The organism is Nostoc sp., assembly GCF_036918015.1.
In the GTDB taxonomy this organism is placed as follows: domain Bacteria; phylum Cyanobacteriota; class Cyanobacteriia; order Cyanobacteriales; family Nostocaceae; genus Nostoc.
In genome coordinates, this window is the sequence record NZ_JBALEO010000009.1 from 173014 (window position 1) to 229232 (window position 56219).

Annotated in this window: 64 protein-coding genes (1 of these 64 running past the window's edge); 28 read left to right on the top strand and 36 right to left on the bottom strand. The window is 41.7% G+C overall.

The window, feature by feature from the left end:
- The first annotated feature begins 143 nt into the window (after positions 1-143).
- Positions 144-461, top strand: a complete 318-nt coding sequence (gene rpsJ / locus V7K61_RS02320) for a 30S ribosomal protein S10 (RefSeq protein ID WP_008232935.1) — start codon at positions 144-146, stop codon at positions 459-461.
- A 233-nt stretch (positions 462-694) separates the two neighbouring features.
- Positions 695-1342, top strand: coding sequence for an LON peptidase substrate-binding domain-containing protein (locus tag V7K61_RS02325; protein WP_094349488.1), 648 nt, complete (start codon positions 695-697; stop codon positions 1340-1342).
- Between the two features lie 144 nt (positions 1343-1486).
- Here the strand turns inward: V7K61_RS02325 and pheA are convergent, their stop codons facing one another.
- The gene (pheA, locus tag V7K61_RS02330) at positions 1487-2362 is read right to left on the bottom strand and encodes a prephenate dehydratase (RefSeq protein WP_335050572.1); all 876 of its coding nucleotides are present in this window, start codon (positions 2360-2362) and stop codon (positions 1487-1489) included.
- 462 nt (positions 2363-2824) lie between these two features.
- Between pheA and V7K61_RS02335 the strand changes: the two genes are divergently transcribed.
- On the top strand, positions 2825-3412 hold the full coding sequence (locus tag V7K61_RS02335) for a DUF1997 domain-containing protein (protein ID WP_335050575.1): 588 nt from the start codon (positions 2825-2827) through the stop codon (positions 3410-3412).
- Positions 3413-3579: 167 nt separating this feature from the next.
- On the opposite strand, the gene V7K61_RS02340 is transcribed toward V7K61_RS02335, so the two are convergent.
- The 4 genes from V7K61_RS02340 to V7K61_RS02355 form a co-directional block, all read right to left on the bottom strand.
- Positions 3580-4236, bottom strand: a complete 657-nt coding sequence (locus V7K61_RS02340) for a ribonuclease HII (protein WP_335050577.1) — start codon at positions 4234-4236, stop codon at positions 3580-3582.
- A gap of 8 nt (positions 4237-4244) precedes the next feature.
- Positions 4245-6386, bottom strand: a complete 2142-nt coding sequence (locus V7K61_RS02345) for an Rne/Rng family ribonuclease (RefSeq protein ID WP_335050579.1) — start codon at positions 6384-6386, stop codon at positions 4245-4247.
- Positions 6387-7326: 940 nt separating this feature from the next.
- A complete protein-coding gene (locus V7K61_RS02350; RefSeq protein WP_335050581.1) occupies positions 7327-10053 on the bottom strand; it encodes a TIGR03936 family radical SAM-associated protein in 2727 nt (908 codons plus the stop codon).
- 150 nt (positions 10054-10203) lie between these two features.
- Positions 10204-10533 carry an STAS domain-containing protein gene (locus V7K61_RS02355; protein WP_335050583.1) on the bottom strand — a complete coding sequence of 110 codons (330 nt, stop codon included), beginning with the start codon at positions 10531-10533 and terminating at the stop codon, positions 10204-10206.
- Positions 10534-11004: 471 nt separating this feature from the next.
- Between V7K61_RS02355 and V7K61_RS02360 the strand changes: the two genes are divergently transcribed.
- The gene (locus tag V7K61_RS02360) at positions 11005-11205 is read left to right on the top strand and encodes a hypothetical protein (protein ID WP_094349495.1); all 201 of its coding nucleotides are present in this window, start codon (positions 11005-11007) and stop codon (positions 11203-11205) included.
- A gap of 416 nt (positions 11206-11621) precedes the next feature.
- On the opposite strand, the gene V7K61_RS02365 is transcribed toward V7K61_RS02360, so the two are convergent.
- Positions 11622-11987 (bottom strand): hypothetical protein, encoded by a 366-nt coding sequence (locus V7K61_RS02365; RefSeq protein ID WP_334899358.1) that lies wholly within the window; start codon positions 11985-11987, stop codon positions 11622-11624.
- Positions 11988-12282: 295 nt separating this feature from the next.
- On the opposite strand from V7K61_RS02365, the gene clpS reads away from it, so the two are divergent.
- The 5 genes from clpS (at position 12283) to V7K61_RS02390 (ending at position 15062) form a co-directional block, all read left to right on the top strand.
- Positions 12283-12564: an ATP-dependent Clp protease adapter ClpS gene (gene clpS, locus V7K61_RS02370; RefSeq protein ID WP_292815791.1), complete on the top strand. Its 282-nt coding sequence runs from the start codon at positions 12283-12285 to the stop codon at positions 12562-12564.
- 155 nt (positions 12565-12719) lie between these two features.
- Complete coding sequence (locus V7K61_RS02375; RefSeq protein WP_335050586.1) at positions 12720-13553, top strand: CPBP family intramembrane glutamic endopeptidase; 834 nt, start codon at positions 12720-12722, stop codon at positions 13551-13553.
- Positions 13554-13587: 34 nt separating this feature from the next.
- Positions 13588-14187 (top strand): hypothetical protein, encoded by a 600-nt coding sequence (locus V7K61_RS02380; RefSeq protein ID WP_335050588.1) that lies wholly within the window; start codon positions 13588-13590, stop codon positions 14185-14187.
- Between the two features lie 186 nt (positions 14188-14373).
- On the top strand, positions 14374-14520 hold the full coding sequence (locus V7K61_RS02385) for a hypothetical protein (RefSeq protein WP_335050590.1): 147 nt from the start codon (positions 14374-14376) through the stop codon (positions 14518-14520).
- Positions 14517-15062 (top strand): hypothetical protein, encoded by a 546-nt coding sequence (locus V7K61_RS02390; protein ID WP_335050593.1) that lies wholly within the window; start codon positions 14517-14519, stop codon positions 15060-15062. Before V7K61_RS02385 ends, V7K61_RS02390 begins: the two co-directional genes overlap by 4 nt.
- A 34-nt stretch (positions 15063-15096) precedes the next feature.
- On the opposite strand, the gene V7K61_RS02395 is transcribed toward V7K61_RS02390, so the two are convergent.
- The 5 genes from V7K61_RS02395 to V7K61_RS02415 all read right to left on the bottom strand — a co-directional run bounded on the left by V7K61_RS02395 (position 15097) and on the right by V7K61_RS02415 (position 19505).
- Positions 15097-15498 (bottom strand): type II toxin-antitoxin system VapC family toxin, encoded by a 402-nt coding sequence (locus V7K61_RS02395; protein ID WP_335050594.1) that lies wholly within the window; start codon positions 15496-15498, stop codon positions 15097-15099.
- The gene (locus V7K61_RS02400) at positions 15498-15731 is read right to left on the bottom strand and encodes a hypothetical protein (protein WP_334779451.1); all 234 of its coding nucleotides are present in this window, start codon (positions 15729-15731) and stop codon (positions 15498-15500) included. Before V7K61_RS02400 ends, V7K61_RS02395 begins: the two co-directional genes overlap by 1 nt.
- 70 nt (positions 15732-15801) lie before the next feature.
- The gene (locus V7K61_RS02405; protein WP_335050597.1) at positions 15802-16440 is read right to left on the bottom strand and encodes a pentapeptide repeat-containing protein; all 639 of its coding nucleotides are present in this window, start codon (positions 16438-16440) and stop codon (positions 15802-15804) included.
- Positions 16437-17825, bottom strand: a complete 1389-nt coding sequence (locus V7K61_RS02410) for a DICT sensory domain-containing protein (protein WP_335050599.1) — start codon at positions 17823-17825, stop codon at positions 16437-16439. Before V7K61_RS02410 ends, V7K61_RS02405 begins: the two co-directional genes overlap by 4 nt.
- 87 nt (positions 17826-17912) lie before the next feature.
- On the bottom strand, positions 17913-19505 hold the full coding sequence (locus tag V7K61_RS02415) for a photosystem II high light acclimation radical SAM protein (protein WP_335050601.1): 1593 nt from the start codon (positions 19503-19505) through the stop codon (positions 17913-17915).
- Between the two features lie 588 nt (positions 19506-20093).
- On the opposite strand from V7K61_RS02415, the gene V7K61_RS02420 reads away from it, so the two are divergent.
- From V7K61_RS02420 to V7K61_RS02435, 4 genes are all read left to right on the top strand, one after another.
- The gene (locus tag V7K61_RS02420) at positions 20094-20489 is read left to right on the top strand and encodes a DUF1830 domain-containing protein (protein ID WP_194041932.1); all 396 of its coding nucleotides are present in this window, start codon (positions 20094-20096) and stop codon (positions 20487-20489) included.
- A 134-nt stretch (positions 20490-20623) separates the two neighbouring features.
- On the top strand, positions 20624-21085 hold the full coding sequence (locus tag V7K61_RS02425; protein WP_335050603.1) for a DUF4079 domain-containing protein: 462 nt from the start codon (positions 20624-20626) through the stop codon (positions 21083-21085).
- A 117-nt stretch (positions 21086-21202) separates the two neighbouring features.
- Positions 21203-21769, top strand: coding sequence for a hypothetical protein (locus tag V7K61_RS02430; RefSeq protein ID WP_335050606.1), 567 nt, complete (start codon positions 21203-21205; stop codon positions 21767-21769).
- Positions 21770-21796: 27 nt separating this feature from the next.
- On the top strand, positions 21797-22570 hold the full coding sequence (locus V7K61_RS02435; protein ID WP_335050608.1) for an ABC transporter ATP-binding protein: 774 nt from the start codon (positions 21797-21799) through the stop codon (positions 22568-22570).
- 61 nt (positions 22571-22631) lie between these two features.
- Here V7K61_RS02435 and V7K61_RS02440 read toward each other — a convergent pair whose 3' ends face one another.
- Positions 22632-23405, bottom strand: coding sequence for a response regulator transcription factor (locus V7K61_RS02440; RefSeq protein ID WP_094349507.1), 774 nt, complete (start codon positions 23403-23405; stop codon positions 22632-22634).
- Positions 23406-23993: 588 nt separating this feature from the next.
- Between V7K61_RS02440 and V7K61_RS02445 the strand changes: the two genes are divergently transcribed.
- A complete protein-coding gene (locus V7K61_RS02445; RefSeq protein WP_099102685.1) occupies positions 23994-24242 on the top strand; it encodes a DUF6761 family protein in 249 nt (82 codons plus the stop codon).
- Between the two features lie 346 nt (positions 24243-24588).
- Here the strand turns inward: V7K61_RS02445 and grxD are convergent, their stop codons facing one another.
- The 8 genes from grxD to V7K61_RS02485 all read right to left on the bottom strand — a co-directional run bounded on the left by grxD (position 24589) and on the right by V7K61_RS02485 (position 29321).
- Positions 24589-24912, bottom strand: a complete 324-nt coding sequence (grxD, locus tag V7K61_RS02450; protein WP_094349509.1) for a Grx4 family monothiol glutaredoxin — start codon at positions 24910-24912, stop codon at positions 24589-24591.
- A 105-nt stretch (positions 24913-25017) separates the two neighbouring features.
- A complete protein-coding gene (locus tag V7K61_RS02455) occupies positions 25018-25275 on the bottom strand; it encodes a BolA family protein (RefSeq protein WP_289795312.1) in 258 nt (85 codons plus the stop codon).
- 227 nt (positions 25276-25502) lie between these two features.
- The gene (locus V7K61_RS02460) at positions 25503-26111 is read right to left on the bottom strand and encodes a hypothetical protein (RefSeq protein ID WP_335050611.1); all 609 of its coding nucleotides are present in this window, start codon (positions 26109-26111) and stop codon (positions 25503-25505) included.
- 447 nt (positions 26112-26558) lie between these two features.
- Positions 26559-26744 carry a hypothetical protein gene (locus V7K61_RS02465; RefSeq protein WP_335050613.1) on the bottom strand — a complete coding sequence of 62 codons (186 nt, stop codon included), beginning with the start codon at positions 26742-26744 and terminating at the stop codon, positions 26559-26561.
- 136 nt (positions 26745-26880) lie between these two features.
- The gene (locus V7K61_RS02470) at positions 26881-27636 is read right to left on the bottom strand and encodes a lysophospholipid acyltransferase family protein (protein WP_335050615.1); all 756 of its coding nucleotides are present in this window, start codon (positions 27634-27636) and stop codon (positions 26881-26883) included.
- Positions 27637-27749: 113 nt separating this feature from the next.
- A complete protein-coding gene (gene tadA / locus V7K61_RS02475; protein WP_335050617.1) occupies positions 27750-28235 on the bottom strand; it encodes a tRNA adenosine(34) deaminase TadA in 486 nt (161 codons plus the stop codon).
- Positions 28236-28385: 150 nt separating this feature from the next.
- Positions 28386-28700, bottom strand: coding sequence for a glutaredoxin 3 (gene grxC, locus V7K61_RS02480; RefSeq protein ID WP_094349514.1), 315 nt, complete (start codon positions 28698-28700; stop codon positions 28386-28388).
- A gap of 48 nt (positions 28701-28748) precedes the next feature.
- Complete coding sequence (locus V7K61_RS02485) at positions 28749-29321, bottom strand: DUF981 family protein (RefSeq protein WP_335050619.1); 573 nt, start codon at positions 29319-29321, stop codon at positions 28749-28751.
- A 355-nt stretch (positions 29322-29676) separates the two neighbouring features.
- Here V7K61_RS02485 and glpX point away from each other — a divergent pair, with 355 nt between their 5' ends.
- The 4 genes from glpX (at position 29677) to V7K61_RS02505 (ending at position 33539) form a co-directional block, all read left to right on the top strand.
- A complete protein-coding gene (gene glpX, locus V7K61_RS02490; RefSeq protein WP_334766671.1) occupies positions 29677-30714 on the top strand; it encodes a class II fructose-bisphosphatase in 1038 nt (345 codons plus the stop codon).
- A gap of 232 nt (positions 30715-30946) precedes the next feature.
- Complete coding sequence (locus V7K61_RS02495; RefSeq protein ID WP_335050621.1) at positions 30947-32233, top strand: glutamyl-tRNA reductase; 1287 nt, start codon at positions 30947-30949, stop codon at positions 32231-32233.
- Positions 32234-32341: 108 nt separating this feature from the next.
- On the top strand, positions 32342-32902 hold the full coding sequence (locus V7K61_RS02500; RefSeq protein ID WP_335050623.1) for a DUF2087 domain-containing protein: 561 nt from the start codon (positions 32342-32344) through the stop codon (positions 32900-32902).
- Positions 32903-32948: 46 nt separating this feature from the next.
- The gene (locus V7K61_RS02505; RefSeq protein ID WP_335050626.1) at positions 32949-33539 is read left to right on the top strand and encodes a Uma2 family endonuclease; all 591 of its coding nucleotides are present in this window, start codon (positions 32949-32951) and stop codon (positions 33537-33539) included.
- Positions 33540-33627: 88 nt separating this feature from the next.
- Here the strand turns inward: V7K61_RS02505 and V7K61_RS02510 are convergent, their stop codons facing one another.
- Positions 33628-34203, bottom strand: coding sequence for a Uma2 family endonuclease (locus V7K61_RS02510; RefSeq protein WP_335050628.1), 576 nt, complete (start codon positions 34201-34203; stop codon positions 33628-33630).
- A 321-nt stretch (positions 34204-34524) separates the two neighbouring features.
- Here V7K61_RS02510 and V7K61_RS02515 point away from each other — a divergent pair, with 321 nt between their 5' ends.
- Positions 34525-34737 (top strand): hypothetical protein, encoded by a 213-nt coding sequence (locus tag V7K61_RS02515; protein WP_335050630.1) that lies wholly within the window; start codon positions 34525-34527, stop codon positions 34735-34737.
- 106 nt (positions 34738-34843) lie between these two features.
- Here the strand turns inward: V7K61_RS02515 and V7K61_RS02520 are convergent, their stop codons facing one another.
- Positions 34844-35176, bottom strand: a complete 333-nt coding sequence (locus V7K61_RS02520; protein WP_335050632.1) for a translation initiation factor — start codon at positions 35174-35176, stop codon at positions 34844-34846.
- Positions 35177-35271: 95 nt separating this feature from the next.
- The gene (locus V7K61_RS02525; RefSeq protein ID WP_335050634.1) at positions 35272-35760 is read right to left on the bottom strand and encodes a hypothetical protein; all 489 of its coding nucleotides are present in this window, start codon (positions 35758-35760) and stop codon (positions 35272-35274) included.
- Between the two features lie 338 nt (positions 35761-36098).
- On the opposite strand from V7K61_RS02525, the gene V7K61_RS02530 reads away from it, so the two are divergent.
- The 3 genes from V7K61_RS02530 (at position 36099) to V7K61_RS02540 (ending at position 40208) form a co-directional block, all read left to right on the top strand.
- Complete coding sequence (locus V7K61_RS02530) at positions 36099-36743, top strand: hypothetical protein (RefSeq protein ID WP_335050636.1); 645 nt, start codon at positions 36099-36101, stop codon at positions 36741-36743.
- 64 nt (positions 36744-36807) lie between these two features.
- Positions 36808-38679 carry a hypothetical protein gene (locus V7K61_RS02535; protein WP_099102923.1) on the top strand — a complete coding sequence of 624 codons (1872 nt, stop codon included), beginning with the start codon at positions 36808-36810 and terminating at the stop codon, positions 38677-38679.
- Between the two features lie 5 nt (positions 38680-38684).
- Entirely contained in the window at positions 38685-40208 is a 1524-nt protein-coding gene (locus V7K61_RS02540; RefSeq protein ID WP_335050639.1) for a DUF1802 family protein, read from the top strand.
- A 134-nt stretch (positions 40209-40342) separates the two neighbouring features.
- Here V7K61_RS02540 and V7K61_RS02545 read toward each other — a convergent pair whose 3' ends face one another.
- On the bottom strand, positions 40343-40663 hold the full coding sequence (locus V7K61_RS02545) for an aspartyl protease (RefSeq protein ID WP_335050641.1): 321 nt from the start codon (positions 40661-40663) through the stop codon (positions 40343-40345).
- Positions 40660-40977 (bottom strand): hypothetical protein, encoded by a 318-nt coding sequence (locus V7K61_RS02550; protein ID WP_335050643.1) that lies wholly within the window; start codon positions 40975-40977, stop codon positions 40660-40662. The genes V7K61_RS02545 and V7K61_RS02550 overlap by 4 nt, the downstream gene beginning before the upstream one ends.
- A gap of 477 nt (positions 40978-41454) precedes the next feature.
- On the opposite strand from V7K61_RS02550, the gene V7K61_RS02555 reads away from it, so the two are divergent.
- Positions 41455-42114 (top strand): Nif11-like leader peptide family natural product precursor, encoded by a 660-nt coding sequence (locus V7K61_RS02555; RefSeq protein ID WP_335050645.1) that lies wholly within the window; start codon positions 41455-41457, stop codon positions 42112-42114.
- Between the two features lie 222 nt (positions 42115-42336).
- On the opposite strand, the gene V7K61_RS02560 is transcribed toward V7K61_RS02555, so the two are convergent.
- From V7K61_RS02560 to V7K61_RS02570, 3 genes are all read right to left on the bottom strand, one after another.
- Positions 42337-43923, bottom strand: coding sequence for a glucose-6-phosphate isomerase (locus V7K61_RS02560; RefSeq protein ID WP_335050647.1), 1587 nt, complete (start codon positions 43921-43923; stop codon positions 42337-42339).
- A 296-nt stretch (positions 43924-44219) separates the two neighbouring features.
- Positions 44220-44477: a cytotoxic translational repressor of toxin-antitoxin stability system gene (locus V7K61_RS02565; protein WP_099102182.1), complete on the bottom strand. Its 258-nt coding sequence runs from the start codon at positions 44475-44477 to the stop codon at positions 44220-44222.
- A 281-nt stretch (positions 44478-44758) separates the two neighbouring features.
- Positions 44759-44956 (bottom strand): hypothetical protein, encoded by a 198-nt coding sequence (locus V7K61_RS02570; RefSeq protein WP_099102181.1) that lies wholly within the window; start codon positions 44954-44956, stop codon positions 44759-44761.
- A 251-nt stretch (positions 44957-45207) separates the two neighbouring features.
- On the opposite strand from V7K61_RS02570, the gene V7K61_RS02575 reads away from it, so the two are divergent.
- The 3 genes from V7K61_RS02575 to V7K61_RS02585 all read left to right on the top strand — a co-directional run bounded on the left by V7K61_RS02575 (position 45208) and on the right by V7K61_RS02585 (position 48646).
- Positions 45208-46341 carry a branched-chain amino acid ABC transporter permease gene (locus V7K61_RS02575; protein WP_099102180.1) on the top strand — a complete coding sequence of 378 codons (1134 nt, stop codon included), beginning with the start codon at positions 45208-45210 and terminating at the stop codon, positions 46339-46341.
- Complete coding sequence (locus V7K61_RS02580; RefSeq protein WP_335050650.1) at positions 46331-47113, top strand: ABC transporter ATP-binding protein; 783 nt, start codon at positions 46331-46333, stop codon at positions 47111-47113. The genes V7K61_RS02575 and V7K61_RS02580 overlap by 11 nt, the downstream gene beginning before the upstream one ends.
- 192 nt (positions 47114-47305) lie before the next feature.
- Positions 47306-48646, top strand: coding sequence for an IS4 family transposase (locus V7K61_RS02585; protein WP_335050652.1), 1341 nt, complete (start codon positions 47306-47308; stop codon positions 48644-48646).
- 62 nt (positions 48647-48708) lie between these two features.
- Here the strand turns inward: V7K61_RS02585 and V7K61_RS02590 are convergent, their stop codons facing one another.
- The 4 genes from V7K61_RS02590 to V7K61_RS02605 form a co-directional block, all read right to left on the bottom strand.
- Positions 48709-48924, bottom strand: coding sequence for an NAD(P)H-quinone oxidoreductase subunit O (locus tag V7K61_RS02590; RefSeq protein WP_292776191.1), 216 nt, complete (start codon positions 48922-48924; stop codon positions 48709-48711).
- An 86-nt stretch (positions 48925-49010) separates the two neighbouring features.
- The gene (locus V7K61_RS02595) at positions 49011-49871 is read right to left on the bottom strand and encodes a DNA-formamidopyrimidine glycosylase (protein ID WP_335050654.1); all 861 of its coding nucleotides are present in this window, start codon (positions 49869-49871) and stop codon (positions 49011-49013) included.
- Positions 49872-50122: 251 nt separating this feature from the next.
- Positions 50123-50338, bottom strand: a complete 216-nt coding sequence (locus V7K61_RS02600) for a photosystem I reaction center subunit IV (RefSeq protein WP_094349537.1) — start codon at positions 50336-50338, stop codon at positions 50123-50125.
- Positions 50339-50625: 287 nt separating this feature from the next.
- The gene (locus tag V7K61_RS02605; RefSeq protein ID WP_335050656.1) at positions 50626-51210 is read right to left on the bottom strand and encodes a PAP/fibrillin family protein; all 585 of its coding nucleotides are present in this window, start codon (positions 51208-51210) and stop codon (positions 50626-50628) included.
- A gap of 244 nt (positions 51211-51454) precedes the next feature.
- Between V7K61_RS02605 and V7K61_RS02610 the strand changes: the two genes are divergently transcribed.
- The gene (locus tag V7K61_RS02610; protein WP_335050658.1) at positions 51455-51697 is read left to right on the top strand and encodes a DUF3134 domain-containing protein; all 243 of its coding nucleotides are present in this window, start codon (positions 51455-51457) and stop codon (positions 51695-51697) included.
- A gap of 79 nt (positions 51698-51776) precedes the next feature.
- Entirely contained in the window at positions 51777-52868 is a 1092-nt protein-coding gene (gene mraY / locus V7K61_RS02615) for a phospho-N-acetylmuramoyl-pentapeptide-transferase (protein WP_335050660.1), read from the top strand.
- A 296-nt stretch (positions 52869-53164) separates the two neighbouring features.
- Here the strand turns inward: mraY and V7K61_RS02620 are convergent, their stop codons facing one another.
- The 4 genes from V7K61_RS02620 to dtd all read right to left on the bottom strand — a co-directional run.
- Positions 53165-54916: a sensor domain-containing diguanylate cyclase gene (locus V7K61_RS02620; protein WP_335050662.1), complete on the bottom strand. Its 1752-nt coding sequence runs from the start codon at positions 54914-54916 to the stop codon at positions 53165-53167.
- Positions 54917-55058: 142 nt separating this feature from the next.
- The gene (locus tag V7K61_RS02625) at positions 55059-55562 is read right to left on the bottom strand and encodes a MogA/MoaB family molybdenum cofactor biosynthesis protein (RefSeq protein ID WP_442936287.1); all 504 of its coding nucleotides are present in this window, start codon (positions 55560-55562) and stop codon (positions 55059-55061) included.
- 94 nt (positions 55563-55656) lie between these two features.
- A complete protein-coding gene (gene psb28 / locus V7K61_RS02630) occupies positions 55657-55998 on the bottom strand; it encodes a photosystem II reaction center protein Psb28 (RefSeq protein WP_335050664.1) in 342 nt (113 codons plus the stop codon).
- A gap of 103 nt (positions 55999-56101) precedes the next feature.
- On the bottom strand, positions 56102-56219 hold the 3' portion of the coding sequence (gene dtd, locus V7K61_RS02635) for a D-aminoacyl-tRNA deacylase (RefSeq protein ID WP_335050667.1). It continues 335 nt past the right edge of the window; only the last 118 of its 453 coding nucleotides appear in the window; the start codon falls outside the window, past its right edge — the gene reads right to left on this strand; it ends in the stop codon at positions 56102-56104.

The window sequence follows — 56219 nt, forward strand, 5'->3', positions numbered from 1 at the left end:
TTTTGCCTCTCTGCTCCTTTCTCTTCCCTCTATAAATAAGGTAATAGGTTACAGGGGACAGGTAATAGTTTTCTGTAACCTATAACTTGTAACCTTTAACCTGTAAATACTCCCCTAATTACGCAGAACCTGGAAAATTAAAGATGGCAACTCTACAGCAGCAGAAGATTAGAATTCGCTTACAAGCCTTTGACAGGCGCTTATTAGATACATCTTGCGAGAAGATTGTAGACACAGCTAACCGCACCAACGCTACAGCCATAGGCCCAATTCCTTTACCAACAAAACGCCGGATCTATTGTGTGCTGCGATCGCCCCACGTAGATAAAGATTCACGGGAGCACTTTGAAACCCGTACTCATCGCCGGATTATTGACATTTACCAGCCCTCCTCTAAGACTATTGATGCCCTGATGAAATTGGATCTACCATCGGGTGTAGATATTGAAGTCAAACTTTAATTTAGTCATTAGTCACTTGTACTGAGCGTAGTCGAAGTATTGGTCATTTGTCATTAGCAAAGGACGCAGGACAAAAGACAAATTACATTAGTATGAATATTTACACGGCCCTGAAGAAATAAATATATCTCAGGGCTTTTATTTCGCTAGGAAACAAATGATAGAATGTAGATAAAGTACGGGAAAAGCAGAGAAAAATAAATTTTAAAGATTAAGTTTATACCAAAGTAACAATGACATCATCTTCTAAAATTGCAGTTCGCGAACTACCTCTGTTCCCGTTACCCGAAGTAGTTCTGTTTCCTACCAGGCCATTACCCCTGCACATCTTTGAATTTCGCTACCGAATCATGATGAACACGATTTTGGAGAGCGATCGCAGGTTCGGTGTTTTGATGTTTGATCCAGTCAAAGGTACAATTGCAAACACTGGTTGCTGTGCCGAAATCATTCATCACCAACGGCTGCCAGACGATCGGATCAAGATGATGACTTTAGGGCAGCAAAGATTTCGTGTCTTAGAGTATGTTCGTGAAAAGCCATATCGCGTTGGCTTAGTTGAATGGATTGAAGACCAACCACCGACTAAAGATTTACGACCTTTATCAACTGAAGTAGAACAACTACTGCGAGATGTGGTGCGTCTATCAGCAAAATTAACCGAACAAAACATCGAACTACCAGAAGATTTGCCCGATCTACCAACAGAGTTATCTTATTGGGTAGCCAGTAACCTTTATGGTGTCGCCGCAGAGCAGCAATTATTATTAGAAATGCAAGATACTGTAACTCGTCTAGAGCGAGAAGCAGAAATTTTAACTTCTACTCGGAATCACTTGGCAGCTCGTGCTGTTCTCAAAGATACATTTAGTGAAAAATGAGGAGTTAGGAGTAGAGACGCGATTAATCGCGTCTGTACAGGAGTGAGGAGTTAGGAAGAAAAAACAGAAATAAAAGATCGACAACTTATAATTTATATTTCCTAGCTGATAATTGGTAAATCCCAAATAATAACTCTTAACTTCTTAAGTAACGGCGCCAATCGGTAAAACATTGTAAGCGCCAAGAATTTTTAAAATCTCTGTGTGGATAGTTAATTCTGCTAAAGCAGATTGCATTTGTTCTTCCTTGGCATCCGCTTCTAAATCCATGAAAAACAAGTATTCGCCTAGCGATCGCTTCGTCGGACGAGATTCAATCCGGCTGAGGTTAATCCCTAGTTGAGCAAATATTTGCAAAGGTTTGACCAATGCTCCGGGTGTGTTGGCAGGCATACTAAAAGCCAGTGATGTGTGACTAGCAGGCGCTTTTGTTGCTTGGTATCTAGCGTCCACCTCACCCTGACTTACTACCCAAAAACGAGTAAAGTTTTCTGGATTGTCGTTGATACCACTAGCAAGTATCGGCAGGTTGTAGAGTTGAGCAGCTCTACTAGAAGCTATCGCTGCTGTTGTTGTCTCTTGCTCCAATAGCTGTAGTGCTTCGGTTGTGGAATTGCTGGGAATAATCTGTACAGTTGGGAGAAACCGCTCTAACCATCCCTGACATTGTGCCAAGGCTTGCGGGTGAGAATAAACAGTTTTAATCTTATCTAAATTAGATGCGCAAGAAATTAATGTATGGGCAATGGGTAATACCAAAGCCAACTGAATTCGCAAATTGTCCAACTGCCATAGTGTATCCATTGTTGTAGTCACACTTCCTTCAATAGAATTTTCTACTGGCACAACAGCCAAGTGAGCTTGACCATCAGCAACGGCGTGCAGTGATTGAGGGATGGTGGGATAGGGACATAACCTAGCTTCAACTCCCGTACTTCTAGTTAGCCAGTTAACATAAAAAACAGCTGCTTGCTCTGTGTAAGTGCCGGGAGGCCCTAAATGTGCGATCGATAAAGTCATGCTTTTATACCAAGTTGCGAGTTTAATGCCGAAACAGAGATTATGATATTTTGCTTTGGAAAATATATTCAACACCTACTCTACTAAACACTGTTATTTTTAAAATTTACGCACTAAACGGATAGAACGAAATATGTATCCAAGAAAGCAAGTGATGCAAATGAGTCTTTTAGTAGATAGATTTTGTAGCAGTTTTTTGCTAAGTTCCTATGAAGATTTAAGAGCAATTATATTGGTTTCTATCCAGAAAAATAAGCATATCCTTGATTTTGTGTCAAGACTTAAATCCTAATCTATATTTCCTGAACTAAAGATAGAATGAGCGTACCAACTTTTTGCTCATAATGTATAGCTGATAAGCAATAATCATTTTTATAGTCAATAAATTTTGTACTTTTCTAATAATCAGAACTAAGTTGTTAAAAAATATTAAAATTAAGAAACAGATATTTTTATTAGCTCATGGCTACCCGGTTTACTGCCTCCCAATCGGTTGAAATCGCTGTTCCAGAGCAGCCTATTCCCATTCAGCACTACTTACGCCAGCCTCAACGTCTAGTTAAGGCTTTGGCTGACAACAGTAGAATTGAGCAGCTTTCTGAGGAAGTATTTCGCTTGAAAATGCGTCCGTTAACTTTTATGTCATTGAGTATTCAACCTACTGTAGACATGAGAGTTTGGGCAGAATCAAATGGAATAATTTATTTGCGATCGCTAAACTGTGAAATTTTAGGTTTCGAGTATATTAACCAGCGATTTGCTCTCAATTTAAAAGGCTATTTGTCTCCCAAAGAGTTTAGCACTGGCACTCGCCTGCAAGGAAAAGCTGATTTAGAAGTAGTGGTAGATTTTCCACCGCCATTTTCCTTTACTCCTAAGCCGATTTTAGAAGCTACTGGCAATGGTTTGCTTAAAAGCGTACTGTTGTCAGTCAAGCAACGGTTATTAAATCAACTTTTGGTAGATTATCGCTACTGGGTGATATCACAAACCAAAGATAGAGGACTTGACAGTGATAGTACTGAATTACCAATCCTGAATGCTGAGTAATTTTTTAACAAACAGAATTCAGAAGCCAGGAGTCAGAATACCCTTTCAGGGAAGCAAGCTACAGAATTGAACTCTGTAATTAGTAGAAGGTCTGTAGCTTGCTTCCCGCAGCTTATCCCCTACTAAACTAATTGATTCTGAATTCTGAATTCTGTATTCTTCTTTAATCACTCAACACTCAGACCTTTGATTTGGCAAGGACGAAAAGACTGACGATGCAGAGGCGAGGGACCGTATTGTTGCAAAGCCAGCAAATGTCGCTGGCTACCATAACCCTTGTTACACTCCAGGTTGTACATAGGGTATTTTAATGCTAGACGCATTATCAGATCGTCACGCCAAACCTTAGCAACAATACTAGCAGAGGCAATAGCGAGCGATCGCTCGTCCCCTTTAACTATCGTTTGTTGCGGTAATAGCAAATCTTTGATTGACTGATTGCCGTCAATTAAGCAGAGTGCAGGCTGTACCTTTAACTTCAGCACAGCCCGCTTCATTGCTAACAACGTCGCTTGCAAAATATTTATTTTGTCAATTTCGGCAGTAGAAGCAAACCCAATTTTCCAGTCTATAGCCAGCCCACAAATTAGCTGCGCTAGCTCAGTTCTCCGAGAACTAGACAACTTTTTGCTGTCTTTGATTTTAGCTGCTATCAGTATTGGCAAAGCCCGATCTGGTAAAATCACTGCTGCCGCCACCACAGGGCCAAATAGAGCACCTCGCCCTACTTCATCCACACCTGCAACCAACCCTGGAATCTCTAACAAGGTAGAAAACTCCAACCAAGTGGATTGTTCCAAAGGCGTTGGCAATATTTCTACCATAAAGCAAATTAATTATCCTCGATCGCTGAGGAACGGCGGCGGCGGCGGCGGCTGGCAGTGGCGCTGCTATTAGCTTCACTTTCATCTGCGATCTCGTTCGCGGCGGCGGCTTTGGCAGATAAGCGTCCCGAAGGATTTACAGTCAACTCCGATGGTTCAGTTGTTTCTTCGATCAGAGATTTTTGTTCTGGCTCAATAACTTTTGGTGTCGGTATTTTGCTTGCAGTTATTTCAGGTGTTGCCTTTTGGGCAATAGTGATTATTTCAGGTGCTGCTTTTTGGACAATAGTTGATTCTGAGGTTGATTCAATTGGGGTCGTTGGCTGTTGACCAGGCTGAATCACATTAATAATTACAGACTTGGTATTTTTCACCTCTTGCTCTAACTTCACCAACGGAGATATTCCCATTAAGGCAAATATATCCTGTTCTTGAAGGCTCATTTCTACAGTTCTAATCTCCGGTGGTTCTACCACTGGCTTAACTGGTTCTGCCTTGATAATTTTAGTGCGCTCTACTCTTTCATTCCAACCTGGTTTGCCAAGGGTGGGTGAGGGAATTTCTGGTGCAACTCCTAGTTCTGGTTCCACATCCAGGTCTAAATCTGGCTCGTTAACAAAAGCCAAGGGATTGGGAACAATCCGAGATTCATCTTTCCCGTTTAACCCATTGACACCAATTCGACTGCGGCGAGTGCGGGTACGGCGCTTATCATTAAGTTCTTGATAACTAGGATGATTGATCAGATTTAGGTTGCTCAATTCCGAATCGCCCTCAAATGCTTCCCCAAATCCATCGTATGTTTCTCGTGGTTCCGGGATGCGGGCAGATGGCTGACGTGGTTCTCGGTGAGGCAAGGATACAAAACGTTCGCGCTCTGATGTCTCTGCGGGTATTGGCAATCGGTTTTCAATTTCTCCAGGCAGACGCACGGTATGTCCTAAACCGCCACAAGTGGGACAAGTTTCACCAAACAATTCATAAATATTTTGACCCTGACGTTTGCGGGTCAATTCTACTAAACCCAGTTCGGTAAGTTGGGCAATCTGGGGACGAGCTTTGTCTGCTTTGAGTGCTTTATTAAAGTGTTCGAGAACTTGTAGTTGGTCACGTCGCGATTCCATATCGATAAAATCAACGACGATCACCCCGGCGATATTTCGCAGACGCAACTGACGAGCAATTTCTGTTGCCGCTTCGCAGTTTGTCCACAAAACTGTTTCTCTAGCTGTTGCCGATCGCGTAAACGAACCTGAGTTAACATCGATTACGGTTAATGCCTCCGTCGGCTCGATAATAATGTAACCGCCAGAAGGTAGGTCTACCCTTGGTTTCAGGGCTTCTCTAATCGCAGCCGTGATGCGGAAGTATTCTAAAATTGGGGAGCGATCGCGATGATGGTCAATCAACAATCCCTGAGGTGTTTGACCGCCACTCCAATTCTGCAAGTACTGTTTGACGCGCTTCAAACCAGTACTAGAATCTACGACAATCCGATTGACATCCGCGCCGTACATATCCCGTAATACACGCTGGATAAAGTCGTCGTCTCGGTTGAGCAGTGCTGGAGCACGGGTGGAATGGGCTTCCTGCTGAATGGCTTCCCATTGCTTTTGCAGCAATTCCAAATCTTCCATAATCGCTTCTTCGGGTTTGCCTTCTGCTTCTGTACGCACAAGCAAACCCATTCCCGCCGGTTTGACCAAAATCGCCAGCGCTCGCAAGCGGTTGCGCTCACTTTCACTTTTAATCCGTCGGGATAAATTTACGCCCCGACCGTAGGGCATCAGTACTACGTAGCGTCCTGGCAAGGTAATGTTACCCGTGAGTCTGGGCCCTTTTGTCCCCGTTGGCTCTTTCATTACTTGCACCAAAACTTTCTGCTGTGGTGCAAGTAGTTCTGTAATTGCTGCTGCGGTACGCTTGAGCTTCAATGGCCCCAAGTCGGTAACGTGAATAAACCCGTTGCGCTCTGGGTCGCCAATATTGACAAAAGCTGCATCTATCCCAGGCAATACGTTTTCTACTACTCCTAAGTAGATATCACCTATTTGATGGTGCCCCGTAGCAACAACGAGTTCCTGGATTTGATCTTCAGAAAAAACCGCAGCAATTTGGTGCTGCTCCGCGATGATAATTTGTTTCGGCATTCAATTTCCTCAAAAATTGGCAGCACTTACAGGTTTGAGGTTTGTTGTATCAAGTCCGGTTAATTACTTAATAATTCAAAACTACTTGCGTCTCCGCATCAGTTTTAATTATCAGTGTTTTCTCGGTTTGATATTATACTTTTGCTGCCCTCGCAACCCTCAAAAGGCGCTACTGATAATAAAAATCGCAAATCTGAGCTTCTAAGTTAAATAGCTATTGGCGCTCTTAAGAGCGTTTCTACGGCTGATTATTCCAGAACTGCTGTATATCGTTTAAGCAATTAAATCAACCGTCCGTGGTTGATTTGTGATGCAATACCCTCAAATCTTGAGAGTTCTGAGTTGAAAGTTCTAAATCCTGAGTGAGCATTTTAACTCAGGATGCTTTATTTGAGAGTAACCTACTGAATTCGTTAAGAAAAAGAAACTATTTCTATTTTCCATTCCCCGGATTTATCTTAGGGTTATACTCAGCTGCGCCAGTTTCTAACCTGCCTTGAGCCGCTCTAGCCTAAGACAAACAGTGCTTTGCGCGTCTTGTGAACATCTACAACAAGTCGGCATAACCGACAGCAGTTGCTTTAACTCTAAAGAAGTAATGCACTAGCTCTTGGGCACTACCTGGATTAGACATTCAGCAGTTGTTTAAAAGCATGGATTTAGAGAAGCTAATCGAGCCTGCTGTTAGTTACTGATTCACAAGGTAGCTATAGAGAGAGTGTGCATTCTTTAATCTGCTTTTTGTTTGTCCAGGATAAAATCCTAGAAGTTGCACTCTAATATCTTTGCTTTCGCCCCCTGAATATCAGGGTAGTGAACCAGCTAATTCAATGCAGCGCCAGAAAATTTCTCTTCACCCTATTCTAACGCAACCTTGCTAAAAATCAATTCCTGTGAGCTGCCATCTTAGAACAACTACTAGCAAGTTGCCCTACAGGGATTATACCCCTAAAATTAGCCGATTACGATGGATGTGCAGGAGTTGAAATTCTACACCAGCCACTGTCTCTAGCATAAACAGGATTTGTTCGGGACGCAACACCAAACCATCCTGACGATAACTACCTAAATAACGGATTACAGATGACATAGATTCTGCAATGCTATTGTGGGTTTCTACTAATTCCAGTTCAAATAAGCGATCGCGCAGATTTATTAACTGGCTCTTGCCTGATTTAGTTATTTGCTCGTACCAAAGTTCCTCTTTTGCTTTGATTGTATCAATCCAGTTTTGCCATTGTATGGGTGTTGTTTCTGCTAGTGCTGCTACAGTAATTAAATACTCTGCGGACTCTAGCAGTTGGGTAGCAGCACTAGCTTTTAAATCTATCTGCTCCACATTATATATAGGTATGTCTGTGGGCATTTCACGAGCCAATTTTTCTCGGAAAGTATCAACTTCCACTGGCACAGTTAACTCAAAATCTGCAATTTCACCGCTGCTAGTAGCCCCTAAAGCCAAAGCAGTTGCTAGAGAAATGCGTGGCATTGGATGAAACCCACCAGTAAAAGCAATTGGTAAGCCTGCTCGTCGCACAACTCGGTCAAAGAGACGGATTAAATCAAGATGGCTCATTAAAGCCATATTACCTTGTTTCCCAAACCAAACTCGCAGTCTTTGCGCCTTAGTTGTATTGGGGACAAATTCGCCAGCAAATTTTGGGATAGCAGGTGATTCAATCACGATATTATGCCCAAAATCGGTGCCACAGACGCCACAATGAGAACAACCTTCAAAAGAGCAGTCTGGTACAATTGCAGCTTCTAGAGCGCGTTGCAAGTCTGCTTGAAGCCACTTTTTGTCAATCCCGGTATCAATATGATCCCAAGGTAGGGGAATATCGAGGGAGTGGGGAGTGCTGAGTGGGGTATTCTCCTCTGCTTCTCTGCCCTTTTGCGCTTCTACGTGAAACAAATTCCATTCGCCATTTTCTACTTGGCGGTATTTCCAATCTAAATCAGCTTGGGCGATCGCAGATCCCCAAGCGCTAAAAGCTCGATCTAAATTTTCATACCAGGAATCCATACCAGCACCCAATTCCCAGGCACGGCGGACTACTTTGCTCAAATTGCGATCGCCTCGTCCCACAAAATCTTCCATTGCCGAAATGCGGACATCGGTAAAATTTACCTTTACTGCCTTGATTCGGCGGAATTCTTGCCGTAACAGGTTTTGTTTTCGCTTAAATTCAGCGGTAGAAACTGAGTGCCATTGGAATGGTGTATGGGGCTTGGGCGTAAAGTTAGAAATCGTCAGGTTAAAGTTTAGAGGTTTTCTGCCCTTGCCTCGACATTCTCGCTGTAGCCAGCTTACCGTTTCAGCAATGCCCACAACGTCAGCATCGGTTTCACCCGGCAAGCCAATCATAAAATACAACTTGATTTTATCCCAGCCTTGCTCCCAAGCGGTTTTTACTCCCCGCAATAATTCTTCATTCGTCAACCCCTTATTCACAATGTCTCGCATCCGCTGAGTACCAGCTTCTGGAGCAAAAGTCAGTCCACCTTGGCGCGTACCTCCCAGGATGTTGGCAATATTCTCATCAAATCTGTCTACCCGTTGGCTTGGTAGAGTCAGAGAAATATTTTCATTTTTTAAGCGATTTTTGATTTCCATCCCCACTGCTGGTAGGGACAAATAATCAGAACAACTCAGAGATAGTAAGGAAAACTCATTGTAACCAGTTGCCCGCATACCCTGTTCAATTGCTTCTACAACCTTATCAGGTTCTACATCCCGTGCTGGTCGAGTCAGCATTCCTGGTTGACAGAAGCGACAGCCACGAGTGCAACCACGCCGAATCTCAATGGTCAAGCGATCGTGCACTGTTTCTACGTAGGGAACCAAACCAATAGAATATGCTGGTATGGGAGTTGCAACCCGTCGCAGAATTCGTTTTGGTACGTCTGGGCGAAGAGGGTGAACCGAGCCATCCTCTGCCATATCGTAAAACTGAGGCACATATACGCCTGGTATCTGTGCCAAATCCAGTAACAGATTTTCCCGACTTAATCCTGCTTGTTTGCCTTCTTCTAATACCAAACCAATTTCTGGCAGCAGTTCTTCTCCATCTCCAAGGGCGATAAAGTCGAAGAAGTCGGCATAAGGCTCAGGATTTGATGTCGCTGTTTGCCCACCAGCGAAAATCAACGGAAAGGATGACTGGGTATCAGTAGATTCTCTGCCTCCCTGCCCCTCTGCTCCTCGATCACTGAGCGTAGCCGTTGGCGCAGCCTCTCGTAGAGAAGTGCTGCTCCCCTGCCTCTCTCGCCACGTCAAGGGAATTCCAGCCAAATTCAACATTTCGAGGATATTAGTTGCACCCAGTTCGTAACTGAGGCTAAAGCCTAAAATGTCAAATTCTGTCAGCGATCGCTTTGACTCTACCGCAAACAATGGCGTATTAGTCTCGCGTAGTTTGGCTGCCAGGTCTTTTCCTGGGAGGTAGGCGCGATCGCACAATTGACGCGGTTGGGCATTCAAGACGTTATAAAGGATTATGTGCCCTAAATTAGATGCACCGACTTCATATACTTCTGGGTAGGTTAAAACCCAACGTATTGCTGCCGTATCCCAAGGTTTTTGCACCACTAATAGCTCGTTACCCAGGTAACGAGCTGGTTTTAAAATATCCGACGTTATTAATCTTTCAACTGCAACAACCACTGTGCTATCTTCTAGCTACCTTAATTACAGCTACCTAAACCCAACATTAGCATTGAATTAGGTCTTCTAACAGATTTTATCGTTGCAACTTACAACTCCTTTACATAAAGTCCACTTATTATTGCCCGAACTTTGTGCTTTTACATAAAGTTATATTTGGGACAATTTGGCTTCAGCGTCTAATATTTCAAATACCCTATCGAGTTGCGTCAGTTCAAAAATCATTCTAATTTGTGGGGCAACAGCGCAAAGTTGGCAACTTCTTCCTAAAGTAAGAGCCAGCTTGTGTGTAGATAACAATGCCATCAACCCCGCGCTGTCTAGCGATTCTACTGCTGCTAGGTCTACTACCAAGGTGGAAATACCATTTTGCGCCAACGCTGTAGCCATATCTCGTTCAAATTCCAAGGCGTTTGCAGCATTTAAGCACCCTTGGGGGCGAATAACTGCAATTTTGGGATAGTTAAGCACTGCCTGCATAGTTACATCCTATTAAGAATTTTGAAGCGTCAAGCTAAAGATTATTTGAACATAAACTCTATTTTGTTGCATCGACCATACGTCTTAGCTCTCTTTGTTGAATCTTTATTGCTTTAGTATGTCTGTTTAAAGATTGTTATAATTCCAGGTTAAAATGTGTTTATATATACTTTTTTTTTATGTCACTTCAAAAACAATCAACTATAGACGGCCATAGAGCAGACAAATTATCAGTAACTATGCTGAGAAACCTTGCTTAGTCTATAACTAAAGCTAATTTAGCCAAGTCTTAACGTTAGGTTAAATCTCTCACTTTAGCGTTGCTGATGGCATACGGCAAAGTCATAGTGAATTATCTATCTAACTAATTAAATTGTGATATATATCACTACTAAGTTAGTATTTGGATCACTCTTTATACTGAGGCTGATCTGGGATGATTAGTGTCATATTACAGTTGGGTTATTACTTATGAGAACTCAGTACGCTATTCGTAAATTGGTAGAAAAAGCTCTTGACATTAAAAAACTAACTCCTGAGATAGAGAATGAAATCAACTCAGAACTGACGGAACTAGGTTACATTTCTGATGTTGATTACGAAGCCCTAGAATTATTAATGGCAGAGATGGATGCTGGACGAATCCAGTTGGTTCCTAGCCTGGGATTTTAAAAGAATTCATAATGACGCTTTCTACGAACGCGAACAGCGTGTCGCAGACAGAAGTTGTGTTTAGCTTGGTTCTCTGTAAGGTTACAATGACTCCCTAAAGTAATTCGTGATTAAATTTAGCAGGGGGATACAAGAGCGATATGATTGCTAGTCTTTTTCTATGAGGTTGATTATCTAAATACTTAAGGTGGCGTAAACTGTGCTGGTGAACCTCTACATTGTGCATTCTATCGAAAATCTCCATACAGTTCGCTAAACGCCTAAAAAAAATTCCTCCCAATCTGTTTGCTGAAATAGCAATACAATTTCACAGTATTCAATGTATAAAAGATGCTGGGAATTAGGAACTGGGGACTGGGAAGACAAGGAAGAATTATTCAAGAAGTCTCTATGTTGTCTATTTCCAATGCCCCATCCTAATCTCCAATCTCCAATCCCTCTTGATAGGCTTGCCAAAGTTGGTGAATAAACTGATTCAGTTGCTGCTTTGCGACTGAATCAGGTTCAGTTTTTGGTTCTTTCGCTAAAAGTTGGCTCAAGAAGGTAATTACTTCTGTGTCTAATGCTGGGCGAAATAAATTTGCAGGCCAAAGTAAGTCAGATGCATCTCGCAAATCAGTAATTAGGGGTGATTCTTCTATGAAAGTAACCATTAATAAAGGACGCACCCAGCACAACTGGCGGGAAACTACAAATTGAATGACTTCTGCATACAGGTTCCTGTCGCCATACTCTAGAGACACAATTTGTCCCGGTTGAAGAAAATCTAGGCTCATGTCCATCTTGGGCAGGGGCAAGGATTATTTTGCTTGCAACTTCTTTAATCTTAAAAGTGAAAATGCGCTACGTTTAAGGAAAGCTTCTGTAAGATTAGGGTAGCACTCTTACGGCAGCCATGTCTTAGACGTGTGCCTTATGAAGTGGCTACGCAAAACTAATACAACCAATCCCTGCCAGCAAAGGGTTTTCCTCGCATAGTATCTGAGCAGAAATACTATAGAATAGGTAAACAACTGTTGAGCGATCGCAAAACAGAGACTTTGTTGTAGTGAAGTAACGAGAAAAGAGCAAAGAGCCGTGTCAGTTGAAACCATTCAAAAGCCTTCCACAACCCGCAAGCTCGCGCCTCGGTATCGCGTTTTGCTCCATAACGACGACTACAACTCTATGGAGCATGTTGTACAGTCACTAATAACCACTGTACCAAGCCTTACCCAACCCCAAGCCGTGAGCATCATGATGGAAGCCCATACAAACGGGCTAGCTTTAGTCATTACTTGCGCCCTAGAACACGCTGAGTTTTATTGCGAAACATTGATAAGTCACGGTTTAAGTAGCACGATTGAACCTGATGAATAGTCAAATAATTCGTAATTCGTAATTCGTAATTCGTAATTAAAAAGGGTACAGCAACCTACACTGAATTTTTAATTTAGTGGACAACAAGACAGTGGAAAGTTCAGAGCTAAGACTGATTGTAATTATGGATTACGAATTATTTTGACTTATTTAGTATGAAAGAAAACCTTGTCCGTTTAGCTGAACGCCCTGCCCCTCTTAGGCTGGGTGCTTTTATTTTGACTTTATTGTTGCTATGGTTGCCATTGGCTACACCAATATACTTACTTGTACATGATTCAAACTTAGAAAGTATATTGACATTGGTATTGTTATATGCAATATTTATTTTTCTCCTGAGACTGTGGGGTAAATATGTCTACAAACAGACCCAAATTTTGCGGCATTATGGCTTAGAATTCACGCGGCAAAACGGTGTGGATTTACTGCGTGGCTTGGCTCTGGGGATAATTAATATTCTGATACTTTTTGGGGTAGAAAGTTTGTTGGGTTGGTTGGTGTGGCAACAACCGAAAGTTTTTTTGTTGAAAGTTGTTTTAGAGGGTTTACTTGTTGGCTTAGGTGTTGGATTTGCTGAGGAATTGTTATTCCGAGGCTGGTTGTTAGATGAATTACAACGAGATTACAGTCTGCGTGTGGCACTGTGGACAGATGCAACTACCTTTGCTACATTGCACTTTATTAAACCCTTGGAGGCAATTATTCATACACTGCCACAATTTCCAGCTTTAGTACTGCTGGGGTTAACGCAAGTATGGGGAAAGCGTTGGCGGAGGGGACGCTTGGGTTTTCCAATTGGTTTGCATGGTGGTTTAGTTTGGGGTTACTACATTATTAATGTAGGTAAATTAGTGAAATATTCTGGCCAAGTTCCTGATTGGGTAACTGGTGTGAATAATAATCCCCTACAAGGAGTGATGGGGGTGTTGTTAATGAGTGTACTAGCTTTGGGGATACGGGGGCGAACTGAGCGATCGCGTCATATATGAAAATAAAAGTACTAATTGTATCAGCTATTTGTTTATGAGAAATCAGCAGATAGATAGTGATTTTTGGATGCACTGGGTGTTAGCAAATGCTACTAGCTTCTTTGTAGGTCTTCCTTGCTTTCCACTTATGTTTGTTACTCCATTTGTATTAGTGCCGGGTCTAGCCCAATGGTTAATTTTAAGAAAGCAAATTAGTGGACTCAGCAGATGGTGGATATTAACTAATATTGTTGGTATTATCATATATGGATTAATGGGTAGAGAACTGCAAATTAACAGTAGTTTTAGTGATTTGTGTTATTATCTCAACACACATAGTTCTAATATGTGTGCAGTATTGGCTTACTCCATCAGTGGATTTTTTGGGGGATTTATCACTGGAGTACAGCAGTGGTTTTTCTTAAGAAGATACGTTTCTTTCTCTGACTTGCGGACAAGCTGGATATTAGCTAACACTATCGGCTGGACTTTGGGTGGTTTTATAGGTAGTATTACATTATTTAAAACTCTTTTTACTGTCTATTTTGTTATAGGATTACTTGCTTATGGATTCTTATTCGGTATGCTCAACGGAGCTATTACAGGAGTGTTTTTAATTAAAATTATCAAGCACAACAATAGATCAATAACATGAGCCAAGTGATAAAGTTACGCGAAGGCTTTCTCCTTTGGTTTAGTAGATTGCCCTCCTGAAGCCAAAAAAGTATATTTAGAAACTGAATTATTTAAGAAGAAAAACGATGACGCAATCTAACACCATTAAACAGCAGCGATCGCAAAGAATATTAGAACTATTTGCAATCGCGCCTACGCCAGATTTTTGACTAAGATAATTCCTTCACCACACCACTGGATCATGGTAACTGGTGTGAATAATAATCACCTGCAAGGAGTTATGGGAGTGTTGTTAATGAGTGTACTAGCTTTTTGGATACAAGAGCGAACTGAGCGATCGCGTCATATATGAAAATAAAAATATTAATCGTATCAGCTTATTTTTTAGTACTAATTATTTCACTAAGCTTCCTTTTGGCTGGCTGTGAGAATAAAAACGAAAATAAGGCAATGGATGAAAAGATATCAAGACTTGAGAAAGAAGCAGAAAAGCATCTTGTATATAAGATTCAGGAGCAACAGAGCTACTTCTCCAAACACAAAACCTTTTTTAAACCTCCTGATGAACGAGGAACTAATTCTGGTTACTTTCCACCAATTTTCGGAACACAAATTTGTTATGGTTACTATACTGAGATAAATGCTGACGTTCTCTCTAAGACAACTATTGATGCTGTTTATAGCTATGCCGTTCAAGACTATTGTAATGGAAAGTGGGGCTTTGAGCTTAAGTCCTATGTTGGAGCAGTCTTTGCTGTTCCCATTACTGGAGATAAACAACTGAAAACGCTAAGTATTGTTTGTAAAAGCGTTGAAAGTTTTGCCCCACCCTCTCGACCAGAATACATAAACGGTGTAGTAAAATGCCCCAATAAGACAACGAAAGTATATTAACGATTTAACTGCTCATAAATCGCAAGTACGAATGTCACCAAATGGTATTAACACTAGATAGTTGAATTTTGCTATCTCGACTAATCACTGGTACTCCTAGATATAAGGCTGTAGCAGCAATAATGCGATCGGGTAAATCTGGTACTTGTGAGCGATTTACTAAGGGCAAAGCTTCAGCTATGTGCCTATTAAAGGTAACTTCAAGCAGTACAGCATCACTTGTGTCAACAGATGCAAGCAAACGTTCAAGTGTTAGTGGAGAAATACGCCCTTTCTCACTCAAGTAGACAACTTCGGCTAGCGTAATGGAGGAGAAAGCAACTTGATCTCCAGAAGATGCTATTTGCGCTATAGTATTTTGGGCAGTTGTTGATAATCGTGAATCGCCAAAAATATACCAAATGACTGCATGAGTGACAGCTACAGCACGCAGCATCAAATATCCTCCCGTGGAAAGTTAGCCCATTCTTCACTACGGGCTACATCAATTTCCTCTGTGGAAGGTGCGTTTCCTAAATCAGCACAGAGTCCCCATAAGGATTGTCGGGGAAAGTTAGAGAGTTTATCTGTTAACTCGCGTTCTATATCAGGAGCAATTTGCTGGATCAAACGTACTTTGTCCACAGTTGAAAGCTGCTTTGCTAGTCTGATAACTTCTTTTAGACTCACAAATTTTCACCTGCTTCATCTGCAAAAATTTTAACAATAGCCAAGTATACTGGGCTTTTTGGTGCAATCTTTACGCAAGCGTCTCAACCACTGTCCCCACCAAACACGCTTTATTCAAATTAACACCGCTCAAATTTGCACCTTCTAACTCTGCACAGAGTAAATTCGCTCCCGTCAAATTCGCCCCTGCTAAATTCGCCCCCCGCAAATCAGCTTCTTCCAGGTTTGCTTCACTCAACAAAGCCCCTTGCAAATCGGTGCGACTCAAGTCTGCACCTTTGAGATTTGCCCCAGTCAGGTTTGCACCGCGCAAGTCAGCACCGCGCAAATCAACGCCTTGCAAGTTCACGTTCATTAAATTAGCGCCACTCAAGAAAGCACCCACCAATGACACATCACTGAGTCTTGCTCCCATCAAGTTAGCGCCGCGCAAATTGCTACCCCGCAAGTCAGCGCCCGTTAAATCTGCTTGCATCAGGTTTGCTCCCATCAAATTGGCCCGCAAGTCAGTTTCTTGGAGGTTCGCTCCCATGAGGTTCGCCCCCTCCAAATGCCCACCTTCGAGTTTAGAACCAGCAAAATTAGCGCCCACAAGGGTAGCGCCAGCAAGATTAATCCGGCTTAAATCCAGTCGAGAGAGTTCCTCGTCTTCTAAATTTGCCCCTGGAAGTTGTTTGAGTTGTCCTAATCTAATTGCTTCAATATTCATGTAAAGTAACTCCCAATCTCTTCACTGATCTTGCTGTGGCTATCCCATTGGGAATCAAGTATCCAGATGCCGGCGCTGAATTTGGGTGTCATCAAGGGTAAGTCGAGTCCCTGTTGTAAACCCATAACTAATAAAGCTAAGGTATCTACAAGTTTAGGGTCAAAGCGAGTAGATTCTTGCTGTTTGCACTCATCTAAAGCTTGAGTAAATATCTGTTCTCGGCTTTGATTTGACAATTTTTGCTGATTGAGTCGCCACTGAAAGTCTGCTAATAATGCCAAAATTCTCGACTCTAAGGGAATTTCATCTCCAGCTAAACCTGCTGGTTCTCCTAAACCATTCCACCATTCGGTTTGGTGAGTGATAATTTGGGCAACTGCTCGCAGTCGTGGCATGGTTCGCAATACTTGTGCCCCTGGTATTAAAGGACAACTGGGGGCATCTTCTTGGTAGCGTGTGGGTACATTACCAGAAGTCAGGACACTTTCGGCATTTTGTAATGGATCTATGCGATGCAACAAAGCCGCTAGCCGCAATCTCTTAATTTGCCATGCGGGAAGATCCAAAAGCTGGGCGATCGCTTCAGCAAGAACTACTACTTCCGCAGCTGCCATTGGATTGTTGACATCTGCCATATCCATCAGTTGCGCCATTCGCAAAAAGGCTTGGATTTCGTTAGAAACCAAGTTGCGATCCAGGGTTTGTTTCTGAAGGGCTGTAGGGATGGATAAATTATCTTGCCCAGTCTGGAGGTAATCTACTACACGAGAGACAACTGCACCTAAATTTTGGGATCTATCCATTGACGGTACAATTTGCTGTTTATCGGCTGTGAGTTTTTCCGCCAGTTCTGGGTTGTATTTTTTAATGTGAGCGATCGCTATTTCTGCTGTCTCTTGGACTAACTCTGGCTCAAATGTCCACAAGCCATAGAATTTACGCTCTAAGTCCGATGTCGGCACTCCAGCGCTACCATAATCAGCCTCTGATAATTCTTGACAAATTACCATCGCTGTGTATTTTGGCGACAAAATAATTAAGTGCCACTCCTGCGCCACTGGATCGCCTGGATTTAATCCTACTAAGTCTACATTGGGTAGCTGGCTGGTAGGATGTTCAGCAAAGCCGGATTCAGCGGCAGCCATGATGGCAATTTCGCGGCTATACTGGGCGATGTCTGCATATCGTTCAGCTTCTTGTAGATACCATTTACCTTGTTGGAAGGCTGTGATGACTAGGGGTGTACCGTCATCGGTTAAGATATGATCTTCTAAAGCGTGACACAGGGCAACTAAGGTATTTTTGTAGTAAACACCGAATCGAATTGGCCTGGTGGTGTGGCGATGAGCTGCTTCCAGCTGTTGTAGGATTGAACCTTCTAACATGGGATTTGGTAAAAATAACCGCAGAGGCACTGAGGAAGATAGAGGGAGAAATTCAGAATTTTGAATTTCTCCACATTTTAGTGTTTTCTAGGATACACCTGCTAACTGTTTTTCTTTCGTCTCTAATGGTGCTGTCAGTGCTGCTTCTAAGTCAGCACAACCCAGCTTTTCTTCTAAGATTTTCATGACTTCGCGCCCGAAGTCGTTGGGGTTTTGTTGCCAAGCTTGCAAGCAGACTTCGCCGAAGAATGAACCAAGGGGTTCGGGATTCCAGAGAAGTTTTTTGGCTGTCCACGGCATCAAGCTCATTGGATCGTACCCTGGTTTGAGGATGCCTTCTTTGAAAGCGTATTCTTCTAAATGGGTATGGGGTTGTAGTCCAATAAAGAAGATGGCGGGTTCGACTTTATCAGCCCCAAAAATCCGTTCTAGTTCGCGGTGATAAGCGATGGTTTGGCGGATGGTTTCGGGACGTTCGTCAATGACGTTAAAGGAGTAGTTGACGGAAACTAAGTCGTTGAAACCAGCGGCTTTTAAGTCACGGCAGTTTTGCAAGACGGTTCGCAAGTTATACCCCATCCGCATTTTCCGCACAAGTTCTTGAGAACCACTGGTAATCCCGATTTCAAAGTAGTTCATCCCGGTTTTCGCCATCAACTCACACAATTCGGGTGTCAAATTGTCGGCTCTGATATATGCTGCCCAGTGGATATCTGTCATACCAGAATCGACGATTTTTTGCAATAGTTCTATGGCATCGGGGATAAATTTTTTCGCGGGGATGAATTGGGCATCGGTAAACCAGAAATTGCGAATGCCGCGATCGTATAATTGGCGCATCTCGGCAACTACTTCATCTGCTGGGTTGATGCGTACTTGTTTGCCTTCGACAACTGTATAGACGCAATAACAACAGTTGTGAGGACAACCACGTTTAGTTTGTACACCTATATAAAAATCTTGCTCTTGCAGGTAATAGTTAAATTCCGGCCAAATGCTTTCAATATAGTCGTAGTTACAAGCGGTTTTTTCTATTGGGGTGGGTTGTTCGTGAATTAGCCGTTGACGTGGTTGAGTTTCTCCGGCAACGTAACAGCGTTCATCTCGAAAATCTCTGCCACTTAAAAGTTTTTCCAGCAGGGTTTCGCCTTCACCCACAGAAATAATTGTCCCTTGGGGTAAGCTTTTACCCAATTGTTCGTAAAATACGCTGACTGCACCACCACCGACAACTACACAAGCATCAGAGTTATACTTTTGGGCACGTTTTAAACCACGTTTGATTAAACCCTGGTTTTGCCACAACTCTACATAGTAAGCAATGAAGATTCGCAAACCGCCCAATCCGCCGCGTAGTTTCAATAGAGGATTCTTGGCGTAGTAAAATTCAAAGGCGTTTTGCAGCGGGTTGCCACCACGTCCACCAACTGGGGCATAAATTTGAATATCCCGCCAAGAAAATACTAGTAGTGTCGGTTTAAATTCATCAATACAGCGATCCAGAGCCGAACTGTAATCTAAAGGTGGTACTGTTCCCAAATCAAAGATGCGCTGTTCAATATTAGGAAACTGCTTGTGGACATGATCGCTTAGGTAGACAACCCCAATAGGAAAGATGGGGTTACAAGGAAGGCGAACGTAAAGAATTCGATTTTCCATCATCTGTGTTTTAACTTCCATCTTGCCAATCTGTGGAGAAAGCGAGAGAAACATCCAGTCTTAAAGTGTGTGCTTGTTTTATTTGGTTTTATTTATCACAATCGTGCTTGACATTTCAGACGATTATTGGTAATGAAAACCTGCTGTTAGCAACCGCGGAAAACGCTAAAATTGCTGTGCATAAAACATACATAGAATCTATAGAGAGCTTTATGAAGACATTTTTTCATATAGCTTTACCATAACATCGAGTTTATTCATTAAGCGATGATCCCAGCCGATTAATCCTGGGATAAATGAAGCAGCAAAACTCACTTCCTGGCTATGCTAAAAGTAAGGGGATCGTTGTTATGTCAATTCCCTAACAATCTGCTTTAAGAGAATTGAAGCTTTTATACCAGCAAAAAATATCAAAAACTTTTATTTATAGTGTATAATTCCGAAAAAGGTATGAATAATTACAAAATTTTCATAACTAAAAATATATCTTTAGACAGAAATAATCTACAAAGACTCAGTTGGTATTCGCAGTTACAACAACTGGGGATCAGTGGGTGCTAGGCTTGGCTAGTGTAATGTAAAATTGTGGCGTAAAGCTCCTCAGCAGTTATGGCTCAAATATTAGATCCTCTACCACCTGAGCAATCGGGAAAAATTCTCTGCTGCTACATTAATGCCACGAGCAAAATACAGGTAGCTCGCATCTCCAATATTCCCAACTGGTATTTTGAAAGGGTTGTTTTCCCTGGACAACGTTTAGTTTTTGAAGCTCCACGAAAAGGTCAAGTGGAGATTCATACAGGGATGATGGCAAGTGCAATTTTATCCGATAAGATTCCGTGCGATCGCCTGATGCTCGAAGAACCCAGTACTAATGAGTTTGATACAGACTCATCAGATGAAAAAGACCCTTTTAATACCAAATTAATGGTGCAGCAAATTAATACAAAAATCGGAGATACTACAAAACCCTTGCAAATCCTTGGTTTAGCCTCGGTTGATTAAAAAAAAACAATTTTATCTAAATTTAAGGGTTGCTAATTTAGCAGCCCTTTTTGTTTACTTTTTGTTTATTATTTATTGGGTATGGGGCATTGGTTATTCTCATTGTCTCCCTCATCTCATCTACAATCATTCTTATGAATCTGCCTTCATTTCTTTGGTTGTGGAAAATAGCCGCCTGGTCTATGGGGTTGTCTCTGTTGGCATATCTGATGTTAGCAGTCACCGGTGTTTGGATGTTTCGGGCGAGAACTTCGCAGCAATTTCCTTTTATTACCCCATTTATGGGCGGTAATAAAGGGGTGCAATCGCTCCACTACACAATGGGCATCAGCATGGTAAGTTTAGTGCTACTACTGCTAGCGATCGGCATTGTTGGCACTTGGGGACACTTTGGTTCACTAGGACACTCGTCACACTTGGTTGCTGGGTTAATAGTCGTAGCATTAGTTTTACTATCTGCTTTTAGCGCCACACAAATTAGTGTCAGACGACCTTGGGCTAGACCCTTACACATCGGCGTAAATATTATTCTATTTATAGGATTTGCCTGGGTATCCCTTACTGGTTGGATTGTAGTACAAAAGTATTTACCCTAAAAAATTACGAATTACGAATTACGAATTACGAATTATTAAAGTGGCATACCTTATTTCCAACACTCCAGCTAAGACATAGACCTACCCTACAATGAAGAAAAGCATTGTAATTGAGCCGTGACAGCAAACTCAGCCAATATCTCAGCTTCTGTTTTTCGTTTGTCTCCTTTGATTCGGATAACGTTGCTGAGTCTATACATAGCACTCACAGTCCCATTACCTTTTTTATCGCAGGTAACAGCTGCACCCGTACCTCCAGAATTATTGTGGATAGGGATTGGCATCGGCTTAGTTGCCTTGTATGCGGTATTAACTGAACAAGTAATAGTAGATGACGAGGGAATTCAGGTTACTTACCCCGCCTGGGTGCCTCGATTTTTTCGTAAAGGCTGGTCTTTACCTTGGTCAGAAGTGAAAGAGTTAAAACCCCGCAGCACTGGACAAGGAGGGCTAGTTTATTACTTCCTCAGCCAGGATGGGAAAGCTTATTTATTACCGATGCGTGTAGCCGGATTTGCTCGTTTGGTGCAAATTGTCCAAGCAAAGACGAGCATTGACACCACAGATGTTCGCCCTTTAGCGCAGCCCTGGATGTACCTGATTTTACTAGTATTCACACTGCTGCTACTATTAGTCGATGGCTGGGCGATCGCTACAGCCTTAACTACTGCACAATTAACTTAGGTTATTTCTCTGCAATCCCCAGTCCCGTTGAATACAGCAAAAGCCATACTCAGGCTAGAGCAAGTTAATTTGTTTACAAAGCTGAAAACCCAACTTCCCGGCAATCAGCAAGGATACCCCATATTGCAAGATATTTCCTTAGAGGTATTCCAGAGCGAATGTATTGCAATTGTAGGCCCAGTAGGTGCTGGCAAAACTTCGTTATTACGCCTCATCAACCGCCTAATTGAACCCACGAGTGGTAAACTGTATCTGGAAAATCAAGAATATCGCCAAATTCCTGTCATCCAGCTACGGCAGATGGTTGTACTTGTATTGCAAGAATCAAAGCTGTTGGGGATGACAGTTGGGCAATCCTTGGCTTATCCTTTAGTTTTGCGTGGTTTGCCCAAACAGACAATTCAGCAACGAGTCAATCACTGGACAGACCAACTGCACATTCCCAATGAATGGTTAGAGCGAACAGAGGTGCAACTTTCTTCAGGACAACGACAACTAGTAGCGATCGCTCGTGCCTTAGTCATCCAGCCTAAAATATTATTATTAGATGAGCCAACCTCTGCCCTAGATCCTGGTACGGCTTCTCATCTAATGCAAGTCTTAACCCAGTTGAGTCAAACTCATCAAACCACGATTCTGATGGTAAATCACCAACTGGAACTAGCCCAGATGTTTTGCACTCGGTTATTACACCTACAACAAGGTCATTTATTCGCAAATCAAACAGCCTCAGAGATAGACTGGATTGAATTACGAAAAAGCCTGATTCAAGCAGCAGCTCAAGACGATTTTGGATTTTAAATTTTGGATGAGACAGGAATTAGGAATCGTTTTCTTACTCCCCCTCACCCCAATGCGCCATTCACACTTGACTACTAGTAAGTGTTGAACGTTGATTATTAAATCTCTCTCTAGCTAACTTTGTTGTCTGTGACTGTGAAATATTGGTATTCAAAATTTCCATGTTAAAACGGTATCCAACATTGCGGATAGTTTGAATCAAATTGGGTTGCCGAGGATCGAGTTCAACCTTTTTCCGCAGCGATAAAACGTGAGTATCAATGGTACGAGGGTTATCGATAGCGTCAGGCCAAGCACGACGCAGCAATTCCGATCTACTTAGAGGTACTCCCCCAGCTTGTGCTAAAACGTACAGCAAACTGAATTCCTGGGGCGTTAAGTCAATAAACTCCCCTTGGAAGCGGACACGACGCTGAACTAGATCGATTTGCAAAGTGCCATAATCCAAATAAGCTGGTGCAGTAGGTGTGCGCTTCCGGCGAATCAGTGCCTCTACCCGTGCCAAAAACTCTTGCATCCCAAAAGGTTTGCTCAAGTAATCATCTGCACCCGCCTTTAAACCTGCGACTATATCAGCTTCACTATTACGGGCAGATAGCATTAAGATTAGAGGCTGTTGCTGACGATGCAACCAACGACAAAACTCAATGCCATCACCATCAGGCAGGTCTGCATCTAAAACTACCAGTGTTGGTTGATGGCTTAAAAATACTTCCCTTGCTTGATAAATACTGGCAGCTTGATGCACGCGGTATTCCAGTTGTTGCAAGTGCCAACCCAACAACGACCTCAGATGGGGATTCCCCTCAATGATTTCTATACAAACCGAACCCACGGTGGCAAGACCCCTTAGCGTCGATGACTTTCAAAGTAACAAGCCCATCTCTAAGGTTTTGTAGCCTTTGTTACTTCAATTGCGATTAACTTTACATTTCCTAATAAAATAAGTGGCAATATCTTTAATTTATGCCTTGCCAATAGGCAATTAGAAATATTATTAAATTTTTATTAAATTTCTCGAAAGCGTTGTTAGACTTATAAAAAGTTCTTTTAACTTAACATTTTGCTTTGAGATGGGTGTTAATGTGGCAAACATCTATAACCCAACCAGCTAACAACAACAGCTTTTCAACCTGATTAAACCTGATGGCAAAAGTGGATTTTTTCGCCAAAATTTAGTACTCCCATCCAGGAATATAACATCAATACAATTGGGCTGTGATTGTGAAAATCAAAAAAATAACTTAGCAGCTAACTAGAATCGATGTTTTCTGGAATAAGATTAAAGTAGCTTGTAGCTGCTATGAGGGTAATACCCAAAGTAGATGTGTTGACTTTGAGTTTATGCCAAAGTGAAATTACACTTCACTTTTTAGCGTGAATCATTTACAATTCTCATTCCAAAGAGATTAATACAGCAGTTATGCTCCAAGACACACAAACCATCCGCTATTACCAAAGACTCACCGATGCCTTCATCGAGCTATGGAATCGCGGTTATCGCACGGATGATATGCGGATGTATTTGGATGGATATCTAGCCGCACTGCGACATAGCAACGTCATTGAACCTTTTTTGATTCATCGCCTAGAAGAGGAAGCCAGCCGCTTCTTGTACGATGGCTCAAACTTTGCAGTGCCGCAACCACAGCCACAGCCCGATTACTACTAATTACCATTTGCCTGGTCATTGATAGTAACCGTTAATTACCGCAGATAATTATAGCATATTATCTGTATTGGTCAACGGGTTGTCGTGGTGTGAAATTTTGGAGATATTGTATTGATTAAACGCATCCCCTCAGCCCTAGATTGGTTTTGCCAATTAGACTGAGGGGATTGTTGTCTAGCAATAAAATCAAGTCCAACAAAGAGTATTTTTGTCAGAAACCGATTAAAAAACCCTTGAAAGGGGAAAGAAATAGTATCTCTCCTTTCAAGGATATTAAAAATGGCACATTGCCTTGATTGCGAAGTGCAAATTCAGCAGCATACCCTTTGGTTTGGGTAAAGAGAGATTACGAAGCTAATGCTACTTCTACCTTTTCTTGCAATTCACCTTTTTGGTACAGTTCAATCAAGATATCAGAACCGCCAAGGAATTCACCATTGATATATACTTGGGGAATTGTCGGCCAGCTAGAGTATTCTTTAATACCTTGACGAATTTCAGGGTCTGAGAGAACGTCAACCGTCTCAAAGGGAACTCCCAAGGTATTGAGAATCTGCACAACGTTGTTAGAGAAACCACATTGAGGCATTAACTTGTTTCCCTTCATGAAAACTAAAATCTTGTTTTCTTGTAGCAAGCTATCAATTTTGTCTTTGAGTTCTGGTGTCATGGTATTTATGTTTCCTATGTTGCATTAATAGAGTGAGGAGTGAAGAGTGAGGAGTTAAAAATTTATAATTCATAACTCTTAACTTCTAACTTCTAACTCCTAACTTTAGGAACTTGCTGTTGCTTGCCAAGCTTCGGGAGTGTATGTTTTCACTGCCAAGGCATGAATCGCTTCAGTTGACATAGCTTGACCCAACGCACCATAAACTAACTGGTGCTGTTGCACTAGTCCTTTACCTGCAAAGTGCGATGAAACTACTGTCACCTGATAGTGGTCGCCGCCACCAGTCAAGTCTTGCACCTGAACCTGTGCGTCTGGCAGTCCCGCCTTGATCATTTCCTCAACCTGTTGCGGACTAATCATCGCAATTCCTGAAAAAACTTACTTTTCTATTATTAACAGATATAGAGCAAATGCCTTTGCCAACTTCAGGCTTTGACAAGGCTGTAGACACACGCACTTCTGAGGTGTATTGCTTGAGAACGCTCAGGTTTTGGTTACGGCGGACAGCTCTATCCTAGCACTGGGGCGTTCCCAAGCGACTGGTTAGGGAAATGTGGGTATGCAAAAAGAGGCAACAAAAATTTAATTTATTTTTTTGGGGATGAAGAGGATGAATTACCACCTTCTCTGGGATAGGGAGAATCAACAAAACCCAACTCAAATAACTGTTTATAGGCTTTCTTGCCTAAATCCCGTGTCGGGTTTTGACTCTTAATTATTTGAACTAACAACGGTACAGCTAATTCTGGCTGATTTTGTGCCCGATGTACCAATGCTAGCTGAAAAGTGGCTTCATCTCGCTTTTGGGCTGTTAATAGAGCTTTTTGACGCTGAGAATCAGAAACTCTGTTGTCAATTCCCGAAAAGCTAGAATTTAACTCTTGATAAAAATTAGATAGCTGATTATAAACTTGACGTGCTTCTTGCAGTTTCTTGGCAGCTAAGGGGTAGTTTTGAGCAGAAACGGCTTGTTCTGCATCTTTTACTAAGCGATCGCCACCTGCAATGCTCAAAAGGCTGTTACTTTCGGTTATGGGGCGGAGATTATTAGGATCGTTGGGGTCAATGGGTTGTGGTTGGCTGGTAGTGCCTGGTAACTGTGGTACCTGAGCATTCACAGGTGATAGCAGGCTGAGGACTGCTATAACTGATAAAACAGTACGGTGCATCAAGGTAACAGCGACAGCAGTGTTCATGGGATCAATTAGTGCGACAACTATACAAGAGAGTTATGGAAACTTCGGGTATCTTAACTCTGTTTTGGTCTTGGACAAAGCAAAGTTACATCCTAAGTATCTCTGATTTAGACTAAAAATCAGTTTAATAGAGTTCCCATTACCCCTGTATACCAACTAACTTATATTGCTGTGATAAGTGATACCTACGGGAGAGTGTGTCACCATCTGTCTGAGTACCTACTTTTCTCCCCAATAATTATCTCAGGTTAACTGGGATATTTGGCAGGAGAATTTTCCCAAAGCACTGCTTAGGTAATTTCCGACAAAGAAAATACCAGTGTTGGCGAGTTTCGACTTCGCTCAACTCTCGATCTATCAGTTGGTTGAGCGAAGTCGAAACCAACGGCATCGGTATATTTATTCTTGTAAATCACCTTAAAGTATTTGCGTAGGCATCGCACAAAACTAGTTCAGAATAGCGATGTCTTCAGTCGGCACTTCCCAACTTTTATTTAACTGTCTGACCAAATAGTGAAAATATTTATCATCAAGCAATTCAGTAGTTTGCAGCCAATGAATTAGCTGTTGGCTCAAAAAAATGCCAATTTGGCTGAATATATCATCAATAGAAGGTAATTTATATATATACATCCTCAAAGGTTGCAAAATACCACTAATCTTTTGTGACTTGCTCAGGATGAATATAGCAGTTAGCAATTAGTGTCAAATATTGAAAAGGTGAAGTTTCTGAATTATGCACGGTCAATGATTATGAGGTTTGACCGTATCAAGAATTAGTAATTTCTGCAAATGCGTGGTTAGTAACTTTTGTTTCTTGATGGCTCAATTGTTGCAGTGCCTTTGCTAAATCAGTTGTGATGTTTTTTGCCTCTTGTTTTATACAGCCATTCATGTAATCCGCGACTCTAATTGGGGAGCCAATGTCAATACTCACATCTGTACCCCAATTGGGATAAGGTTGGCTGTAATTAATGCCTATGGGTATAATTTTCACTCCCAACCCGGAATGACTAGATTCAGCACTCAAAGCAAGACGAGCAATTCCCGGCTTCAACTGGTGAACTTGACCATCACGAAAAATGTTACCTTCTGGAAAGATTACCAGAGTTTTTTGCTGCTGAAGTAGCTCTACTCCATGTCGCAGCGTGCGGATTGACGGATGCTTAGAATTTACAGGAAATCCCCCTAAACGTCGAACAAACCAGCCTTGCAAACCTTGGCATTCGTCAATAGTCACCATAAATCGCAAGTCTTGCTTTCTTAGACAAGCGGTAGCGTAGGGTACAAGCAAGGCATCCCAACGCGCCCGATGTGTAGGCGCAAGGATCACAGGCCCGGTTGTGGGGATATTTTTTTGTCCGGTTATTCTAATTTGTCCAAAGAATAATGGTAATAGGCAGTGACGCCCTAATAAATATGCCAGGGGACTTAACCAAGGAGAAACCCTTGAGGTAGTGCTATCTACCTGAGGATTTGCTGGGGTGTGCTGGCAGGTATCGGATGAAGAGTAAAATTCCATCATGACGGATGCAGCTGATTGACGGGTAAAAATTTAACGAAAGGCGTGATTAGTTACACCGTAGATTCTCTTGTGTGACTTGTGTCGTAGTAGATGGACAGTTTTACCTCTGTCTGTTAGTTGACCTTACGCCGCTTAGTAGCAAACCAAGTCTGTAATTGCTGACGACAAGCTGACTCTAGAATGCCTCCGATTACTTGGAGACGGTGATTAGAAGCAGCACTATCGGGGATGTTAATAACTGTACGAATTGCGCCAGTTTTTGTATCGTCTACTCCATATACCAGTATTCCTAGTCGTGATTGGACGATCGCACCTGCACACATCGGGCAAGGTTCGAGAGTTACATACAGAGTGCATTCATTGAGATGCCAATTTTGTAAAGTTGTTGCGGCTGTCTTGATAGCGAGAATTTCCGCATGAGCAGTAGGGTTTTTGTCGCGCTCTTTTCTGTTTTCTCCTTGTGCTAGCAATTTGCCTGTTGAATCAATGATAACAGCACCTACAGGGATTTCACCTGCATCACCTGCTGTTTTTGCTAATTCTAGGGCGTAACTCATCCATTGTTGATGTATAAGATATTCTGTATACTTAGTTAGCATCTTCTTATCAATGCATGATGTGCAACTTAATATTCTGACTTTTATCTAAATCATTAATACTGTTCGGTTAAGGGAAGAGACGCGATGAATCGCCGTCTCTACAATAATCAGAGACGCGATTCATCGCCGTTTGATGGCGATTTATCGCGTCTAAATAGCGGCTTGGGCTAAAAGGGGATCGAGTTGACTTTGTGTGTCTAACTGATATAGGTCATCGCAGCCGCCAATATGCTGGTTATTGATAAAAATTTGTGGTACTGTACGGCGACCGTTGGCGCGTTCTGCCATTTTTGCTCTGGCTGCTGCGTCGCCGTCGATTTTGTATTCAGTGAAATTTACACCTTTCCACCACAGCAGTATTTTGGCACGAATGCAGTAAGGACAAGTTTGCCAGGTGTAAAGTTCGACGTTGGCTTTGACTCGCTCTGGATGGCGATTTAATAAGGGATTAAGAAAGTCCAGCATATTGCTCTTAAACAAGGTTTTAACTATGTCTCTAGCCTAGAACATTGCTTACCGCATCGGCGCTGGAACCCACTTTTGGAAACCCTCTAAATGATTCCAGTAAGCCAAATATCCAGTCAATGCCCAAATTAGAGCGGCTACTATCAGCACTGCTACGCCTATTAGCCGCCAAGTTCGGTTAGTTTTCCAATAAAGAGTTGGCGCTGCAAAAATACCACCTAATCCAGTTAAAATAAAGCCGATTCCCGATAAAAGCGGTTGCTTTGTCAAATTCAAGTTGATGATGCGGATGCCGACTACGATCGCAACTGCACCAGCAAAGAAGCCATAAATTGCTATTGTCAATAAATCCCAATTTTGAGCCAGGGCGATCGCAGCCGCCACAAACAAGATTCCAAATAAGACACTCGTCTCACCGAAGGCAATATTAAAGCTACCCATTACTGGCCAGGTGAAGCTCATGTGCAAACCAGTTGTGAGTGCGATCGCACCCGTAATTCCAAATCCTGGAATCCACGGTCTTTGATTAGAACTATCTATACCACGATACACATAGTCAGCCAGGAGAAATAACCCAGCTACCATGTTGATTAACATGAGGGTGATGTAGTCGATAAACACGATTTACCTCTGAATTTGACAAGTTATTTACTCTGCGCCTCGTTCTTTAGTTTTTAGTGAATTTACCAGCTTTTTTGTTTATTATTTTATACCTAAAGATAGATACTGAAGAACAGCAATGTTCTAGATATACACTGCTACTTATTTGTGCCAGTTTTTAACTGAGTTACTTGTGAACAGGTTTTATACTGGAGTAATTATGAGTAAAAAACCAGGATGTGTTAACTGGCAATTTTCTAACGAGTTAGCAGTAAAACTTAACTTTCTTCCACGTGTATCCGCCCTTTGGTAGACTTGAAAACTGAAATAGGCAGATGAAACGACGCAAATTCAAGCAGCTGAGAGGGCAAACTCTGTGGAAAATACACTTGGGTTAGAGATTATTGAAGTAGTAGAGCAAGCCGCGATCGCATCCGCAAAGTGGATGGGTAAAGGCGAAAAAAATATCGCTGACCAGGTAGCTGTGGAAGCGATGCGGGAGCGGATGAATAAAATCCACATGCGCGGTCGCATCGTGATCGGGGAAGGCGAACGTGACGACGCGCCGATGCTATACATCGGCGAAGAAGTTGGTATCTGTACCCAACCAAATGCCGAAAGTGTCTGTAACCCTGATGAATTAATTGAAATTGATATCGCCGTTGACCCCTGTGAAGGTACCAACTTGGTAGCTTATGGACAACCTGGTTCGATGGCTGTCTTGGCAATTTCTGAAAAGGGTGGATTATTTGCTGCTCCTGACTTTTACATGAAGAAGTTAGCAGCACCTCCCGCAGCTAAGGGCAAAGTAGATATCAACAAGTCAGCCACGGAAAACCTGAAGATTCTCTCTGAGGTTTTAGACCGGAGTATTGAAGAACTTGTTGTGGTAGTAATGAAGCGCGAACGCCACAACGATTTAATTAAGGAAATCCGTGAAGCTGGAGCGAGAGTCGCCCTAATTTCAGACGGTGATGTGGGTGCAGCTATAAGCTGCGGTTTTGCTGGAACCAATATCCACGCTCTGATGGGTATCGGTGCTGCTCCTGAAGGCGTAATCTCAGCAGCAGCAATGCGTGCTTTGGGTGGACACTTCCAAGGTCAACTGATCTACGATCCAGCTATAGTCAAAACAGGTCTGATTGGAGAAAGCAGAGAAGCCAACATCGATCGCTTAAAGTCTATGAATATCAATGACCCCGATAAGGTCTATGATGCTCATGAACTAGCATCTGGTAAAACTATTCTGTTCGCGGCTAGCGGCATTACCAGTGGTAATCTCATGCAAGGTGTACGTTTCTTCAAAGACGGGGCAAGAACTCAAAGCTTGGTAATTTCCAACCAGTCGAAAACTGCTCGATTTGTTGATACAATTCACTTGTTTGGTGAACCAAAAGTTCTCCAACTGAACTAATTTCTAGGGAATGGGGAATGGTAAAAGTAGAGGTAAAGCATTTGGAAAGAAATGTTTCTATAAAACGGAAAAATCATCACCAAAAAGCTTTACCTTTACAGTAGTTAGTAGTTAGTAGTTAGTGATTAATGATTGGTTGGAAAACTATCAGCCAATAAACAAAAATTCCCCATTCCCTATTCTCACTTAATGCCAGATTGCCAACTACCAACTAGTAACTACAATTTAGCAAATGAATATAGCAGTGGTGGGGTTAAGCCATAAAACAGCCCCAGTAGAAGTCCGGGAAAAACTGAGCATTCCAGAATCACAAATTGAAAGTGCGATCGCTCAGTTGGCCAGCTATCCCCATATAGACGAAGTTGCAATTCTTAGCACTTGTAACCGCCTGGAAATTTACATTGTCACCAGTGAAGCAGACCAAGGTATCCGAGAAGTAACGCAGTTTCTTGCAGAATTCAGTAAATTACCCGTGCTTTCTCTACGACAACACTTATTTATGCTGCTCCATGATGATGCCGTGATGCACGTTATGCGCGTAGCAGGTGGTTTAGATAGTCTGGTACTCGGAGAAGGTCAAATTCTGGCTCAGGTGAAGACTACTCACAAACTGGGACAGCAATATAGTGGTATAAAAACCATTTTGAATCGATTATTTAAACAAGCGTTGACAGCTGGTAAGCGGGTTCGCACTGAAACTAGTATTGGTACTGGTGCTGTCTCTATCAGTTCGGCAGCTGTGGAGTTAGCACAGATTAAAGTAGCAAATTTAGCAGCTTGCCGAGTGGTAATTTTGGGTGCTGGTAAAATGTCGCGGCTGCTGGTGCAACACCTCATTTCTAAAGGTGCTGTGGAAATTAGTATTGTAAATCGCTCTCGCGATCGCGCCCAAGAATTAGCCAAGCAGTTCCCTCAACAACCGATCCAAATTCACCCGCTATCGGAAATGATGGCAGTAATTGCCGATAGTGATTTGGTGTTTACCAGTACTTCGGCAACAGAGCCAATACTTGACCGCGCCAAATTGGAAATGGTTTTAGAAGTTCAGCGCTCTCTGATGTTATTTGATATTTCTGTGCCGCGCAATGTTCATGTGGATGTAAATGAATTAGAAAACGTACAGGCGTTTAATGTGGATGATTTGAAGGCAGTAGTAGCGCAAAACTACGAAAGCCGTCGGAAGATTGCACAAGAAGCTGAGAAACTTTTAGAGGAAGAAGTAGAAGCCTTTGATATTTGGTGGCGCAGTTTAGAAACTGTTAGCACTATTAGCTGTCTGCGAAATAAAGTCGAAACCATCCGCGAACAAGAATTAGAAAAAGCTTTGTCGAGATTGGGTTCGGAATTCGCCGAAAAACATCAAGAAGTGATTGAGGCATTAACACGGGGAATTGTCAATAAAATTTTACATGACCCGATGGTGCAATTGCGATCGCAGCAAGATGTGGAAGCTAGACGGCGCTGTATGCAAACTCTGCAAATGCTGTTCAACCTCGATGCAGAGGAACAGTTTAGTTAAATTAAACAACAAGAACCCCGACTTTTAGTGAGAAGTTGGGGTTTTGAGCCAACCAGTTTTAAATTAGATATACTTCTAATTAGATAGATATCTAATTAGAAGTTAGTTATGCAACCAGAGCAATTTAACATATTACTGCGCTTTTTCAAGGCATTAGCGGATGATAGCCGATTGAAGATTGTAGGTATCCTAGCGAATCAGGAGTGCAGCGTCGAAGAATTAGCGGTGCTACTGCAACTCAAGGAACCGACGGTATCTCATCATTTAGCTAAACTTAAAGAGCTAAATTTGGTAACAATGCGCCCTGAAGGTAATAGCCGTCTATATCAATTGGATAGCGAGGCTTTGCAAAGCATTAGCAAGGAAATTTTTACACCTGAGAAAATAGCATCCTTGATTGGGGATGTAGATACTGAAGCTTGGGAAAGCAAAGTGTTAAAAAACTATTTCGAGGACAATCGCCTCAAAGAAATTCCTGCTAGTCGCAAAAAGCGTCTAGTTATTCTTAAGTGGTTAGCAAACCAGTTTGATGTAGGAGTCAACTATCCTGAACGTTTGGTAAATGATATTCTCAAACGCTACCATATTGACTGCGCCACCCTGCGACGAGAGTTGATTGCTTGCCAGTTAATGCAGCGAGAAAATGGGATTTATTGGCGTACAACATAGATGTGAAAGATGAGCAAATCGCACCACAATCATAGGTTGTATTTTTATGCAGTTAGAAACCAAAAAATTATATTACACACCTGAAGAGTATTTAGAAATTGAAGAAAAAGCGGAATATAAAAGCGAATACCGTGATGGAGAAATTGTACCGATGACCGGTGGCACTACAAATCATAATAAAATTGCTTTGAATTTAGCTGCATCCTTAAAAATTGCTTTAAGGCGTAAAAATTATGATGTTTATATTGGTGATGTACGTTTATGGATACCCCGTTATCGGCAGCATACATATCCTGATGTGATGGTGATTGAGGGACAACCCATTTATACAGGAACCAGCACAACAACGGTTATGAACCCGATGTTAATTGCTGAAGTTTTATCTAAATCGACTAAAAATTATGACCAAGGCGATAAGTTTCTTTATTATCGTTCTATTCCAGAATTCAAGGAATATATTTTAATTGACCAATATCAGTATCATGTGATGCAGTATGTAAAAACTGCGGAAAGTCAATGGTCATTCACTGAAATTGAACATGAATCTGCAACTTTATCACTGCAAACGGTTGATTTTAAAATTGAATTGCGCGACCTTTATGAGCAAGTCAATTTTGCAGAAAATAACGAAGATTAAAAAATAAAGTTCTGATTCGCCCCGGATGCTGATTCATCCAACAAAATTAACTTAAAATTCTTTAGCAAGTAGCTACCAAAGTTCTTCACTAAATTTGTGTTTCTTCCTCGGTAAAGATAGGAGGCCACAATTCAGTAACGGGCAATTTCCAACCGGGAAAAAGCTCTGGTATGGTTAAAATTTCGCCATTTTCTAAAACTGTCGGTTCGCCTGTAGAGCGATAAATTGTAACTGTCTCTTCATCAGGATCAATCAGAATCCCGACGATCGCTCCTAGTTCTATAAATTTCAGAATTTTGGCTGCTATGAGTTTAATTTTATCGCTCTGAGATTTAATTTCTACCACCAAGTCCGGGACAAGTTCGCCAAAGTAACGAGGACTTTGGAGAAGTCGGGAAGCGCGAACAAAGGAAACATCGGGTGCTTTGAGGTTTGTATCTGGCATGATGAAACCGCCAGCAGAATCAAATACTCTTCCCCAGCGACGAGGATTTATCCAAGCAAAGAGAAAGGCGATGAGACGACTACTGATTTCGCTGGATACAATATCTGATGGGCCCATAATTGAAATTATCCCATTTTCGAGTTCCAGCTGGTAATCTAAACCTGCTTCGGTAAAAGCGGTTTGAACTTGCTCTAAATCTCTGATTGTCATCATTGACATAAAAAGCTTTTTCCACTGAAGATATACAACTCGATTTTAACAAGAGCCAAATTTCAGAAGATTTGACACCGTATGCAACTTTCTCTCAAACCGATTTAAAGGTAATAAGCTGTTGCATATTTAGATTGCATAAGCTGGGCGGGCAAGATGCCATTGGTGTCAACTTAACGCGAAACCGCTTGTCCGCCGGGAATTTCAATTCCCGTCTCATAGCTAAAGTCATCTGAAGATGACTAAATATCGCCAAAAATCTCCAGTCTACTTCAGTACACTTAAGCTATTAGACCGGAAATTTATTTTTGAAGTAATAAGTAATAAATAATGAGTAATGAGTATTACTTATTACTCATTACTCATTTATTTCCGGGCGGGCATGGAAGCCAACAGATAAGCTATTTCCAGCTTAAGTTGACACCTATGAGCAATGCTGTGCCCTTACGACTTACTGATGAAGAAAGAGAGGCTTTGCATACTTCGGCTCAATCTGTGCATCAAGATATTGAGCGATCGCAAGAAATAATTCGTGATTTGTAGAAATAGCAGCAAAAATAAAAGGCAGCGGGATTAAAACCCGCTGCCTTATTTGTTATTCCAAAATTCATCACCCTATAAAAACCAATATCATCAGATTGGTTTGGCGTTAGCGGCGAGAATCCTGATCTGCGGGGTCGCCGTAGGGGTCTTCGCTGGCTGGACGGACATCACCAAACTCCCCTGTGTCTGCGGGGTCGCCGTAAGGGTCTTCGCTGGCTGGGCGAACATTGCTGTAAGATGCCGGGTCTGCGGGGTCGCCGTAGGGATCTTCGCTGGCTGGGCGAACATTGCTGTAAGATGCCGGGTCTGCGGGGTCGCCGTAGGGATCTTCGCTGGCTGGACGTACATTGCGATCGCGCAATTTGGCATCTTCTTCAGCTTGATCGCTGTTCGACCCCAAAAGCAAATCTTTCGCCTTTCGGAAAAATTCATCTACCATAATCTGTCTCCTGATTTAAGTTCGTGTTTCCGACGTGCGCGATCGGCGTTATCCTCCGGGAAACCCGCTTTCTTCTTTACACACGCTTCGCTGATCTAGAGTGCCGGAGCTGCGGATGAAGTTATACCAGTGAGATCGCGACCTGTGGTACTCCGGTTATAGCCTTGGAATTCCCGATACTTTTGTGCTTCAGATTCTGGTACTCGAATTCCTTCTGCTGGTGGCGTTACCCAATGAGCGCGTTTTTCAGCATCACGGTAGTATACACGCCCATTCTTGGAAAGATAGTATTTACCTTGCGCTCCTTCTTGTGAAGCATTTTTATGCTGGTTGTAGAGGTAATAAAGTCCAGCTGCTCCTGCCAAAAGCGCTACTTTCTGCCCTGTACCCAATCCTTTCTTGGCTTCGGGTTGGTTTGTGCGATCGCTCACTGTTCTACCAATGGTGTCATCTACTGGTGGTGGCACATTAGCTTTTTGGGAACCGCCTCCGCAGCTACTCAGCAAGGGCACCATTAGCAATGCCGAAAGCAGCACTGCAAATAGACGCGAAACTATTTTACGTTCTTTATATATTGTGTTCATTGGATTTCGTTCTCACCTGTATTTGCTAAAAGTCTTGCTGTTGCAAAAACAAAGTTGGAATTCTTGTTATTTCGCTGGGAATTGAAAAAACATATACCACTCAATTTACAACTGCACAGCTAGAGCGTTTCTCTATGATGATCGTCGATTTTCTCAAGCATTCCATCCCGCCTTTGAGAGAAACTGCATTCATCCCAAGGAAATATATTGTTGATTTTTGATGAGTCTATTTAGCTAAAACGCCAAAATCTTCAGCAATTTCTCGGTTATTTTTTCTGCATAAATAACTTAGAAAGATACAGCTACTATGATGCTTTTTGTCAAAAAATATACTCAATATGACATCAAAAAATACTAGTACTCGTCTTCTTTTGGCTTTGTGGGATTTGGGAGGAACGCAGCAGGAAGTTAAGAAAGGTCAGCTTACCAAGCGAATTGTATCCAAAAGCCAGAAGGTAGCAGATTATCAGGGCATATTCGAGGAATTACAGAAAGAGGGTGCGATCGCAATTTCCAAAAAGGGATATTCTCTGACATCTGGCAAGGGTTTAGAGGTATTGCGTGAGGGTTTGAGAAGTAGCGATTTTAAGTTTGAAGGGACGATTGTTGGAACTTGGGCGGCGAATGCGTTGTTGCGGTGGATTAGTCAGATTGATGTTGCGGTAGTTGGTGCAGATGTACCAGTTAATGGAAAGGGTGCGATCGCATCTTACGACGAGTTTAAGTCAGTGGCGTTGGAAGTCTACGACAAGTTGAACCAAAACTACAACCTAGATGATCTTGTGCCAATTTATCGCATCAGGAGAGAAATAGGCGATCGGGTTAGTCGTACAGAGTTCAGTGAGTGGTTGCTGGAAATGCAGGAGAAAGATATTTTACAACTTCAAGGTGGAAGTTTACCAGATAACGACCCAGCCAAACTTGAAGACTCAGTAACTACTGAAGTCAGCGGACTCCGTTGCTATGCCAAACTCTTAAACTAATCCACCAATTTTCGTAATTTTTGCTAATTCTCTCCTAGCCCTCATACACAACTAGTTCAAATCTATGTCTAACGATTTAATTAATGTTATCAGCAAAAACAACCCATTTCAGGGACGCTTAGTAGTTAGAGATCAGAATGTTTGGGGACAAGGTTTTCCTGATGTACCATCTTTAAATTCTCATGCTTCTGATGCTATTTATGACGCGGTTGAAAAAGTTCGTAGCGGACAAAGGAAAGTAGTTGGTATTACAATTACAGCAGAAAGAGGTTTAGGAAAAAGCCATGTTATCGGAAGAATTCGCCATCAGTTACAAGTTGATGGGAGCGCTTTATTTGTTTACATGAGTCAGTGCAATAACCTAAACCGGATCAAAGCAGAATTCTTAACTACTCTAGCCAATAGTCTTAAACAAATAGGTAGTCAAGATGTTAGTCAATGGCAGTACTTAGCAACAGCTTTAATTAATGAAGCTTTCAACAAAAACTATACAGCCCAACAGCTAATAAATCAATTTCCTGGGGCATTAGTCAAAAATCCCAAGGTGGTTGAAGTTTTACGAGATAAGGTGCTTAGTATCAAGCCTGATCTAGAGAATCCTGATATTATCACAGCGATTTTATGGACACTATGTCCTGATCCAGCTTATGAAATTTTTGCTATTAGATGGCTTGCTGGTAACAGCCTACCACAGGTCAAAGCAGATGCAATGGGTTTAGCTAATGTTAGTGCAGATGATAAAGAGGCTGAATCCTTCACTACGGCACGGCAAATCCTCAACTTAATTGGTGATTACAAACCAATAGTAGTTTGTTTTGATGAAATGGAAACTGACCACTGTAATGAAATAGGATATACTGGACGACAAGTAACTGCCATTTTTGCTAAAGACTTATGCGACAAAATTAAACGTGGCGTTTTACTAACTTCTATTTTTCCTGATCAGTGGATCAATGAAGTTAAAAGATTAGGAAATGCTGATTCAGTTGTAGATAGAATTGGAGAGCAAGTTATTGAACTGAAGTATCTCAATTCTGATGATGTTATTAATTTAGTTTCTCGATGGCTTGAAGAGTTTTATCAAGAAAATGGGTTAACACCTCCTCATGAACTTTACCCATTTGATGAACAGAAGCTAAGAGCTTTAGGTAAAGAAAGGCCAATAGTTAGAAAAGTTTTGAAATGGTGTGCTGACAATTTTAAACTTCCTGGTGATAGCGGAGGAATAGGCTTAGATATACACCCTGTAGAACCTGCTTATAATCAACAAATATCGGCTTTAGAAACTACCATACAAGATTACATGGAAGAGAAAGCAACTCTTGCTCAAGCACTCCGATTAGGATTTAGTGCAGTCATTGGTGAAACTATAGAGAATGTACAAATTGAAAAAGTTGTCGATGTTCAAGTAAAAGCTGTTGATAGAGGATATCTTGATTTTAAAATTGTTGGCAAGGAAAACGGTAAAGATGTCAAAATTGCCGTAGCTGTTCTGCAAGAGTCTGGGGGCTTGTTTGTGCAAGCTACATTGAAACGGTTAACTCGCTACAAAGATTTTGATTTAACTCGTGGTTGTTTAGTTCGATCTAAACAAATTAATAAAGGTGCTGCTAGAGCGCAAGAGTATTTAAGTGAGCTTTTGTCAGCTGAATTAGGTGGTGAATGGGTATTATTAAAACCTGAAGACATAAAACCACTTTTAGCATTACATTTTGTCATGAAAGGTCGTGAGAATGATGAGTTAAGCGAAGACCAAATTATTGATTTTATTCGGAAAAAGCGGATAGCAATTGATAATTATCTTATATGTGAAATTCTCAGCGATCCATCAGGACAAGTTCCTGAAGATGCAATTGATGAAGAAAATGAAAGTGGTAATATCACCTTAACAGAAGCTGCAAATGTAGTAAGTGCTGCCTCAGATGACTTATTCTAGGAATAATGATTAATACAGCTTTACGTTTACCAGCACCAGAAATTGAGGCGTTGTTGCAAGGAAGAATAATTGCAGTAATGCCTAATAAATTTATTACTCCGGGGCGAGAATTTGCCCTTTGTCCAGCAGATGCGTCAATTAATTTACTACCAGTTGAACAGTACTATCGCTCAAATTTCTTACCTATTGCCCAAAGTACATTCGCACAACTAAATAGTCAGGGTGTTTTAATACAGCCTCAGCAAATGAGCTTGCTTTCAGATGAGGAACAGTTAAAACTATCCCTTTTAGCTTATGAAACAGTCTTAGTTAAAGCCTGGGCGAACTGCGAACTGTGCCAAATTATAAACAATGCTGAATCTTTAGTTGCTTTATCACACCTAACTATTTGGACAAAAAAAGGTTTACAGGAAATATTAACGCAAAGACATAATATTTTTCTCGCATATCTGCGAGTATATCAGTTGCCTAAATCAATTGAAGTTGCGATCAAATCGAATAGTCTGTTTATTTCATTACCACAGTCTCTCAATGTTTCTGAAGAAAAGCCAGTATTAAACGATCGCACCTTTGCCCAACGCAAACGCCAATTAGAAAAGCTAGAACCCGCGCTGCATCCTGAATTAGAAGAATTGCAGAGTGCGATCGCACCGCTAACCATTAGCCAACCAGCAGCGAAACAATTAGACGACGATATCAAAGTATTCTTAGGTTGGAGTAGTAATCACTCTAATCAAAAATTTGATTCAGATTTAGTCTGGATTAAGAAGATTGCTAATGTAGGAAATTCTAGTGATGGTAATGAATTTGAGAGACTAGTTCGTAGAAGTTTGATAAAACTAGGATTTTCTTGTTCTAACACTAATTCTAAAGCAAACCTAGACCCTGACAAATTAGGAGGCGCTGGAGGTGTAGATTTTTATTGTGAGTATCCTTATCCAGTAGTAGGAGAATGTAAAGCTACCAAAAGTGAAAATGTTCCCAGTAAAACACCGGGACAATTAATACAATTAGGCAAAAATCATCTTCAAGAAAAATATGATAGTTGCCTCAAGATAATTGTGGCTGCTGGTGAATTAACTCCTGATGCCCTCCTAACTACTAGAAATAATCAAATGAATGTAATTCGTCCTGAAACACTACAAAAACTAGTTGAATTGCAAGCACACTACAAAAACTCTATTAACTTGTTAGAACTAAAAGAGTGTTTGCAACAAGCTCCTTTTGGTTTAGCTGAAGATAAAATTAATACTTATATTGATAAAGTTGAACAATCTATAAGGTTGCGATCGCACATTATCCAGCTTGTCAAAAACTATTTAGAAAACTCAGGTATAGAATCTGCTGGTGTTGAATCTCTACATGGTGCGTATTTTGGCTCAAATCCGCCACAGCCAATAAAAACACCAGAAATGCACGAAATTCTGATTGAACTTTCTTCACCATTAACAGGATATTTGGGACGAATTAAAGGTAGTGATTGGAAGAGCGATCGCTTTTACTTTCTCCGCGATTTACTCGTTAACTAAAGATAGTACAATATATCTCTTTTCTTCTCTCTGCGTTCTCTGCGTCTTGGCGGTTCGTTTAAAAATAACTGAAGTGTGTAGGCGTAGCCAGCCGTAGGTATCGCTTTTACTTTGTGGGTGATTGAGCAATCGCTTTACGCAGTTTTTCTCGCATCTGAACCTAACAAAACTTCAGTAATTTCATCCCCTGCATAAATAGGAATTTCATACTCTTGTTCATTTAATATCAACTTACCTGAATAGATTTTAAATAAGGTTTCACCCTGTGCAGTTCGCAAAGTTTCCTTACCAATATAAGCCCAGTCCAGGCTATCTAAATCTTGTTTGTTAATAGCCAAAAAGCCTGTGAAACCGGTATCTAACATGGCATCCACAGGCAAATTTAATCCATCATAAGCTATTAACTCAATTTCAAAAAATAGTTGCCCTTTTTCCCCGAATTTACCCTGAATCATATTGTACCAGTTGTTCCAGTTTCATTGAGACAAAAAACACAGTGGTCAGTATTTGGGTATTTTTCAAGGGCTTTTTTATGAGCTTGCATTTTATCCACATCAATCAAATAATCTCCACTATTTGGCTCCACAGCAATATACCAACCATAGTGTTCCTGAATAAAATCGGGACGTACACGGTCAAAAATTTCCCGACAGCGATGATAAAATACTTCATCTTCAGCTTTGCGTCTAGCAAGCTCTTCTGGTGGTAAAGTGCGTTCTGGAAAGATTCTACCTCGACGTGCAGGTTGTTTTGCAGTTGATTCGGTCATAATAATTAACCCTATTTGTTAATCCTGTCTTAACTTTATTTTACAGAAAGATAAAGGCGATCGCTTTTACTTTCTCCGCGATTTACCTATTAACTAAAAATAGTAAAATATATCTCTTTTCTTAGCTTCGCGCTCTTCGCGTACTTTGCGGTTCGTTTAAAAATAACTGAAGTGCAGGTTTTGTGCAGTTGATTCATTCATGAATAATTAATACTATCTATTGACTTAATTCTATTTTATGATAATCAATAATGAGCGTAATCGTAGCCCACTGCAACTATCGCAATCTTTCATCTTTTTCTCAGTATATATTATTCATGGTGATAAACTTTACAGAAACTTCATACTTAGCCACTGTGTAACTTCATTTACATGATATAAGAGTTTAGTACTGTCGAAGAAACACATTATACTTACTACACTGGTGTTCATTAATCACAAATCCCTAACAAGTTGAAAACTTAGGCAAAATGACCCATGTATTATCAAATTTGGAATTTCTTTCTTAAAGAAGATAAATACATTTATTGGAAAGAAAAAATAAAAGTTAACAAAAACTTTGACAAAGTTACATGGCAAAAAATTATTGATTTCTTGTCATTAGTAGAGCAAACTTTCCAGTTAAAAAGTCAACTAGCAGAAACTGATAGCCTTGAGCCGTTTCTCAAGTTAGCAACAGAAAACGGTTACAATTTGACCGCAGAAGAACTTGCCTGGTTTCTAGTTACGAGAAGACAGATTTGGGATCTTTTTGATTTTGCACAAAAAACGCCATCTCTCAAAGAAGAATTGCTAATAGCTAAAGATCCGCAGCAGTTCATCGACATCGCTGCCGAAAATGGCTATTACTTTTCTGTAGATGAGTTAGCTTGGTTGTTAATTGAAATCAAATCATCGTCAGATTTAGTATCTATTAACAACAGCGTTGGAGAGATTCTCACGGTATCAAGCTACGGCAGAATTGAGACAGGATACTGGATTTGGCTAGCAGAACACTGGGGAATTGTGCCACCATTTTGTCATCGAGATAAACCCAGCACTTTCTTATGTCAAAATCTCAACAATCCTTTTTTACCCGATCGCTGTTTTTTACCCAAGAGTTACTTTAATCAACGCCTGATGGCAATTCATAATTAAAATAATTCGTAGTTAGGCAAAGGAAGAGAAGAAAGCAATACTTAGACGAAACGGTATTGAGTGATAAAACTTAACTACGAATTACAAATTACGAATTACGAATTACGAATTATACAGTGAAGCATCCTAGACAGAAGATATATCTTCTATTTAGGATGCTTCACAATAAAAAACTGTTGTCTCAACAATTCTGGACAAAATCTGAGATTTAGATTAGAGCTATCAGCTAGCAGAAACGGTCAAACTACCGGGTTTCTGAAGATCGCCTTGTAAAACTACACCCCGCTGATTGGCATGGATGTGACGCAAAATCTTGTAAATTGCCTCAACTTGGTCTGATGCGCCTGCCTTCTCGGCGAGTTCGTCAAGAGTAAGGGGAGTTTTTTCTTTTTGTAGCACTGCTACTACTCGTGTTTGTAAATCGAGAATGGAGGCGGCAGCTTTTTTGCCAGCTTCTACACCTGGTTGATGGTAGGCGTTGACGTTGACCAAACTAGCATATAAACCAACAGCACGTTCGTACAAAGCAATTAATGCCCCTACAATTCGGGGATTAACTTGGGGAATCGTGACTGTAATTGAATCGCGGTGATTTTCATAAAGCGCTTGTCGGGTTCCTTGGAGAAAACCGGAAAGATAATCGCCTGATGTAACTCCTGGATCTATTTCAGTGGATGGGCCTTGACGATCTTCCAACACTTCGATGAAGGTAGCAAAGAAATTCGCTACACCCTCGCGTAACTGCTGGACATAAGCGTGTTGATCTGTTGAGCCTTTGTTACCGTAAACGGCGATACCTTGATGGACAACGTTGCCGTCTAAGTCTTTTTCCTTACCTAAGGATTCCATCACCAGCTGTTGCAAATAGCGACTGAATAAAAATAAGCTGTCCTTGTAAGGTAGAACAACCATATCTTTTTCGCCCTTTCCGTTACCTGCAAAGTACCAAGACAAAGCAAGCAAGGCTGCTGGGTTATTTTTCACATCTGGGACGCGGGTAGCGTCATCCATCTCTTTGGCACCATCTAGGATGGCGCGAACATCAATGCCTTGTAATGCGGCTGGTACTAGCCCCACAGCAGACATTTCTGAGGTGCGTCCGCCTACCCAGTCATACATCGGAAATCTCGCCAGCCAGCCTTCATCTTTGGCTAGTTTATCGAGGTTGCTATCAACGCTGGTAATTGCTACCGCATATTGGGCAAATTCCAAATTGTGTCCGGCGTAGGCTTTTTTAACTTCAATCATGCCGTTGCGAGGTTCCGGCGTTCCCCCAGATTTGGAGATTACCAAAACCAAAGTGCTGGCGAGGCTATTTCGGAGATGATTGATAACGCGATCGATACCTGCGGGATCGTTGTTATCGATAAAGTGAAGTTTCAGGGGTGGGAAATCAGGAGCGAGAGCTTCCGCGACGAATTGGGGGCCGAGAGCGGAACCACCAATGCCGATGGAGATAATATCCGTGAAGCGGCTTGCTCTGGGAGGATGAATAGCACCTGTTTGGACTTTTTCCGCAAAGGCTTCGATTAGTTCTAGGGTTTGGACTATTTCTTGTGTAAGTTCTGGAGCTGGCGCTAAATCAGGATTTCGCAGCCAGTAGTGTCCAACCATGCGGTTCTCGTCGGGATTTGCGATCGCACCCTTCTCTAGTTCAGCCATATCCGCAAACGCCTTGTCAAACTTCGGCTGCAACGATTCCACAAAGGCATCATCGAACCGTATCCGACTCACGTCTAAGTACAGCCCCAATCCCTCGTGGAAATATAACCAGTTTTGGTATCGTTGCCAAAGTGCCCTAGCATCCATAGGGAAATCTCAAATAAAGTGTTTTTCAAAAACCAGTTTAATGTAAGGTTATAGCGATCCCTGCCTAGCCTTATACAGTTTACAGTTTTCAGTGTTCCCTTGACCGTGCCAATTTTAGATTTTAGACTTCGGCTACGCTCAGTCGAACGATTTTAGATTTTAGATTAAAAATCATTTCGGTTGATGCCCCACACTTCTTTACCAGACGCCACCGCGAACGTGCCAAGAAAGCGAACGTGGGTGGAACAAATCCAAAATCCGCAATTCCAAAATCCAAAATTGATTGACTCCTCACTTTAAACATCTGGCATAGGGATGACACGCAGAAATTTCACAATTTCACCCCTGATTTCTATACCAATCAGATAATTATCTAGGGTGAAGCGGTGAAAAATGCCTTCACTATCAAGCTGTCGCAGTTCTTTTAAATCAGTCAGTTGCCACTTTTGGGCTAACTCAATAAAAACAAAATCATGCACCCGCTCGTAGGCGGCAGGTTCTAAATTCTTCAGGTCTAGCAAAAAAGACCTGGCATAGCGCATTTCCAGACTCACTGGGCGTTACCTTCACCAAAACTTGAGGGACCAAAGAGTGCTGAGTTGAAAGTGCTGAGTGCTGAGTCAAGAACCAGTACTAAGACTTACAATTCAGTATATGGATCTAAATCCTCTGACTTTAGTTCTAAATAATAAATAAATTTCTTCCTAATCCTAACTAATCCCTTAGTTTTAACTATGGGCTACTACTGGGCACTCAGCACTCAGCACTCAGCACTCAGCACTCAGCACTCAGCACTCAGCACTCAGCACTCAGCACTACTAAAAGCGCTGCTGAATCAGAAAAACATCAACAGTCTTACCGCTTCTTCATGGGTTAAGATATCCCACGGTTGCTGCGATCGCTTGACTTTTTGTATCGCTTTGAGCATATAAAAGTCATAATATAAACCTTCCAGAACGTTCCAAATATCTTGCAAATCGTCATCGCCTAACTGCTCGATTAAGTGATGCATTCTAAGTCGCAGCAAATTCATACGTAAATTATTCCCTACCAGCAAATACCAACAATAAATAGTATTCCCATAAAATTAGCTCCGCTCAAGCTACGCTAAAATTTATTCGCCCGGCGAGGAGGGCAGGGAGGCAGCACTTCGGCTACGCTCAGTGGCTCAGTGACCGAGCGGCAGGGGGGCAGGGGGGCAGGGGAGCAGGGGAGCAGGGGAGGATAATTAATGACAAATGACCAATGACAAATGACAAATGACAAATGACCAAATAATTTAATATGGTTGACTATCTCATTTTCTTAGCAATTTCTACAGCACTTTTTGCTCTATTCGCACTAGGACTGAATTTACAGTGGGGCTTTACGGGCTTAATTAACTTTGGTCATATTGCTTTCATGACTCTGGGAGCATATACAACGGTATTGTTAAGTTTAAAGGGCGTACCCCTACTTGTATCGGCACTGGCTGGGGCAATTGTCGCAGCCTTATTGGGTTTGATAATTGGTTTTGTAACTCTCCGCTTACGAGAAGATTATCTAGGAATTGTCACCATTGGTACGGGCGAATTAATTCGTTTGGTGGTAAACAATCAGGAATTACCTGTGGGTGACACTTGGATTTCTGGGGCGTTTGGTGTCCAAAGTTATCCCATACCCCTATCCACTGAGCCAAGCTTGTTTGTCAGATTAATAATGATTGGGCTTTTAACGCTGCTGGCTGCTGTAACTTTCTTTACTTTGTGGCAATGGATTCGTACCACTCAAATATCTCGGACTACTGATTTAGGCAAAAGGACGACTAGCAAGCAAGAATTTATATCCCGCTTGGGTGTGGGAATTGTCTTAGCAGTTTTGGCGGCAGCGATTTATATTTCTGGGGTAATCGGACTGTATAACTACAACCCAAAAGCAGGTTTAATGCTGGTGTTGCTGCTGGTTTTAGCATTTGTATACTGGCGCTTAGAAATTTTGGTGCGATCGCCTTGGGGTAGAATTCTCAAAGCTATCCGCGAAGATGAAGAAATTCCCAAGGCGCTAGGAAAAAATGTCTTTTGGTATAAATTACAATCTCTCATGCTTGGAGGTGCGATCGCGGGTATCGCTGGTGCTTTCTTCGCTTGGCAACTCAGCGCCATTTACCCCGATAATTTTCAACCGCAGATCACCTTTGACACTTGGATTATGGTGATTTTAGGCGGTTCTGGGAATAATGTTGGCACAATTGTAGGTGCGGTAATTTTCTTTGCTTACGATGCGCTGACGCGAGAAGTCTTACCCAGAATCGTTTCTCTTGATGAAGCACGTTTGGGTGCATTTCGGATCATGGTAATCGGATTAATTTTGATGGTACTGATGATTTGGCGTCCTCAAGGTATCTTAGGGAAAAAAGAGGAACTCACCCTTGGTAAATAACTATTCATCCCCACTTCCCCTTTTGGCAGCCACGGGACTTTCTAAAAGCTTTGGTGGTGTCAAAGCAGTTAATGAGGCCAGAATCGAAGTTGCTAAAGGCAGTATTACGGGCTTGATTGGCCCCAATGGTGCTGGTAAAACTACTTTATTTAACTTACTCTCAAACTTCATTCGCCCTGATAAAGGACGAGTAATTTTTGACGGCGAACCGATTCACAATTTACAACCATATCAAATCGCCCAGCAGGGAGTAATCCGCACTTTTCAGGTTGCACGAACTCTCTCGCGGTTGTCGGTGTTAGAAAATATGCTGCTGGCGGCGCAAAAACAAACGGGTGAAAATTTTTGGCAGGTGCAGTTGCAACCGCACATTGTCGCTAAGGAAGAAAAGCAACTGCAAGAGCGAGCAATGTACCTATTAGAATCAGTGGGCTTGGCAAAAAAAGCACACGATTACGCTGGTTGCTTGTCTGGTGGACAACGCAAGCTGCTAGAAATGGGACGGGCGCTGATGACGAATCCCAAGTTAATTTTGTTGGATGAACCAGCTGCTGGGGTGAATCCGAAACTGATTGATGATATTTGCGATCGCATTATCACTTGGAACCGCCAAGATGGGATGACCTTTTTGATTATCGAACACAATATGGATGTAGTTATGTCCTTGTGCGATCGCGTTTGGGTACTTGCCGAAGGACAGAATTTGGCTGACGGTACACCCGCAGAAATTCAAAGCAATCCCAAAGTTCTAGAAGCGTATTTAGGGAAATAATAATATGGTTTGAAGTTTCGACTGAATATTGGGTAATAGATAAGATAAAAACATCTAATTTGCATAATCAAATTAAACATAACTCTTGTGAGGTGGGCATCTTGCCATTGGTGTCAAGTTAAGAAAAAAGGAGACTTGTCAAGTGGGTAAAACTTAATGGCTAAACTCAACACAAGGGTGTTGATTTGAGCCATGAGTAAGCCACGTAAAAAACAAGGGAATCCAGATTTTCGACATCGGGTAAGTTGCCCAGCCCCAACAACTCAAGAGATAGAATCACGATTGATTGAACTGGTAACTCCAGGGACATTTGCCAATCTCAAAGATGTAAAAGACAAACAGCGGAATTTGCGTAGGCGCAGCCCGCCTTCGGCATCGCGGGTACTAACGCTACCAGTGATGGCAGCAATAGTACTGAGTTTGGTGTATCGACAAATAAATTATTTAACAGATGTACTGCGTTGCTTGGAGGTAGAAGGATTGTTGTGGGTAGAGGCAATTTGTGTGAGTCGGCAAGCCCTATCTCAACGGCTAGAAAGCTTACCAGCACATTTGTTTATCAAGCTGTTTGAGCAAGTGATAGAGCGTCTAGCAGCTAAAAAAAGTAAAAATGAAATAGCACCTCTTTGGGCATCAGTAGCAGAAGAGTTCAGTACAGTATGGATTGCGGATGCATCAACTCTAGAAGCAGTCAAAAAACATTTGGGGCAACTGCAACAAAAAACAGGCGCAGTTTTAGGTGGGAAGATGCTAATGGTTGTGGAAGCATTTAGCCATCGCCCAGTTGCAGCGTTTTTTGATGCTGATGCCAAACGCAACGAAACCAAATGGTGGCAAGAAATAACACAAGGCTTGCCAGTGGGTGGTTTACTGATTACAGATATGGGCTTTTATGGGTTTGAGTGGTTTGATAGCCTAACTGAAGCCAGAAAATATGTTTTAACTAGACAAAAAGCCAAGGTGCGCTATCAAGTAGTACGCTGCCTTTCGAGTAGTTCTCATTACAAAGATGAAATTATTCAAATGGGACTCAACCATACTGATCCTTGTCGTTATCCAATGCGCCAAGTGTCAGTACTCTGGAGTAAAACTTGGTATCATTATTTGACTAATGTCCTTGACCCACAACAGCTTTCACCACAGCAAGTCTGTGATTTGTATCGCCGACGTTGGAAAATTGAGGATGCATTTTTACTCACAAAACGGTTGTTGGGTTTATCTTACCTTTGGGTTGGTGGTATTAATGGCGTACAGATGCAAGTTTATGCCACTTGGATTTTTTACGCAGTACTCAATGATTTGTCTGCTGATGTTGCTATAGCTTTGCAACAGCCTATTGAACGTATTTCTGTGGAAATGGTTTTTCGCAGTTTGTATTTTTTTCACCGCGCACTTTTACAAAACCCACAACTACAACTTATTCCTTGGTTAGTTGAGCATCAACGCTCTATGGGACTAGTTAAGGCAGTGCGTCAGCGACACCGACGCAACGCCGCAACCTCACTTGACATTTGGGCATCTGCCTTAACTTGACACCTATGACAAGATGTCCACCCCACAAGAGTTAATGGGATATTTTTTTATGTGGAAGTCCCTTATTTAAACTCTTCGAGTTGATCCACACGTAACCAAATATTAGGTGTTGGCACTTTCCCAAACTTAATCAGGGCGTAATCACCTTTGATATCGACAATTTCGCCCTTGGTTTCAAACAAATAAGAAGGAAAGCGAGGATCGCTGGCTTTAGCCTCCAGGCTGTTTTCTAGTTTTTCGCGCACAGCGCGAACCATATCTCCTTTTTTGACTGCCATGAGTTCCTCTCTCAAATTTGTAACGTCTTTTACCTGCATTTTAAAAGAGTTTCGAGTTAGAACTCCTAACTCTTTTAAAGACGCGATTAATCGCGTCTCCTAACTCCCCCTGGCGTTTGACACTGGGAGCAAAAATGACTAGATCGCCCAGCTAACCTGATCCGTTGAATTGATGTACCACAAACTCGACAGGGTTCTCCAGCGCGGTTATAAACCCAGGCTACACCACCATAATTGCCATTAGTACCTTTAACATTTAAGAAATTACTAAATGTCGTACCACCAGCCTCAATACTGGTTTCTAACACTTGAATTATGGCTGTTCGCAAAAGTTCAATTTGCTTTAGCTGCAAATCTATACACAAGGTTTCAGGTAAAATGCCACTCTTAAATAATGCTTCATCAGCATAGATGTTACCTAATCCCGCCACCACCGATTGATCCAGTAGCGCAGTCTTAATTGGACGGCGGCGGTTTTGGAGTTTGCTTGCTAGATATTCAACAGTAAATTCGGGTGAAAATGGATCTGCTGCCAGTTTTGCCAAACCAGTCATAATACTTTCTACAGCAACACCAGGCGGAACCCACCATATTTTACCGAAGGTTCGCTGGTCAACAAAACGTAATTCCTGCTGATCCCCAAAGAATAATCTAACCCGCGTGTGCTTATGTAATGGTTCATCTCGATGCAGCCATAATAGTTGACCGGTCATTCGCAAATGAACTCCTAGCCAGCCGGAAGACGAGGAGAGTTCGGCGAGGAGATATTTACCGCGACGATGCCAAGTAGCGATCGCATTTTCTTCAATTCCATTAACAAACTCACCAACAGAAAACGGGTAGGCGATGGTGCGATCGAGCAACACATCTCCACCCGTGATTTCTTGATTGAGGGTCAATTGATTTAGACCCCTTCGGACTGTTTCAACTTCAGGCAGTTCGGGCATTCAAGCTGAGTTAAGCAGGCAATTGTGATTTATTTGAGGGTTCGAGCTAGAAGAGATGGGGTAGTAACTTACATAGCCGTAGATGGCTCGTATTACTACCCATAAGAAACCGTAAATACCCGCAGGGCGGCTCTCGTAGATTAGGATAGGCTAGGACAAAGAATGAATGAACTGAAATTTTCAGACTTCATACTTCAGACTTAACACTACCCTTCATCATCGCATCAAACAACCCCCTTGTAGCTTTGCTGCTATTTTTTCGGTGCTTTAGCCTTTGGTGCTTCAACCTCGACTAATTCATCCTGGGCAAAGTTGTTGGTATTGATACCAGAGTAATTGACCTTTTCAAAGCGGACAATTACAGGGTATTTTATGCCGCTTTGGTCAATGGAAGCCACAGTTCCTAGATCCTGAAACCAGTAGGATTCAGGGCGGAGAATACGTACTTTAGAACCACGTTGAACCATGATTATTTTCCCTTTTAGTTATCAATCGCCAATCTAGAGGGCTAATTGATTTCACTCTACAACCTCAAGGTCGCAGTAAGAGTCTTTGTTAAGTTATTTGTCTGAATTGGGGGCTAGGGACTGGGGATTGGGGACTGGGGATTGAATATTAGTTATTCTTTCTTCCTTATCTCCCCTCATCTCCCCAATCGCATAGCACATCCAAAATTGCAAAAGGTATTAGATCCTACTTGACAAGGTAGACGTTATAGCGTACCTTCATTCGCAAAGAACTATTTTGTAAAAGCTTATGTTTTAGTTAAGACAAACACACTTCCCTCGTTACCTCTGTTGATCCGTAAGTCGTTATCTATATAAGTGATATCTAACCAGCCTTGCTGTTTGTCACTCTTGATGGCAAAATCAATTCCGGGAAATTTTCTACCTTCTTCAATTTGTTGGATAAAAGTTACCGGAGAATTGTATTCTATTAAACGTTGTAAGCCGATAATAGAACGCTCAAATTTTACTTGGACACGCCGACCTGAAACTGGCTCAAATTTAGCAGCAACGCTGACTAATCCTTCTAAAAAAGGTAAGCCATAAATCTCAGCTATGTTGTAAACACTGGTAGTCTCTACCCGGATACACTGATAGATTTGACCCAGTTTGCATAAAGGTAGACGATCTAAGTTTAAAAGAGCCTTGCTAGTGGTGTATAGTAATCGCCAATTGCCATCTAGCAAATTACTAGCTTCCACCGGACGGGGTGTAGGATTAAAGTCTTCTAAATTGGCGATCGCTGCTAAGATAGCCTGTTTCTGTTCTTCGGTCGCCAGTAGACCGCGATTTGTACCAGCGATCGCATCCATAAGAGCCGCTTTTCCCATCATCGCCTGTCACCTCAAAAATCACTCACTTTCCATCAGCATAAACAAGATATTAATGACATATATGTAGAGCCATAAAAATTACTAAGAATCGCTTGACTTAAGCCTTATGCTTATTAAATAAAAAAATTTCTATCTGAATGCGGATTTATCAACTAAAGGGTTGAAAAGATAACTAAATTAATCCGTCTCAAGTGATAGACTCTAAATGTCAACTTACGTAAACCTTTTCTTGACCTGACTCGATATGTTGAACTCTCCATTACGTGAAGTGGCTCGTAACCAACGAGCCGATGTCATCCCCCTAAAACCAGAGTCCTCTTTGTTGGACTGGTTACAAAATAATGGTCGTATCATCGCCCGTGACGTTCACGAACCGGATTTTCAAGCTGACGAAGAAGGAATAGACTCCCTAATGGGTGTAGATGATGGAATTGGCTACGACCTCGATGATGATGACGATGATGATATAGGAATCGCTGAGAATTAGCCTTTTCAGGCTAGGGACTTGGTAGTATCCCTAGTTACTAGTATTCAATTTTATAAGTGTGGAGTGAAGGGAAACTTCTGTGGACGCTAAATTATCTCCTGAGCAAGGATTAAACATTTCTGGAATCGCTCTAGCCTCTTTATTAGCCGTAGGGCTAGGTACAACAGCATTTTTCTTGGATTCGATGGCCAATCGGCTACCGTGGCAAAGTATGTCACTAACTCTGCCACTACTGTTGTGTGCGTTGGGTTCAGGTGTGGTTGGCTATTGGGTAATACCTTTACTTCAAGCACTTAAAACTGGACAAATAATTCGCGAAGATGGGCCTCAAGCTCATCTAAAAAAGGCAGGCACTCCCACAATGGGCGGTATATTTTTTATACCTGTATCTGTGCTGATTGCCTGTATATTGTCTAACTTTTCTAAAGAGGTGCTTGCAGTTTCGGCTTTGACAATCAGCTATGGATTGATTGGCTGGCTCGACGATTGGCAAATTCTGCGCCGGAAATCAAATAAAGGTATATCTCCCCGCACAAAACTAGCTTTGCAGGTGAGTTTTGCGGCTGTGTTTTGTCTATGGCTGATGTTTAATCAACCTTCTAATATTACAAATATTGCGTTGCCTTGGGTGAGCTTCACACTACCATTAGGATTCCTATTTTGGCCTTTAGCAGGTTTTGTGCTAGTTGCAGAAAGTAATGCGACTAATTTAACAGATGGTATTGATGGCTTGGCAGCAGGAACAGTAGCGATCGCACTTTTGGCATTAGGTGCTTTAGTCGCCCCAACAGCACCAGGATTGATGGTTTTCTGTGCTGCTTTAAGTGGCGGGTGTTTAGGTTTCTTAGCCCATAATCGCAACCCAGCCCGCGTTTTCATGGGAGATACTGGTTCCCTGGCACTGGGAGGAGCTTTAGCTGCTGTAGCACTATTAACAAACACTTTAGTCGGTCTGTTTATTCTCAGTGGTATTTTCTTCGTAGAAACCCTTTCGGTGATGGCACAGGTAAGTTATTACAAAGCCACGAAAGGCCCGGATGGCAAAGGCAAACGTCTCTTCAAAATGGCACCTTTGCACCATCATTTGGAACTTACGGGCTGGTCAGAATTGCAAGTTGTTGGAGTGTTTTATATAATCGCAGCGATTTTGGCTACTATCTGTTTAGCGTAGGCGCAGCCCGCTGCAGGCATCGCTCCATTCTGAATGTTTTAAAAACTGCTTGGATATAAAAAACAACTCCCACATCTTCAGGGAGTTGTTTTTTTATAGGGTAAATTTATGATTTCCACAGTCATTGCACCCCACCCCGCCTGCGGGGAGGGGAGACAAAGCATAGCTTTGGCGGGGTGGGGTTCTTCAGGTTTAATAAGTAATCTAGCGGACATGATATCAATCTAAAATCTAAAATCTAAAATCTAAAATCTAAAATTGTTTGACCGCTTGCGGTGTTCTGAATTCTTTATTCTTCAATTATAGGTATTTATATATTCCCTAACTCGATTCTTCCCTGTTCGCTTTGCCTCAAGCATCGCTTGATTTGCTCGATTCAGAAAATCTTTAACCGTAATCCCTGGTTCTGATACAGCTATTCCAAAAGAAGCGGTGATGCTTTGGAGGATCTGATCGCCGTCCTTCAATTGCATTTTTTCAATATCTAGCCTTAATTGTTCTACTCGCTTTCTGAGCGTTTCCAGTGTCATATTAGGCATCACAAGCACAAATTCTTCACCACCCCATCTGCAAGCAATGTCAAAGGAGCGAATAGATTTTAACAGTAACTTTGCTAATCCCTGGAGAACAATGTTGGCAGTCACATGGCCATAGCGCGAGTTGTAAGACTTGAAGTTATCGATATCAAGAAAAATAATACTAAGAGGTTGTCCCGAACGTTCAGCTTCAGCTAGCCTTTGTTCCGTTATGCTTTGCATATAGCTTTGATTGAATAGTTGGGTCATCCCATCCCGCAAGCTATCATGGGTTAGACGTTGTTTTATCGATAGATTATTCAGTGCAATGCCTAATGTTCTAGCAATAATCTCAGAAGTTTGTTGAATTTCTGGACTGATTTCTTCAGGTGCATAGATGTGTAAAATCCCAACTACTTCGCCTTGTCCAAACAATGGAACGCACAAATGTGCGCCGCTAACTGGCTCTATTAAGTGACTGCAAATTAATCCTGAATTCCGAGGCGATAAAAGGTTTAATTTTCCTCTCCGCAATGCCCAACAATCAGATAGTGAAAATATTTCTTTACTGCTTCTTTCACCTCCCCAAATACTATTAATCTGAACATAATTCTTGGAATTAGAAATTATACAGACACAACCACTCATATTAGGAAATAGCTTGGAACAAGTTAAAGCGACTACTTGATACACTTCATCTTTAGACTCGCAGGAATAAAGCATATCCGTCATATCTGAGAGATATATAAGTTCTCGTTTTTTTGCCTCTAATTCTAGTGTTTTTTCTTCTAGCTGTTGATTTAGGTCAGTGAGCGATCGCTGTGCTTCTATGGATTCTGTAATATCGATACTGATCCCACCGATACGGTAAGCGCCCGTTGCATAGTCACTAAACGGAAACTTAAATGATAGCCAGTAGCACGGCTGATTATTACCAGGTACTTTTACCTCTTCAATTAGCTTCAAGGGACGTAGAGTTTTCAAAACAACTCGATCGTTCTCCATAACCCGCTGCCCCTCTTCTGGATCTGGCAAGAATTCGCTATCCGTCTTACCCAACCATTCTTGTGAATCTACTGAAAATATAGACTGTATTTCCTGGTTGTAATAAAGCACTCTAGATTGCTCATCTTTGATATATGCTCCAAATGGCCCCTGATCTAGGAATAGCTGTTGCATTTGCTGGCTGCGTTGAAGTTTGCGAGTATCTTCTTGAGATTTGGCGATCGCCTCTACAATTTGATAAGCGGTTGGCATCAGGTAGAGTAAGGCAGATAAGGAAATAAACGCCATTACATCAAGTACGCCTAAATGCAGCAGGGACACTGCCATATATGGCTCAAAGATCGCCAAAAAGTGATGAAATCCGCAAAATAGTACGAATCCACCCGATAAGAAAAAGGCTAGCCAAAACTTAGAAGGGATAGTTGCCTTAGTTTTGGCAAAGAAAACCCCTATTATTATGGGGATACCAAAGTATGAAAATGCAGTGATGCTGTGAGCAATTATGCAATTCCAGTAAATAGGTTCCATTACTGATCTGATATTAATATTTCATCCGTTTGACTATAATTCTAGGTAGCCTCAATATGTAACGATAGAAAGGATGATTTCAGTGCCTCATGCCTTAGTTTTACAAAAATTATCATGGTAACTATGTGAACTGCTGCTCATTTCACCCCTTACCAACCTGACTTACCAAGTGAGTGAGTTCGGGTAAAATGAGTTTTTCCATCGCCAGTCTTACAGCATTACTGGAACCAGGAAGCGAGAAAATTAATTTATTTTGATAAACACCAGCAACAGCGCGAGAAGCGATCGCCCGCGAACCAATTTCTTGATAACTTAAAAAACGAAATAACTCACCAAATCCCGGCAAGGTTTTCTCCAGTAACTTCTCAATGGCATCGTAGGTTGTATCTCTTGGTGCAATACCTGTACCACCATTGAAAATTACAGCATCCAAATTTGAGCTTTTGCTCAGATTTACTATCTGCCCTTGAATTTGTGTTGGTTCATCTTTGATAATCGTGTAGGCTCCGATAGCATGGTTAGCACTAAGGAGTAACTGCTGAATTAGCTGGCCACTTTTGTCTGTTTCCAAAGTGCGCGTATCGCTGACAGTAACTACAGCACAAGTTACTATAACTTCAGGCGAGTCTGGATGGGGTTGTGGCATTATATGTCACTCATGAACTTTTAATAATGGATAATTGGGCATGGTAAATGGCGCATTGACAGTTACCGATGCCCTATGGCCTATGCCTTATGACCTATGCCTCATTTTTACTCAGTCCCAGATCGTTTTCTTCAGCATACCGCTCCATGAAGCGCATAAAGCGCTCCCATTCTTGGGCAGATTTCATTACATAAAGTGCTTCTAATTCTTCCGGTTTCCCGTTAACAAATTTAGCCTTAACTTCACGGGTAATTATTTCGCCTTCTTCGTCAATCAAGTACATTCCGGTAATATCTTCGGTAGTACCTTGATCTAAAATTTTCGGATTTGTAAAAATAAAGGTCGCTGTACCACTGTCCCCAGTGCGCGATCGCGTCAAGCGCACATCTGGAGTTACTTCTTCGTCAAGACCTCTAGAAAACTGGATTTTCGCCATGATGAATGAATTTAAACTTTTGTGATGGTTAATTTAATATTCTCTCATCAATTAGAACACCACGGTCTAGAGGCTGCTGTTATTCATTTTTTAGTGTATATACTTAAATTGCTTCTTTTTCAAGTAACAAAGTTACGGGCCCATCGTTTTCAATTGTAACTTGCATCATTGCACCAAATTGACCTGTTTCCACCTGCAAACCGCTAGCTTTTAATTTGGTA

Bases quoted from the DNA above. Each gene is read 5' to 3' on its own strand.
- rpsJ (WP_008232935.1), top strand. From the start codon at position 144: ATGGCAACTCTACAGCAGCAGAAGATTAGAATTCGCTTACAAGCCTTT.
- V7K61_RS02325 (WP_094349488.1), top strand. From the start codon at position 695: ATGACATCATCTTCTAAAATTGCAGTTCGCGAACTACCTCTGTTCCCG.
- pheA (WP_335050572.1), bottom strand. From the start codon at position 2,362: ATGACTTTATCGATCGCACATTTAGGGCCTCCCGGCACTTACACAGAG.
- V7K61_RS02335 (WP_335050575.1), top strand. From the start codon at position 2,825: ATGGCTACCCGGTTTACTGCCTCCCAATCGGTTGAAATCGCTGTTCCA.
- V7K61_RS02340 (WP_335050577.1), bottom strand. From the start codon at position 4,236: ATGGTAGAAATATTGCCAACGCCTTTGGAACAATCCACTTGGTTGGAG.
- V7K61_RS02345 (WP_335050579.1), bottom strand. From the start codon at position 6,386: ATGCCGAAACAAATTATCATCGCGGAGCAGCACCAAATTGCTGCGGTT.
- V7K61_RS02355 (WP_335050583.1), bottom strand. From the start codon at position 10,533: ATGCAGGCAGTGCTTAACTATCCCAAAATTGCAGTTATTCGCCCCCAA.
- V7K61_RS02360 (WP_094349495.1), top strand. From the start codon at position 11,005: ATGAGAACTCAGTACGCTATTCGTAAATTGGTAGAAAAAGCTCTTGAC.
- V7K61_RS02365 (WP_334899358.1), bottom strand. From the start codon at position 11,987: ATGGACATGAGCCTAGATTTTCTTCAACCGGGACAAATTGTGTCTCTA.
- V7K61_RS02375 (WP_335050586.1), top strand. From the start codon at position 12,720: ATGAAAGAAAACCTTGTCCGTTTAGCTGAACGCCCTGCCCCTCTTAGG.
- V7K61_RS02380 (WP_335050588.1), top strand. From the start codon at position 13,588: ATGAGAAATCAGCAGATAGATAGTGATTTTTGGATGCACTGGGTGTTA.
- V7K61_RS02390 (WP_335050593.1), top strand. From the start codon at position 14,517: ATGAAAATAAAAATATTAATCGTATCAGCTTATTTTTTAGTACTAATT.
- V7K61_RS02395 (WP_335050594.1), bottom strand. From the start codon at position 15,498: ATGCTGCGTGCTGTAGCTGTCACTCATGCAGTCATTTGGTATATTTTT.
- V7K61_RS02405 (WP_335050597.1), bottom strand. From the start codon at position 16,440: ATGAATATTGAAGCAATTAGATTAGGACAACTCAAACAACTTCCAGGG.
- V7K61_RS02410 (WP_335050599.1), bottom strand. From the start codon at position 17,825: ATGTTAGAAGGTTCAATCCTACAACAGCTGGAAGCAGCTCATCGCCAC.
- V7K61_RS02415 (WP_335050601.1), bottom strand. From the start codon at position 19,505: ATGGAAGTTAAAACACAGATGATGGAAAATCGAATTCTTTACGTTCGC.
- V7K61_RS02420 (WP_194041932.1), top strand. From the start codon at position 20,094: ATGGCTCAAATATTAGATCCTCTACCACCTGAGCAATCGGGAAAAATT.
- V7K61_RS02425 (WP_335050603.1), top strand. From the start codon at position 20,624: ATGAATCTGCCTTCATTTCTTTGGTTGTGGAAAATAGCCGCCTGGTCT.
- V7K61_RS02445 (WP_099102685.1), top strand. From the start codon at position 23,994: ATGCTCCAAGACACACAAACCATCCGCTATTACCAAAGACTCACCGAT.
- grxD (WP_094349509.1), bottom strand. From the start codon at position 24,912: ATGACACCAGAACTCAAAGACAAAATTGATAGCTTGCTACAAGAAAAC.
- V7K61_RS02455 (WP_289795312.1), bottom strand. From the start codon at position 25,275: ATGATTAGTCCGCAACAGGTTGAGGAAATGATCAAGGCGGGACTGCCA.
- V7K61_RS02460 (WP_335050611.1), bottom strand. From the start codon at position 26,111: ATGAACACTGCTGTCGCTGTTACCTTGATGCACCGTACTGTTTTATCA.
- V7K61_RS02465 (WP_335050613.1), bottom strand. From the start codon at position 26,744: ATGTATATATATAAATTACCTTCTATTGATGATATATTCAGCCAAATT.
- V7K61_RS02470 (WP_335050615.1), bottom strand. From the start codon at position 27,636: ATGATGGAATTTTACTCTTCATCCGATACCTGCCAGCACACCCCAGCA.
- tadA (WP_335050617.1), bottom strand. From the start codon at position 28,235: ATGCTAACTAAGTATACAGAATATCTTATACATCAACAATGGATGAGT.
- grxC (WP_094349514.1), bottom strand. From the start codon at position 28,700: ATGCTGGACTTTCTTAATCCCTTATTAAATCGCCATCCAGAGCGAGTC.
- V7K61_RS02495 (WP_335050621.1), top strand. From the start codon at position 30,947: ATGAATATAGCAGTGGTGGGGTTAAGCCATAAAACAGCCCCAGTAGAA.
- V7K61_RS02500 (WP_335050623.1), top strand. From the start codon at position 32,342: ATGCAACCAGAGCAATTTAACATATTACTGCGCTTTTTCAAGGCATTA.
- V7K61_RS02505 (WP_335050626.1), top strand. From the start codon at position 32,949: ATGCAGTTAGAAACCAAAAAATTATATTACACACCTGAAGAGTATTTA.
- V7K61_RS02510 (WP_335050628.1), bottom strand. From the start codon at position 34,203: ATGTCAATGATGACAATCAGAGATTTAGAGCAAGTTCAAACCGCTTTT.
- V7K61_RS02515 (WP_335050630.1), top strand. From the start codon at position 34,525: ATGAGTAATGAGTATTACTTATTACTCATTACTCATTTATTTCCGGGC.
- V7K61_RS02520 (WP_335050632.1), bottom strand. From the start codon at position 35,176: ATGGTAGATGAATTTTTCCGAAAGGCGAAAGATTTGCTTTTGGGGTCG.
- V7K61_RS02525 (WP_335050634.1), bottom strand. From the start codon at position 35,760: ATGAACACAATATATAAAGAACGTAAAATAGTTTCGCGTCTATTTGCA.
- V7K61_RS02530 (WP_335050636.1), top strand. From the start codon at position 36,099: ATGACATCAAAAAATACTAGTACTCGTCTTCTTTTGGCTTTGTGGGAT.
- V7K61_RS02535 (WP_099102923.1), top strand. From the start codon at position 36,808: ATGTCTAACGATTTAATTAATGTTATCAGCAAAAACAACCCATTTCAG.
- V7K61_RS02540 (WP_335050639.1), top strand. From the start codon at position 38,685: ATGATTAATACAGCTTTACGTTTACCAGCACCAGAAATTGAGGCGTTG.
- V7K61_RS02545 (WP_335050641.1), bottom strand. From the start codon at position 40,663: ATGATTCAGGGTAAATTCGGGGAAAAAGGGCAACTATTTTTTGAAATT.
- V7K61_RS02550 (WP_335050643.1), bottom strand. From the start codon at position 40,977: ATGACCGAATCAACTGCAAAACAACCTGCACGTCGAGGTAGAATCTTT.
- V7K61_RS02555 (WP_335050645.1), top strand. From the start codon at position 41,455: ATGTATTATCAAATTTGGAATTTCTTTCTTAAAGAAGATAAATACATT.
- V7K61_RS02560 (WP_335050647.1), bottom strand. From the start codon at position 43,923: ATGGATGCTAGGGCACTTTGGCAACGATACCAAAACTGGTTATATTTC.
- V7K61_RS02570 (WP_099102181.1), bottom strand. From the start codon at position 44,956: ATGAATTTGCTGCGACTTAGAATGCATCACTTAATCGAGCAGTTAGGC.
- V7K61_RS02575 (WP_099102180.1), top strand. From the start codon at position 45,208: ATGGTTGACTATCTCATTTTCTTAGCAATTTCTACAGCACTTTTTGCT.
- V7K61_RS02585 (WP_335050652.1), top strand. From the start codon at position 47,306: ATGAGTAAGCCACGTAAAAAACAAGGGAATCCAGATTTTCGACATCGG.
- V7K61_RS02590 (WP_292776191.1), bottom strand. From the start codon at position 48,924: ATGGCAGTCAAAAAAGGAGATATGGTTCGCGCTGTGCGCGAAAAACTA.
- V7K61_RS02595 (WP_335050654.1), bottom strand. From the start codon at position 49,871: ATGCCCGAACTGCCTGAAGTTGAAACAGTCCGAAGGGGTCTAAATCAA.
- V7K61_RS02600 (WP_094349537.1), bottom strand. From the start codon at position 50,338: ATGGTTCAACGTGGTTCTAAAGTACGTATTCTCCGCCCTGAATCCTAC.
- V7K61_RS02605 (WP_335050656.1), bottom strand. From the start codon at position 51,210: ATGATGGGAAAAGCGGCTCTTATGGATGCGATCGCTGGTACAAATCGC.
- V7K61_RS02610 (WP_335050658.1), top strand. From the start codon at position 51,455: ATGTTGAACTCTCCATTACGTGAAGTGGCTCGTAACCAACGAGCCGAT.
- V7K61_RS02620 (WP_335050662.1), bottom strand. From the start codon at position 54,916: ATGGAACCTATTTACTGGAATTGCATAATTGCTCACAGCATCACTGCA.
- V7K61_RS02625 (WP_442936287.1), bottom strand. From the start codon at position 55,562: ATGCCACAACCCCATCCAGACTCGCCTGAAGTTATAGTAACTTGTGCT.
- psb28 (WP_335050664.1), bottom strand. From the start codon at position 55,998: ATGGCGAAAATCCAGTTTTCTAGAGGTCTTGACGAAGAAGTAACTCCA.